The sequence below is a fragment of the Streptomyces sp. genome (assembly GCF_031181555.1).
Lineage (GTDB): Bacteria > Actinomycetota > Actinomycetes > Streptomycetales > Streptomycetaceae > Streptomyces > Streptomyces fimbriatus.
The window spans coordinates 1-42,829 of record NZ_JAPSKQ010000040.1 but is presented as its reverse complement, the minus strand read 5'-3'; the positions used below and the strand labels follow the sequence as shown (position 1 = coordinate 42,829).

At 74.1% G+C, this 42,829-nt stretch carries 37 protein-coding genes and 1 riboswitch; of the genes, 10 read left to right on the top strand and 27 right to left on the bottom strand.

All coding sequences use genetic code 11. From position 1 onward, the window contains the following. The 3 genes from RIM90_RS11625 to RIM90_RS11615 form a co-directional block, all read left to right on the top strand. Window positions 1-1,232 (top strand): polysaccharide lyase family 1 protein (locus RIM90_RS11625; RefSeq protein WP_309060560.1); only part of this gene is annotated, 1,232 nt, incomplete at its 5' end. 85 nt (window positions 1,233-1,317) lie between these two features. Further along, entirely contained in the window at window positions 1,318-2,457 is a 1,140-nt protein-coding gene (locus RIM90_RS11620) for a pectinesterase family protein (RefSeq protein WP_309060559.1), read from the top strand. Then, on the top strand, window positions 2,454-3,518 hold the full coding sequence (locus tag RIM90_RS11615; protein WP_309060558.1) for a dienelactone hydrolase family protein: 1,065 nt from the start codon (window positions 2,454-2,456) through the stop codon (window positions 3,516-3,518). Before RIM90_RS11620 ends, RIM90_RS11615 begins: the two co-directional genes overlap by 4 nt. A gap of 216 nt (window positions 3,519-3,734) precedes the next feature. Here the strand turns inward: RIM90_RS11615 and RIM90_RS11610 are convergent, their stop codons facing one another. The 9 genes from RIM90_RS11610 to RIM90_RS11570 all read right to left on the bottom strand — a co-directional run bounded on the left by RIM90_RS11610 (window position 3,735) and on the right by RIM90_RS11570 (window position 12,400). Further along, window positions 3,735-4,565 (bottom strand): pectate lyase, encoded by an 831-nt coding sequence (locus RIM90_RS11610; protein WP_309060557.1) that lies wholly within the window; start codon window positions 4,563-4,565, stop codon window positions 3,735-3,737. 84 nt (window positions 4,566-4,649) lie between these two features. Further along, window positions 4,650-5,540 (bottom strand): hypothetical protein, encoded by an 891-nt coding sequence (locus RIM90_RS11605; RefSeq protein WP_309060556.1) that lies wholly within the window; start codon window positions 5,538-5,540, stop codon window positions 4,650-4,652. Beyond that, complete coding sequence (locus RIM90_RS11600; RefSeq protein WP_309060555.1) at window positions 5,537-6,142, bottom strand: SigE family RNA polymerase sigma factor; 606 nt, start codon at window positions 6,140-6,142, stop codon at window positions 5,537-5,539. The genes RIM90_RS11605 and RIM90_RS11600 overlap by 4 nt, the downstream gene beginning before the upstream one ends. Before the next feature lie 313 nt (window positions 6,143-6,455). Continuing rightward, window positions 6,456-7,913: a penicillin-binding transpeptidase domain-containing protein gene (locus tag RIM90_RS11595; RefSeq protein ID WP_309060554.1), complete on the bottom strand. Its 1,458-nt coding sequence runs from the start codon at window positions 7,911-7,913 to the stop codon at window positions 6,456-6,458. An 89-nt stretch (window positions 7,914-8,002) separates the two neighbouring features. Continuing rightward, the gene (locus RIM90_RS11590) at window positions 8,003-8,665 is read right to left on the bottom strand and encodes a response regulator transcription factor (RefSeq protein ID WP_309060553.1); all 663 of its coding nucleotides are present in this window, start codon (window positions 8,663-8,665) and stop codon (window positions 8,003-8,005) included. Continuing rightward, window positions 8,662-9,942, bottom strand: coding sequence for a histidine kinase (locus tag RIM90_RS11585; RefSeq protein ID WP_309060552.1), 1,281 nt, complete (start codon window positions 9,940-9,942; stop codon window positions 8,662-8,664). Before RIM90_RS11585 ends, RIM90_RS11590 begins: the two co-directional genes overlap by 4 nt. Then, entirely contained in the window at window positions 9,939-10,952 is a 1,014-nt protein-coding gene (locus tag RIM90_RS11580; RefSeq protein ID WP_309060551.1) for a hypothetical protein, read from the bottom strand. The genes RIM90_RS11585 and RIM90_RS11580 overlap by 4 nt, the downstream gene beginning before the upstream one ends. A 170-nt stretch (window positions 10,953-11,122) precedes the next feature. Then, on the bottom strand, window positions 11,123-11,596 hold the full coding sequence (locus tag RIM90_RS11575) for a GNAT family N-acetyltransferase (RefSeq protein ID WP_309060561.1): 474 nt from the start codon (window positions 11,594-11,596) through the stop codon (window positions 11,123-11,125). Window positions 11,597-11,626: 30 nt separating this feature from the next. After that, window positions 11,627-12,400, bottom strand: coding sequence for an IclR family transcriptional regulator (locus RIM90_RS11570; protein WP_309060550.1), 774 nt, complete (start codon window positions 12,398-12,400; stop codon window positions 11,627-11,629). A 142-nt stretch (window positions 12,401-12,542) separates the two neighbouring features. On the opposite strand from RIM90_RS11570, the gene RIM90_RS11565 reads away from it, so the two are divergent. From RIM90_RS11565 to RIM90_RS11550, 4 genes are all read left to right on the top strand, one after another. Continuing rightward, window positions 12,543-14,072, top strand: a complete 1,530-nt coding sequence (locus RIM90_RS11565; protein WP_309060549.1) for an aldehyde dehydrogenase (NADP(+)) — start codon at window positions 12,543-12,545, stop codon at window positions 14,070-14,072. Window positions 14,073-14,189: 117 nt separating this feature from the next. Then, window positions 14,190-14,798 (top strand): DUF1349 domain-containing protein, encoded by a 609-nt coding sequence (locus RIM90_RS11560; protein WP_309060548.1) that lies wholly within the window; start codon window positions 14,190-14,192, stop codon window positions 14,796-14,798. A 123-nt stretch (window positions 14,799-14,921) separates the two neighbouring features. After that, window positions 14,922-15,659: a DsbA family oxidoreductase gene (locus RIM90_RS11555; protein WP_309060547.1), complete on the top strand. Its 738-nt coding sequence runs from the start codon at window positions 14,922-14,924 to the stop codon at window positions 15,657-15,659. 96 nt (window positions 15,660-15,755) lie between these two features. Beyond that, window positions 15,756-16,808 (top strand): aminotransferase class V-fold PLP-dependent enzyme, encoded by a 1,053-nt coding sequence (locus RIM90_RS11550; protein WP_309060546.1) that lies wholly within the window; start codon window positions 15,756-15,758, stop codon window positions 16,806-16,808. Between the two features lie 105 nt (window positions 16,809-16,913). Here RIM90_RS11550 and thpD read toward each other — a convergent pair whose 3' ends face one another. From thpD to RIM90_RS11525, 5 genes are all read right to left on the bottom strand, one after another. Further along, window positions 16,914-17,825 (bottom strand): ectoine hydroxylase, encoded by a 912-nt coding sequence (gene thpD, locus RIM90_RS11545; RefSeq protein ID WP_309060545.1) that lies wholly within the window; start codon window positions 17,823-17,825, stop codon window positions 16,914-16,916. 6 nt (window positions 17,826-17,831) lie between these two features. Next, entirely contained in the window at window positions 17,832-18,230 is a 399-nt protein-coding gene (locus tag RIM90_RS11540) for an ectoine synthase (RefSeq protein WP_309060544.1), read from the bottom strand. Window positions 18,231-18,292: 62 nt separating this feature from the next. Continuing rightward, window positions 18,293-19,564 carry a diaminobutyrate--2-oxoglutarate transaminase gene (gene ectB, locus RIM90_RS11535; protein WP_309060543.1) on the bottom strand — a complete coding sequence of 424 codons (1,272 nt, stop codon included), beginning with the start codon at window positions 19,562-19,564 and terminating at the stop codon, window positions 18,293-18,295. 67 nt (window positions 19,565-19,631) lie between these two features. Next, window positions 19,632-20,138: a diaminobutyrate acetyltransferase gene (gene ectA / locus RIM90_RS11530; RefSeq protein ID WP_309060542.1), complete on the bottom strand. Its 507-nt coding sequence runs from the start codon at window positions 20,136-20,138 to the stop codon at window positions 19,632-19,634. 541 nt (window positions 20,139-20,679) lie between these two features. After that, window positions 20,680-21,780 (bottom strand): aminotransferase class V-fold PLP-dependent enzyme, encoded by a 1,101-nt coding sequence (locus RIM90_RS11525; protein ID WP_309060541.1) that lies wholly within the window; start codon window positions 21,778-21,780, stop codon window positions 20,680-20,682. A 134-nt stretch (window positions 21,781-21,914) separates the two neighbouring features. Between RIM90_RS11525 and RIM90_RS11520 the strand changes: the two genes are divergently transcribed. After that, on the top strand, window positions 21,915-23,006 hold the full coding sequence (locus RIM90_RS11520) for an amidohydrolase family protein (RefSeq protein WP_309060540.1): 1,092 nt from the start codon (window positions 21,915-21,917) through the stop codon (window positions 23,004-23,006). A 178-nt stretch (window positions 23,007-23,184) separates the two neighbouring features. Next, window positions 23,185-24,108: an SCO1860 family LAETG-anchored protein gene (locus RIM90_RS11515; protein ID WP_309060539.1), complete on the top strand. Its 924-nt coding sequence runs from the start codon at window positions 23,185-23,187 to the stop codon at window positions 24,106-24,108. Window positions 24,109-24,145: 37 nt separating this feature from the next. Here the strand turns inward: RIM90_RS11515 and cobC are convergent, their stop codons facing one another. From cobC to cobM, 6 genes are read right to left on the bottom strand one after another with little or no spacing between them, the layout of a single operon-like run. Then, the gene (gene cobC, locus RIM90_RS11510) at window positions 24,146-25,240 is read right to left on the bottom strand and encodes an Rv2231c family pyridoxal phosphate-dependent protein CobC (protein ID WP_309060538.1); all 1,095 of its coding nucleotides are present in this window, start codon (window positions 25,238-25,240) and stop codon (window positions 24,146-24,148) included. Beyond that, window positions 25,230-26,147, bottom strand: coding sequence for a sirohydrochlorin chelatase (locus RIM90_RS11505; protein ID WP_309060537.1), 918 nt, complete (start codon window positions 26,145-26,147; stop codon window positions 25,230-25,232). Before RIM90_RS11505 ends, cobC begins: the two co-directional genes overlap by 11 nt. After that, window positions 26,144-26,740 (bottom strand): precorrin-8X methylmutase, encoded by a 597-nt coding sequence (locus RIM90_RS11500; protein ID WP_309060536.1) that lies wholly within the window; start codon window positions 26,738-26,740, stop codon window positions 26,144-26,146. The genes RIM90_RS11505 and RIM90_RS11500 overlap by 4 nt, the downstream gene beginning before the upstream one ends. After that, window positions 26,737-28,437 (bottom strand): precorrin-3B C(17)-methyltransferase, encoded by a 1,701-nt coding sequence (cobJ, locus tag RIM90_RS11495; protein ID WP_309060535.1) that lies wholly within the window; start codon window positions 28,435-28,437, stop codon window positions 26,737-26,739. The genes RIM90_RS11500 and cobJ overlap by 4 nt, the downstream gene beginning before the upstream one ends. After that, window positions 28,434-29,693: a precorrin-6y C5,15-methyltransferase (decarboxylating) subunit CbiE gene (gene cbiE / locus RIM90_RS11490; protein ID WP_309060534.1), complete on the bottom strand. Its 1,260-nt coding sequence runs from the start codon at window positions 29,691-29,693 to the stop codon at window positions 28,434-28,436. The genes cobJ and cbiE overlap by 4 nt, the downstream gene beginning before the upstream one ends. Further along, entirely contained in the window at window positions 29,690-30,508 is an 819-nt protein-coding gene (cobM, locus tag RIM90_RS11485) for a precorrin-4 C(11)-methyltransferase (protein ID WP_309060533.1), read from the bottom strand. Before cobM ends, cbiE begins: the two co-directional genes overlap by 4 nt. A 120-nt stretch (window positions 30,509-30,628) precedes the next feature. Between cobM and RIM90_RS11480 the strand changes: the two genes are divergently transcribed. Continuing rightward, the gene (locus tag RIM90_RS11480; RefSeq protein WP_309060532.1) at window positions 30,629-31,357 is read left to right on the top strand and encodes a permease; all 729 of its coding nucleotides are present in this window, start codon (window positions 30,629-30,631) and stop codon (window positions 31,355-31,357) included. Window positions 31,358-31,383: 26 nt separating this feature from the next. On the opposite strand, the gene cobI is transcribed toward RIM90_RS11480, so the two are convergent. The 7 genes from cobI to RIM90_RS11445 form a co-directional block, all read right to left on the bottom strand. Then, window positions 31,384-32,115 (bottom strand): precorrin-2 C(20)-methyltransferase, encoded by a 732-nt coding sequence (gene cobI, locus RIM90_RS11475; protein ID WP_309060531.1) that lies wholly within the window; start codon window positions 32,113-32,115, stop codon window positions 31,384-31,386. Continuing rightward, window positions 32,112-33,590: a cobyrinate a,c-diamide synthase gene (locus RIM90_RS11470; protein ID WP_375165430.1), complete on the bottom strand. Its 1,479-nt coding sequence runs from the start codon at window positions 33,588-33,590 to the stop codon at window positions 32,112-32,114. The genes cobI and RIM90_RS11470 overlap by 4 nt, the downstream gene beginning before the upstream one ends. Further along, window positions 33,584-34,183, bottom strand: a complete 600-nt coding sequence (cobO, locus tag RIM90_RS11465; protein WP_309060529.1) for a cob(I)yrinic acid a,c-diamide adenosyltransferase — start codon at window positions 34,181-34,183, stop codon at window positions 33,584-33,586. Before cobO ends, RIM90_RS11470 begins: the two co-directional genes overlap by 7 nt. Next, the gene (locus tag RIM90_RS11460; protein WP_309060528.1) at window positions 34,183-36,201 is read right to left on the bottom strand and encodes a putative cobaltochelatase; all 2,019 of its coding nucleotides are present in this window, start codon (window positions 36,199-36,201) and stop codon (window positions 34,183-34,185) included. Before RIM90_RS11460 ends, cobO begins: the two co-directional genes overlap by 1 nt. A 169-nt stretch (window positions 36,202-36,370) precedes the next feature. Further along, on the bottom strand, window positions 36,371-40,021 hold the full coding sequence (gene cobN / locus RIM90_RS11455) for a cobaltochelatase subunit CobN (protein WP_309060527.1): 3,651 nt from the start codon (window positions 40,019-40,021) through the stop codon (window positions 36,371-36,373). After that, window positions 40,018-41,529: a cobyric acid synthase gene (locus tag RIM90_RS11450; protein WP_309060526.1), complete on the bottom strand. Its 1,512-nt coding sequence runs from the start codon at window positions 41,527-41,529 to the stop codon at window positions 40,018-40,020. The genes cobN and RIM90_RS11450 overlap by 4 nt, the downstream gene beginning before the upstream one ends. Next, a complete protein-coding gene (locus tag RIM90_RS11445) occupies window positions 41,526-42,467 on the bottom strand; it encodes a cobalamin biosynthesis protein (RefSeq protein ID WP_309060525.1) in 942 nt (313 codons plus the stop codon). The genes RIM90_RS11450 and RIM90_RS11445 overlap by 4 nt, the downstream gene beginning before the upstream one ends. Before the next feature lie 133 nt (window positions 42,468-42,600). Continuing rightward, window positions 42,601-42,740, bottom strand: a riboswitch (cobalamin riboswitch). Window positions 42,741-42,829: the final 89 nt, after the last annotated feature.

The window sequence follows — 42,829 nt, the reverse complement described above, 5'->3', positions numbered from 1 at the left end:
CGCACTCCCCGTCCCACCACCGTGACCCCGCCCGGCAGACGCTGGCCCCGAACGACGGCTGGGCCTCCCACGGCACCGGCACCACCGGCGGCGCCGCCGCGGACGCCGAGCACGTGTACACCGTGACGACCTGGGCCGAGTTCAAGGCGGCCCTGGCGGACGCCGGCAGCGCGCCGAAGATCATCAAGGTGAAGGGGACCATCGACGCGGTCTCCGAGGGCTGCGAGGCGTTCGCCGTGCCCGGGTACGACTTCGACGCCTACCTGGAGAAGTACGCGCCGGAGACCTGGGGCATGGAGCAGGACCTCAGCGCCGAGCCCGACGACAGCCCGGAGGGGCTGCGCAGGGCCTCGGCAGCCCGCCAGGACGCGGCCATCAAGGTGAGCGTCCCCGCCAACACCACCATCATCGGCGTCGGCAGGAACGCCGGACTCAAGGGCGCCAGCCTGCAGATCAGGGGCGTGGACAACGTCATCATCCGGAACCTCACCCTGGAGAGCCCGGTCGACTGCTTCCCGCAGTGGGACCCGACCGACGGCAGCAAGGGCAACTGGAACTCCGAGTACGACACCGCCGTCGTGTACGGCTCCACCCACGTCTGGCTGGACCACAACACCTTCACCGACGGCGAGCACCCCGACAGCGAGGCCCCGACCCACTTCGGCGTGCTGTACCAGCAGCACGACGGCGAGCTGGACATCGTCCGGGGCGCCAACTACGTCACCGCCTCCTGGAACGTCTTCACCGAGCACGACAAGACGATCCTGATCGGCAACAGCGACAGCGAGTCCACCGCCGTCGGCGACCGGGGCAAGCTGAAGGTGACGTTCCACCACAACCTGTTCTCGAACCTGGTCGAGCGCGCTCCGCGCGTCCGCTTCGGGCAGGTCGACGTGTACAACAACCACTTCGTGGCGGACGCCGGCTACTCCTACAGCTTCGGCATCGGCAAGGAGTCCCAGCTCGTCGCCGAGCACAACGCGTTCACCCTGCCCGAGGGCATCAGCCCGGCGAAGATCCTCAAGAAGTGGAACGACGCGCCGCTCACCGCCGCGAACAACCGGGTCAACGGCGAGCGCGTGGACCTGATCGCCGTGCACAACGCGGAGAAGCCGGCGGAGACCCTCCGGTCCGGTGCCGGCTGGACCCCCACCCTGCGCACCGCCGTCCACCCGGTGCGGGCGGTCCCGGTCCTGGTCAAGCACCACGCGGGCGCGGGCCGCGTCCGCTGACACCCCCGAGAACCGGCCGGGCGGGGCGCACACCGCCCCCACTGCGGCGTGCGCCCCGCCCGGCCCCGCACCGAAGGAGCACCACATGCCCTCGCCCCACGGCCCCGTGCCCCTGTCCCGGAGAGGTTTCCTGCTCGCCGGCGCCACGGCCGGCACCGCGCTCGCCCTGTCCACCGCCGCCGCGCACGCGACGCAGGCCGCGGACCGGACGCGCCGCCCGTTCGGCCGGTACGGCTCACCGGCCGCGCGCCTGACCGCGAAGACGCTGTACGTCCATCCGGGCGGCGCCGGTGACTTCACCACCGTCCAGGCCGCCGTGACCGCCGCGGCCGGCCCCGGACACACCCTGGTCATCGCCCCGGGCACCTACCGCGAGACGGTCTCGGTCGACGCCGACCGCACCGACATGACCTGGCTCGGCGCCTCCGAGGACCCCCGTGACGTGGTCATCGTCTACGACAACGCGGCCGGCACCCCCAAGCCCGGCGGCGGCACCCTCGGCACCTCCGGCTCGGCCACCACCACCCTGCGCCCCGACGGCTTCACCGCCCGCTGGATCACCTTCGCCAACGACTGGCTGCGCACCGACCTCCCCGGAACCAGCGGCACCCAGGCCGTCGCCCTCAAGGTGCAGGGCGACCGCAGCGCCTTCGACCACTGCCGGTTCCTCGGCCACCAGGACACCCTGTACGCCGACTCCCTCTCCCTCGACACCTTCGCCCGCCAGTACTTCTCGCACTGCTACGTCGAGGGCGACGTCGACTTCGTCTTCGGCCGGGCCACCGCCGTGTTCGCGCACTGCCACTTCCGCACGCTGATCCGCCCCGACCTGACGGGCGCCCCGTACGGCTTCGTCTTCGCGCCCTCCACGGCCGGCGCCAACCCGCACGGGTACCTGGTCACCAGGAGCCGGATCAGCAGCGAGGCCCCCGACGGCTACTACAAGCTGGCCCGCCCCTGGGTGCCCAGCTCCGACCGCACCGCCCGCCCGATGCTCACCGTCCGGGAGACCCACCTCGGCGCCGGCATCGACGCGGTCGCGCCGTACACGAACATGTCCAGCGGCCACCCCTGGCAGGACCAGCGCTTCGCCGAGTACCGCAACACCGGACCGGGCGCCGTGATCACCGTCCCCGGGAACCGGCCCCAGCTCACCCGCGCCGAGGCCGCGTCCCACACCCCGCAGGCCTACCTCGGCGACTGGCGCCCCCCGACCCGGCGGTGACCTCCGTCCCCGGCCCGTCCGATCTCCACCGGGCGCTCAAGGACGACCTGCGCTTCCCGCTCGCCTGGGGCACCTCGCCCGTCCGCGACTTCCGCGCGTGGCGGCGGGCGGCCCGGGCCAAGGTCGAGGAACTGCTCGTCGTCCCCCGCGAGGACGGCACACCGTACGCGCCGGAGTTCACCGGCCGGTCCGAGGCCGACGGCTTCACCCGCGAGCTGGTGACCGTCTCCCTCACCCGCTACGCACGGGTCCGCGGTGCCCTGCTCACCCCGCGGGGCACCGGGCCCTTCCCGGCCGTGCTGCTGCTGCACGACCACGGCTCCCGGTTCGACATCGGCAAGGAGAAGGCCGTCCGGCCCTGGTACGACGACACCCGGCTCGCCTCCGCCCTGGAGTGGGCCGGCCGGTGCTTCGGCGGCCGCTTCGTCGGGGACGAACTCGCCCGGCGCGGCCACGTGGTGCTGTGCCTGGACGCGCTCGGCTGGGGCGACCGCGGGCCGCTCGCCTACGAGCAGCAGCAGGCGCTGGCGAGCAACCTCTTCCACCTCGGCTCCTCGCTCGCCGGGCTCCTGGCCCGCGAGGACCAGCGGGCCGCGGCCTTCCTCGCGGGACTGGACCGGGTGGACGCGCGCCGGGTCGCCGCCGTCGGGTTCTCCATGGGCGGCTACCGCGCCTGGCAGGTCGCCGCCCTCAGCGACGACATCGCGGCGGCGGCGAGCGTGTGCTGGATGACGGGCCTGAAGGAGATGATGGTGCCCGGCAACAACGCGCTGCGCGGGCAGTCGGCGTTCCACATGCTCCATCCCGGGCTCGCCCGGCACCTCGACCTCCCCGATGTGGCGAGCATCGCCGCACCCCGGCCGATGCTGTTCTTCCACGGCGGGCGCGACGCCCTGTTCCCCGCCGACGGGGTGCGGGCCGCGTACGACAGGCTGCGCGCCGTCTGGCGCTCGTGCCACGCCGAGGAGCGGCTGCGGCTGAAGGTCTGGCCCGGGGCCGGCCACGTCTTCGACACCGCGATGCAGGACGAGGTGTACGCCTGGCTCGACTCCGTGCTGTGAGGGCCCGGCGAGGCGTCCGGTGGGACGGGGCCGCCGGTCCGCCCCGCAGCGCGGACGCCCCCGCCGGGGTGTGAGCCGGCGAGGGCGTCCTGACGGCCGTCCGGATGGGGGTCCGGTCGGCCGGATCCGGCCGCCCGAGGGGGGTTCGGGCGTCACCGGTACCGGGCCGCCGGACGTCGAGACGGCGGCCCGGAGTCGGTCACGGGCTCGGCGGGATCACTTGTAGGTGATGTCCGAGGCCGAGAACTTGCAGTGCTTCCCGTCGGGGCCGGAGCCGAGCTCCTTCGGCTCCTTGCCCGTGTTGTTGCCCTGGTAGCGGGTGCAGGTCTTGATCTTCTTCTTGCTGTCGCCGTGGATGCGGATCTTCGACAGCGTGGCGGTGTCACCGTAGTTGGTGTTGATGCCGACGAGTGACTTGCCGGGCGCGGTCACGTCGATGTCGTTCAGCACGACCGTGCGCTTGTACTGCGTCTTGCAGTTGCCGCAGGCGCGCACCAGCTTGCCGAAGTCCTCGACCCGGAAGCCGCTCACGGTCAGCGTGCCGGCGCCGTTGAACTGCAGCACCTTGTCGTCGGCCTTCTTCGCGCCGCCGCCGATCACCTTGTACTGCGCCGACGACGACTTGCCCTTGAAGCTGGCGGCGTCCTCGCCGACGTCCAGCCACCACACGTTCTGCAGCGTGCAACTGCCCTTGCAGTGCACGCCGTCGGCGGCCGGGGTGCCGATGATGACGTTCTTCAGCGTGGCACCGTCGGCCAGCTCGAAGACCGGGTCCTGACCCTCGTCCTGGCCGTCGCCGCCCAGGGCGCCGGTGCCGTAGAACTTCTTCATGCCTCCGTCGTAGACGCCGGAGACCGGCACGGTCTTCGACACCGGCTTGCTGCCGGTGTCCGAGGGCCAGGGCGAGGCGGCGCCCGCGGTGGACAGCATCGTCGAGGTGACGATCGCCGCACCCGTGATGCCGAGCGCGGAGACTCCGGCGATCACCGCCCGCTTCTTCGCGGTCCGGCGCCGGTGGGAGACGCGCTGTTCGGCTCGTGCAGTCATGCCCATTCCTTGCGTGGGGGAGGATCTTTGCGCCTCTTGGTCGCCACCGGTGCGGGAAGGGTTGCCGCGTTCCGGGAAATTTTTTTACGAGTCCTCGCCGTCGCCCGAATCCCCTTCGTCCGCCGCGTCCTTGTCGCCGCGGGGCGCGAAGTCGCCGCTCACACCGAGCTGTTCCGACCCGGTGGTGGCCGTCGCGGTGTAGCGGTCGTCCCCGGCGTCCCGGCCGCCGCGTTCGTGGTCGTACTGCCCCGCGAACACCCACTCGCCCGGCGGGACCGTGCGGCCCTCCTTGAGCGTCCAGGTGTAGACGAGGAAGCCGTCCCGCTCCTCCACCGTGAGACCGAAGTCGTCCTCGGGCAGCGAACGCCAGGCACCCGTGGAGGACACCCCGCCGGTCTGCGCGATCCGCAGTTCCACGGTGAGCGCGGTCAGCCGCTCGGTGGTCTTCAGGGTGACGTTGCTCTGCGCCCAGAACTCGTTGCTGTGCGGGTCCACCGAGCCGTCCGACCACAGCGGTCCGTCCTCCACCCCGGCCGGCGGCCGGGCGGTGCCGGACGACGTACTCGGCGTCCCGGCAGGCGCGGTGCCGGTGTCCCGGGGCCGGTCCGAGGCGTCCGGCGAGGGCTTCGCCGGCGGCGCGGGCGTCCTGCTCGTCGCGTCCGGGGAGGGCGTGGGCGTCGGCGTGGGCGTCGGCGAGACGGCCACGTGACGCTGCGGAGGAGCCTCGTCGCTCTTCACCGCGGAGGCGACGGCGTAACCGCCCACCGCCAGCACACCGGCCACCGCGGCCGTCGCGCTCGCCACCCGGACCCAGCCGAACACCGGTGGACGCCGGGCCCGGTGGTCCGGGCGGGCCGGGCCGGCCATGCCGCGCTCGATCCGGGCCAGCATGCGCTCCCGGTCGGGTTCGTGCGCTCCGGCCGCCTCCTGCAGCCGGGCGCGCAGCTCCTCGTGCACGTCCCGCCGCATCGTCATCGGTCCCTTCCCTCGGCCCCGCCGGAGCGTTTCCGCACGCCCTCGGCCGTATCCCCGCGGGCGGCCGTCCCCGCCGCCGCGTGCACCCGCTGCGGCACCTCCCGTGTGCCCAGCAGCCGCTGCAGTTCGGCCATCCCCTTCGAGGTCTGGCTCTTCACCGTACCCACCGAGACGCCCAGGGCCAGCGCGGTGTCCTTCTCCGACAGGTCGAAGGCGTGCCGCAGCACCACGCACGCCCGCTTGCGGAACGGCAGCCGGCGCAGCGCCTCCCGCACGTCCACCACGCCCGCCACGTCGGGGTTCTCGGTCCGCTCCTCGCGGTGCGACCAGAACAGCGCGATCCGGCGCCGCTCGCGCACCGCGCTGCGGATCCGGGTACGGGCCAGATTGGCCACCACGCCCCGGGCGTACGCCGCCGGATGGTCCGCGGCGCGCACCCGGTCCCAGCGGTGCCACAGTGCCAGCAGCGCGTCCGCCGCCAGATCGTCGGCGGTGTCCGCCTCACCGGTCAGCAGATGGGCCAGCCGGGACAGTTCGGCGTAGTGGCGCTCGAAGAAGGCGTGGAACTCCACGGAGGCGGTGTCGTCGACGACGGTGCCCATGGCCTACCTCCCCTCGCAGCGGCTTCGGGCGCCCGACGGGCACCTGTACGGGTGTGCGTCTCATGTGGGTGACATGTGATCGTCCGGCGTCGGCCGGACGAGATCCGGAGCGTAGCAGTGATCGTTCATGAGTTCGTACGGAGGGCCGAACGTTGTATGACGGGCCGACATCCGCTTCCACAACACGAACCGCACCTGAACTCGGCCCGGCCCAGCCGCTCCTGGGCGTCGGGCAACCGCGCACGCAGGACGACGGGCCGCCCCCGGGGAGGGGGCGGCCCGTTCGTTCGGACGGCCTTCGGGCCGGGGAGGTTCAGTCCGCGAGCGCCGCTTCCATCGCCGCCCTGGCGACCGGCGCCGCCAGGCCGTTGCCGCTGACCTCCGAGCGGGCCGCGTCGGACTGCTCCACCACGACCGCCACGGCGACCTCCTCGCCGGAGGAGCCGGACTTCCCGTACGAGGTGAACCATGCGTACGGGGTCTTGCTGTTGTTCTCGCCGTGCTGGGCGGTGCCCGTCTTGCCGCCCACGGTCGCGCCGGAGACCTGCGCGTTCGTGCCGGTCCCCTCCTCGACGACCGTTCGCATCGCCGACTGCAGCTGCTCGGCGGTCGAGGAGCTGACGATCCGCGTCGTGTCCGTCGCGTCGTCGTAGTCCCTCAGCACGTCGCCGCCGCTGTCGGTGATCTGCGCGACCATGTGCGGCGACACCAGCTCGCCGCCGTTGGCGATCGCCGCCGACACCATCGCCATCTGCAGCGGCGTCGCCGTGACGTCGAACTGGCCGATACCGGTCAGCGCGGTCTCGGACGGCACCATGTCCGAGGGGTACACGCTGCTGTAGGCGCGCACCGGCACGTCCTGCGTCTCGTCGTTGAAGCCGAACTTCTCCGCCATCGCCCTCACCTTGTCCTGGCCCAGGTCGACGGCCATCTTCGCGAAGACGTTGTTGCAGGAGTACTGGAGGCCCACCCGGATCGAGGCGTTCTCACAGGGCGCGTTCGGGTTCTCGTTGGTCAGGTCCGTGACGGTGCCCGGCAGCCGGTACGGGTCGGGGCTGTCGGTCCGCTCGTCCACCGACGCGTACAGCCCGTCCTCCAGCGCCGCCGCCGCGACCACCAGCTTGAACGTCGACCCCGGCGGCAACGGCTGGCGCAGTGCCCGGTTGGTGAGCGGCTTGTCCGGGTCCCCGGTGAGCTTCTCCCAGGCCTCGCCGGCGGTGTTGGCGTCGGTCAGTGACGTCGGATCGTAGGACGGGGTCGACACGGCCGCGAGGATCCGGCCCGTCCCCGGGTCGATCGCGACCGCCGCGCCCTTCTTGTCGCCGAGCGCCTCGTACGCCGCCTTCTGCACCTTCGGGTCGATGGTCGTCACCACGTTGCCCGGCTCGGCCCGCTGGTTCGTGACGGTGTCCATCACCGTCCTCAGGCGGGGGTCCGTGCCGTTGAGCAGGTCCTCGTAGATGCCCTCCAGCTGCGTCGGCGCGTAGGCCTGCGAGGCGTAGCCCGTCACCGCCGCGTACAGCGGGCCGTTCTCGTACGTGCGCTTGTATGCGAGGTCGCCCCCCTCCGTCCGCGCCGAGCCGGTGATCGACTCACCGGCCACGACGATGTCGCCCAGCGGCTCCGCGTACGTCTCGATCGCGTTGCGCCGGTTGTCCTTGTCGTCCGCGAGCGCCCGGCCCTGGTAGAACTGCACCCAGGTCGCCCTGACCAGCAGGGCGAACACCAGGAGCAGCGTGAAGACCGAGGCGCGCCTGATCGTCTTGTTCATGGCGTTCGGACAGACGAGCGAGACCGGCCGAATCGTTCCCGTCCGCCCGGTTTCTCATCGGGTGTTCATGAAACCGGCCGGGCGGCCGCTCACCGGTCGCGCAGGAAGCCCGCCTCGTAGGCCGCGATGACGGCCTGGGTGCGGTCCCGGGCGCCGGTCTTCGCCAGCACCGACGCCACGTGCGTCTTCACCGTGGCGGGGCCGACCTCCATCCGCCGCGCGATCTCCGCGTTGGTCAGCCCGGCCGCCATGTGCCGCAGCACCTCGCTCTCCCGCCCGGTGAGCCGCGCCACCCACTCCGGCGGCGCGGGGCACGCGCGCGCGTGCTCGGTGGCGAGGGCGCGGACCGCCGCGGGGAACAGCAGGGTGTCGCTGCGCGCCACCAGCCGCACCGCCCCCACGAGCACGTCGGCGTCCGCCCGCTTGAGCAGGAACCCGGCGGCTCCGACGCGCAGCGCGTCGTACACGTAGGAGTCGTTCTCGAAGGTGGTGACGACGACGATCCGGGGCGGTTCGCCCGGACCGGCGAGGATCCGCTCGGTGGCACGGATGCCGTCGGTCTCCGGCATCCGGACGTCCATCAGCACGACGTCGGGCCGGCGGTCCCGCACGACGGACACCGCCTCCGCACCGGTGGCCGCCTCGCCGACCACCTCCAGATCCGGCTCGGCGGCCAGGATCGCCCGCAGCGCGGTACGCACCATGCGCTCGTCGTCGGCGAGGACGACACGGATCGGGGAGGGGCCGGTCATGGGGGTCCTTTCGGTCGTGCCGCCGTCCGCATCGGCAGCCGTACGTGCAGCCGCCAGATTCCCTCCGCCGGGCCGGCCCGGGTCGTGCCGCCCAGCAGCCGGGCGCGGTCCTCGACGCCGCGCAGGCCGTGACCGCCGCCGGGGCGGGGCGCGGAGCGGGGGCCGGGGGCGGCGGCCAGGGGATTGGTGAGGGTGATCTCCAGGTGGCCGTCCCGTACCTCGACGCGCAGGGTGACGGTGACCCCCTCGCCGGCGTGCTTGAGGGCGTTGCTCAGCCCTTCCTGCACGATCCGGTAGGCCTCGCGGGACAGCACCGGCGGCAGGGACTCGGGTGCCGTCCCGAGGGTGGCCGACACCTTCAGTCCGCTCGCCCGGGTGCGGCGCAGCAGACCGTCGAGGTCGGCGGCGAGCGTGGGCGCCGGGGCCGTGCCGGGCGCGTCGCCGTCCCGCAGCACACCGAGCACCGCGTCCAGTTCGCCCACCGTGCGCCGGGTGGTCTCCTCGATCGCGGCGAGCGCCTCGCGGACGAATCCCGGATCGCTGTCGAGGACCCGGCGCGCCGCGCTCGCCTGGAGGGTCACCGCGCTCAGCGCGTGCCCGACGGAGTCGTGCAGCTCGCGCGCCAGCCGGTTGCGCACGGCGAGGTCGGCGGCGCGTGCCTCGGCGGCGGCGAGCCGGTCCTCGGGGGTGGGGCCGAGCAGCGCGGGTGCCCGGCGGGCCAGCAGGGCCCCGGCCCCGGCCGCGCAGCCGGCCAGCGCGAGGAGCGACGCCGCGCCCGCGACCGGCGCGAGCGCGAGCGCCCAGGCGTGGTCGAACACCTCCGGCAGCCCGAGCCGGGTGTCCCACAGCCCCGCGGCGAGCGGCAGCACGATCAGCACGGCGGCGAACGGCGGCACCGCCAGCGACATCCCGGCGATGATCCCGCCGAGCCCCAGGTGCAGCGTGAACCAGGCCGCCGTACGGCCCTTCGCGGCCCGGCCCCGGGCGGGCCCGTCGGCGAGCCGGCCGGCGTCCACCCCGCACAGCCAGCGCACGGCGGCGGTCTCCAGCGGCCGGGTCAGCGGGAACAGGGAGGTGAGGGCGGCGAGCGGCAGGCCGACGCCGAACGAGGCGAGCTGGAGGGCGAGCGACGAGAAGACATGGGCGCCGCCGGCCGCCGGCCCGACGACGACCGCGCCGACGAAGACGTACGGCATGGCGAGCGCGCCGCCCAGGATCAGATGGATCCAGCGCAGCCGGGCCCGCCGGCCGAACAGCGGCCGCGCGAACGCCCTCACGTCACCGGACGCTTCACTGCCCTCGCGGCCCGCGCCGCGAGGAAACGGGCGCCGACGGTGGCGACGAGGAGGCCGACGGTCATCTGGCCAGCGTAGGTCAGGAGCATCAGCTCCGTCGGGCGGTCGGCGGGATCTCCCGAGGACAGCAGCGCGGCCGCCGCCATCCAGCCGCCCCAGCAGGCCACGGCACCGGAGCCGACCCCGGCGAGGACGAGCGGCACCCGCACCGGCAGCGCCGGAGCGCGCCGGAAGGCCAGCAGGACGCCACCGGTGACCGCGGCCAGGAGGTAGACGACGTACAGGGACTCCAGGACGTGGAAGTCGCTGCCCCGGTCCGCGACGACGCCCGCGCTCAGACCGGTCGTGCCACCGCGGGCCCAGACGATCCGGAGCGCCAGCGGGAACAGGGCGAGCACGGCCGCCGCCACCGCGGTGGCCCGCTGCGCCCTCCCCGCCGGCCCGGCGGGCAGGTCCCACATCCGGCCGCGCCACAGGTGGCCCCAGCGGTCCCGGGCGTACAGCGCGAACAACGCGCCCAGCGCGAGGCCCTGCACGATGAACCCGGTGTAGACGACGGCGAACACCCACTCGTGCAGGAAGGGTTCGCCCCCGCCGCCGGACGTGCCCGCGGCGCTCCCGCCGAGCGCCCGCACCAGCAGCTGGAGCGGATAGCCGGCCATGATCGGCGCCAGCAGCCCGGTCGCGACCCACATCGGCGCCGCGAGCAGCCACGCGGGCACGCGCAGGCCCCACGGCCGGGTCAGCAGCAGCGCGAGCACGATCACGGCGCAGTCCATCAGGACCGTGAGGACGTTCGCGACGACCGTCTCGGTGCCGTGGTCCAGCAGCGGGCTGCCCGCCGGGATGCCGGCGTGGCTGCCGGCCACCCAGGCGGTCTTGAGGGTGAGGTACGGCAGGCAGGCCACGACGGCGACGGCGCGCAGCAGCCTGCGGGAGCGGGGGAGCACGGTGCCGTCGGCGGCGACGGCGGGGGCGAGTGTCTGCGGCATGCGCCCACGTTCCCGCGCGGCCGCCCGCGGGCACCTCCTGCGCGGCGACGATCCGCCTCCGCCGCGCGGGGGAGGGGCACCGGCGCGAGGTCGCACCTCGCGCCCGCCGCCGCGGGCCGTGCCCGCCCGGACGGGAACCGAAGCCCGCCCCCGCGACGCATGACGCGCGGTCAGCCGCCCAGCGTCAGCACCAGTTCGTCGATCTCCGCACCCCGCGCGGGCGCGTACGCCGTGGCCCGCGCGGAGACCTCGAAACCGCACCGCTCCAGCACGCGCAGCGACCCCGCGTTGTCCGCGGCCACGCGCGCGTACAGCGGACGCCCGGTCACCTCGGCCAGCAGCGCGCGCAGCGCGGTCGTGGCGATGCCCCGGCCCCAGTACGCCCGGTCGACCCAGTACGTCACCTCGCGTTCGCCCGGCTCCCCGTACACCGCCGCGTGGCCGACCACGTCACCGTCGCCCAGCACCGTGCGCACGACGATGGCCGGTGAGCTGCGGATGTGGGCCCAGTGGGCGTCGAAGGCGTCCCGGTCGGCCGGGTCCGCGGGGGTGAAGGCCGCCATGCGCAGGGCGTCCGGGTCGTTCAACTGCCGGTAGAAGACGGGCAGGTCGCTGTCGTGCACCGCGCGCAGGGCGATGTCCATCGCGTTCGTGGCGTTCGTCGGGTGCATCGCTCAGAGCCTCCGGGTCGCCAGGGTCAGCCGGTCACGCGCGTCGAACAGGGCGTCCTTGACCGTCTGCTCGTGCGCGGGCGTGAGCCGGGCCACCGGCACCGAGCAGCTGATCGCGTCCCGCGCGGGAGTGCGGTAGGGGATCGCCACGCCGAAGCAGCGCAGCCCGAGCGTGTTCTCCTCGCGGTCCACGGCGAAGCCCTGCTCCCGCACCTGGTGCAGCTCCTCGATGAGCTTCTCCCGGTCGGTGATGGTGTTCTCGGTCAGGGCGGGCAGCGTCTCGGGGAGCATCTTGCGCACCTGCTCGTCCGAGTACGTGCTCAGCAGCGCCTTGCCCAGCGAGGTCGAGTGGGCGGGCAGCCGGCGGCCGACCCGGGTGAAGGGACGCAGGTAGTGCTGCGACTGGCGGGTGGCCAGGTAGACGACGTTGGTGCCGTCGAGCCGGGCGAGGTGGATGGTCTCCGTCGTGTCGTCCGAGAGCCGGTCCAGGGTCGGGCGGGCCGCCGCGACCACCTCGTCGCCGTCGATGTAGGAGGTGCCGACCAGCAGCGCCCGCACGCCGATGCCGTACCGCGTGCCCGTCGCGTCCGTCTCCACCCAGCCGAGGTCCACCAGGGTGCGCAGCAGCATGTAGAGGCTGGACTTGGGGTAGCCGACGGCCTCCTGGACGGCCGCGAGGGAATGCATGCCGGGGCGTCCGGCGAAGTACTCGAGGAGTTCAACGGTCCGCACCGCGGACTTGACCTGCGCCCCGCCGCCCGTCTCGCCAGCCGACATCGCCCTTGACCCCCTCGTTCGCCGGGAAATAGTCTCCGCAGCATATTCACCATCAGAGACGGTGTTCAGTATATCGAACGCTCCTGGTGGATGACGTACATCCTGCGGCATTGCATGCGGCAATCAAGTGGAGGGACCCGCGGTGGCAGCAGCACCAGTCTGGAGTGTCGACCCCCGAACCGGGAAGCAGCGTGAACAGGTTGCGGTGGAGGCCACGGCCCAGGAGGTGGACGCCGCCGTCCGGGCCGCGCACGACGCGCGGGAGGCGCTGGCCGACCGCACCGTCCGCGCCGCCTTCCTGCGCACGGCCGCCGAGGAGCTGGAGGCGGCCAAGGACGCGCTCGTCGAGACCGCCGACGCCGAGACCGCGCTCGGTCCGGTCCGGCTGACCGGCGAACTCGCCCGCACCTGCTACCAGCTGCGGGCCTTCGCCGGGATCGTCGACGAGGGCGCCTTCCTCGACGTCGTCATCGACCACCCCGACGACACCGCCACCCCGCCCGTCCCGGACCTGCGCCGCTACAAGGTCCCGCTGGGCGTCGTCGCCGTCTACTCGGCCTCCAACTTCCCCTTCGCCTTCTCCGTCCCCGGCGGCGACACCGCGAGCGCGCTCGCGGCCGGCTGCCCGGTCGTCGTCAAGGCCCACCCCGACCACCCGGGCCTGTCCGAGCTGGTCGCCAAGGTGCTGCGCCGGGCCGCCGCCCGGCACGGCCTCCCCGAGGGCGTGCTCGGCCTGGTGCACGGCTTCGAGGCCGGCGTCGAGCTCGTCAAGCACCCGCTGGTCTCGGCGGCCGGCTTCACCGGTTCGGTCCGCGGCGGCCGCGCCCTGTTCGACGCGGCCGCCGCCCGCCCGGTCCCGATCCCGTTCCACGGCGAGCTGGGCTCCCTGAACCCGGTCCTCGTCACCGAGGCCGCGGCGGCCGAGCGCGCCGAGGCGATCGGCGCGGGCCTGGCGGGCTCGATGACGCTGGGCGTCGGCCAGTTCTGCGTGAAGCCGGGCCTGGTCCTGGCCCCGGCCGGCGCGGCCGGTGACCGGCTGGTGAAGTCGCTGACGGACGCCGTCAGCGACACCGACGCGGGCGTCCTGCTCGACCACCGCATGCGCGACAACTTCGTCGCCGGCGTCGCCGAGCGCGCCCAGCTGCCCGACGTGGAGTCCCCGGTGACACCGGGCTCGGGCGGCGAGCACACGGTCAGCGCGGGCTTCCTCACCGTCCCGGCGGGCCGGCTGGCTCAGGAAGGCGAACACGACCTGCTCCTCGAGGAGTGCTTCGGCCCGGTCACCGTGGTGGCCCGCTACGAGGACGAGGCCGAGGCGCGGGCCGTGCTGTCGCGGCTGCCGGGCAACCTCACCGCGACCGTCCAGCTGTCCGCGGAAGAGGCGGAGGGCGAGGGACGCGGCGCGGAACTCGTGCGGGAGCTGACCCCCCTGGCCGGCCGCGTGCTCGTGAACGGCTGGCCGACGGGCGTCGCCGTGGCCCCCGCGCAGCACCACGGCGGGCCCTACCCGGCGACGACCTCCACGTCCACGTCCGTGGGCGGCACGGCCATCGAGCGGTGGCTGCGGCCCGTCGTGTACCAGAACACGCCTCAGGCGCTGCTGCCGGCCGAGCTGCGGGACGACAACCCGCTCGGACTGCCGCGCCGTTTCAACGGCCGCCTGGAGCGTTGAGCGGGGGAGCGCCGTCGGGGGCGCGGTGGAATCGCCGGCCGCGGGTCGTGTGCGGCTGATCGCGCGGTTCCCCGCGCCCCTTCGGGGGAGCCGCGGCGGGCCTGGGAGAATCACCGGATGGACATGAAACTTCCCGAACTCCCCTTCACCCTGCGCGCGTACGGTCCCGACGGCCACTGGTCGTACGAGGGCGGCGTGCTGACCGGCCGGGCGGGCGCCCGCCAGGACCGCTTCGTGCCGCCCACCGGCGAGGCGCTGGAGCCCGCCGCCGACGCGCCCCGCCTGCTGGGCGCGCCCGAGGGCGACTTCCGGCTGATCGCCCGCGTCACGGTCGGCTTCGCCGCCGCCTTCGACGCCGGGGTGCTCTACGTCCACGTCGGCGAACGGGCCTGGGCCAAGCTCTGCCTGGAGTACTCCCCGGACGTGCCCACCGTCTGCACGGTGGTCACCCGGGGCCACTCCGACGACGCCAACTCCTTCACCGTCGAGGGCGGTTCCGTCTGGCTCCGGGTGAGCCGCACCGGCCGCGCCTTCGCCTTCCACGCCTCCCGCGACGGTGAGCGCTGGACCTTCGTCCGCCTCTTCACCCTCGGCGACGAGGAGGAGTCGGCAGCCGCGCTGGTCGGCTTCATGACCCAGTCGCCGACGGGCGAGGGCTGCGTGGTGACGTACGACCACATCGAGTTCCGGCCGGGCGGGCCGCGCGACCTCAGGGACGGAAGCTGAGCGGGCGGCCACCGCCTCCGCCCGCGGTGCGCCGTGCCCGGGGAATGGAAGAGACCGCTTGAACGTTCACGCAGTCGGCGGAGGGAGCCTCCGTACCCGTACCCCCTGGAGAGTGCCGACACGATGCGCGTCGAGATCTGGTCCGATATCGCCTGCCCCTGGTGCTATGTCGGAAAGGCCCGCTTCGAGAAGGCGCTGGCCGCCTTCCCGCACCGCGACGAGGTCGAGGTGGTGCACCGCTCCTTCGAGCTGGACCCGGGCCGCGCCAAGGACGACGTCCAGCCCGTGATCACGATGCTCACCGGGAAGTACGGCATGAGCGAGGCGCAGGCCGAGGCCGGTGAGGACAACCTGGGCGCCCAGGCCGCCGCCGAGGGCCTGCCCTACCGCACCCGGGGCCGGGACCACGGCAGCACCTTCGACATGCACCGCCTGCTGCACCTCGCCCGCGAGCAGGGCCGCCAGACGGAGCTGCTCGACCTGCTGTACCGGGCCAACTTCGCCGAGGAGCGCTCCGTCTACAACGACGACGAACGGCTCGTCGAGCTGGCCGGCGCCGCCGGTCTGGACGCGGACGCCGCCCGTCGGGTCCTCGCCGACCCGGAGGCGTACGCCGACGGGGTCCGCGCCGACGAGCGCGAGGCCGCCGAGCTCGGCGCGACCGGGGTGCCGTTCTTCGTGCTGGACCGCACGTACGGCGTCTCCGGCGCCCAGCCCGCCGAGGTCTTCGCCCGGGCGCTGAGCCAGGCCTGGGCCGAGCGCCCGACGCCGAAGCCGGTCGGCGGCGGCTCCGGGGCGGCCGACGGCCAGGACGGCGGGGAGGCCTGCGGCCCGGACGGGTGCGCGGTGCCGCGGCGCTGAAACGCCCGGGTCGGGCCGCACTCATAAGCGTTCCTTGGCCACATCGCGCAGAATTAAGCAATGGACGGGGAGATCCCGGGGCCGCAGAGTGGTTCCATGGAGACCTTCGAGAACCTCGTCCGTGCCGAGTTCGCCCCGAAGAACACCTACCTGAACACCGCGAGCAGCGCCCTCCTGCCGGCCCGCGCCGTGTCCGCGCTCCAGGACGCCGTGCGGCTCCGCGCGGAGGGCCGTTCGCTGGATCCGCTGTTCGCCGACGTCGAGGCCTGTCGTGCCGCCTACGCCCGGCTGGCCGGCGTCCCCGTCGAGCGGGTCGCGGCCGGGGCCACGGTCGCCCTGCACACCGCGCTGGTCGCGGCATCGCTGCCGCCGGGTGCCGAAGTCCTCACCGCGGAGGACGACTTCGCCTCCGTCCTCAACCCGTTCCACACCCGCGGCGACCTCAAGGTGCGGGCCGTGCCGCTGGAGCGGCTCGCCGACTCCGTCCGGCCGGGCACCGCGCTGGTCGCGGTCAGCGCCGCGCAGTCCGCCGACGGCCGGATCGCCGACCTGCCCGCGCTGCGCGAGGCGGCCCGGACGCACGGGGCGCGCACCTACGTCGACTTCTCCCAGGCGGTCGGCTGGCTGCCGGTGGAGGCCGGCGCGTTCGACTACTCCGTCTCCATCACCTACAAGTGGCTGCTCGGCCCGCACGGGGCGGCCTTCCTCGTCGTGCCCGAGGACTTCGGCGATCTGACGCCGGTGCAGGCGAGCTGGGTCGCGGGGGAGAGGCCCTGGGACAGCTGCTACGGCCCCGTCGCCGAACTCGCCCGCTCCGCCCGCCGGTTCGACTCCAGCCCCGCCCTGTTCACCTACGCGGGACTGCGCGCCTCCCTCGAACTCGTCGAGGAGATCGGCGTGGACGCGATCCGCGCCCACGACCTGGCCCTCGCCGACCGCTTCCGCGCGGGGCTCGCCGCGCTGGGCCACGAGCCGGTGCCCTCGCCCGGCTCGGCGATCGTCTCCGTGCCCGGCCTCGGCCGTCTCCAGCCGGAGCTGGCCGAGGCCGGGATCGCGGTGTCCGACCGGGCGGGCAACCTGCGGGCGTCGTTCCACCTGTACAACACGGCCGCCGACGTGGACCGGCTGCTGGACGCGCTGTCCCGCTGAGCGCCGCGGCCGGGGCCGGGCGCACGGCAGCGGGCCGGTGCCTCCTCGTCCCGCACGAGGAGGCACCGGCCCGCGGTACAGGTCACGCGCTGTGACGTGACGCGCTCACTTCACCGGCGTGAAGTCCCGCGCCCCGATGAACTCCGGTCGCCGCACCGGTGCCGCGAACGGCTCGACCGCCGCGTTCTCGACGCTGTTGAACACGATGAACACGTTGCTGCGCGGGAACGGCGTGATGTTGTCGCCGGAGCCGTGCATGCAGTTGCAGTCGAACCAGGTCGCCGAGCCGGCCTTGCCGGTGAACAGCTTGATGCCGTGCTCGGACGCCAGCGCGGTCAGCGCCTCGTCGGACGGCGTGCCCGCGTCCTGCATCTGCAGCGACTTCTTGTAGTTGTCCTTCGGCGTGGCCCCCGCACAGCCGAGGAACGTCTTGTGCGACCCCGGCATGATCATGAGCCCGCCGTTGGTGTCGAAGTTCTCGGTCAGCGCGATCGACACGGACACCGTCCGCATCCGCGGCAGACCGTCCTCGGCGTGCCAGGTCTCGAAGTCCGAGTGCCAGTAGAAGCCACTGGCCCCGAAGCCCGGCTTGACGTTGATCCGCGACTGGTGGACGTAGACGTCCGAGCCGAGGATCTGCCGGGCGCGGCCGACGACGCGCTCGTCGCGCACCAGGCGCGCGAACACCTCGCTGATCCTGTGCACCTCGAAGACCGAGCGGATCTCCTTGGACTTCGGCTCGACGATCGACCGCTCGTCGGCCCGGATCTCCGGGTCGGTGACCAGGCGGTTCAGCTCGTCCCGGTAGACGGCGACCTCGTCCTCGCCGATCAGCTGGTCGATGGCGAGGAAGCCGTCACGCTCGAACGACCCGAGGTCGGCCGGCGTGATCGGGCCGGCCGCGTCGGGGGCGCCCCAGACGACCGGGTCCTGGCGCGGGGTGAGCACCTCGGCGGTGCCCCGCGTCGGGTAGAGGTCGGGGACCTGGGTGCCGGTGGTGGTGGTCGCGGTGGTCATGGATCCTCACACCTCCTCGGTGAGCAGCGGGTAGACGCCGTTCTCGTCGTGGTCCTCCCGTCCGGTGACGGGCGGATTGAAGACGCAGATGCAGCGGAAGTCCTCCTTGACGCGCAGCGTGTGCCGCTCGTGACCGTCCAGGAGGTACATGGTCCCGGGCGTGATCGTGTGGGTCCGCCCGGTCTCGTGGTCGGTGAGCTCGGCCTCGCCCTCGACGCAGACGACGGCCTCGATGTGGTTCGCGTACCACATCGACGTCTCCGTACCCGCGTACAGGATCGTCTCGTGCAGGGAGAAGCCGACCTTCTCCCTGGCGAGGACGATGCGCTTGCTCTCCCAGGTGCCGGACGCGGACCTCACGTGCCGGTCGGTGCCTTCGATCTCCTTGAAGGAACGGACAATCACGGTGCTGCGATGCCTCCTAGATGGTGGTGTCTGCCGGGTTCCCGGGCCGTCGGCCCGGTGGGTCAGGCGGTCTCGCGGACGGCGCGGGCGAGCGTGGTCAGCCCCTCGTCCAGCTCGTCCGGGGTGATGGTCAGGGCCGGGAGCAACTTGACGACCTCGCTCTCGGGGCCGGACGTCTCGACCAGCAGCCCGAGCTCGAAGGCGCGCCGGGCGATCCGCTCCGCACGCTGCTTGTCGTGGAACTCCATGCCCCACACCAGCCCGCGGCCCCGGTACTCCTTCACATCGGCGGGGTTCTCCTCGGCGATGGCGACCAGCGCCCGCTCGACCTGCTCGCCGCGCGAGCGGGTCTGCTTCTCCATCGCGGAGCCGTCGGCCCAGTACGCCTCCAGGGCCGCGGTGGCCGTGACGAAGGCGGGGTTGTTGCCGCGGAAGGTGCCGTTGTGCTCGCCCGGCTCCCAGACGTCCAGCTCGGGCTTGAACAGGCACAGGGACATGGGCAGTCCGTAGCCGCTGATCGATTTGGACACGGTGACGATGTCGGGCGTGATGCCGGCCTCCTCGAAGGAGAAGAAGGCGCCGGTGCGGCCGCAGCCCATCTGGATGTCGTCGACGATCAGCAGCATGTCCTGGCGTTCGCACAGCTCGGCCAGGGCCCGCAGCCACTCGGGCCGGGCGACGTTGATGCCGCCCTCGCCCTGCACGGTCTCGACGATCACGGCGGCGGGCTTGTTGAGGCCGGAGCCCTGGTCCTCCAGGAGCCGCTCGAACCACAGGAAGTCCGGGACCGTGCCGTCGAAGTAGTTGTCGAACGGCATCGGCGTGCCGTGCACCAGCGGGACGCCCGCCCCGGCCCGCTTGAAGGCGTTGCCGGTCACGGCGAGCGAGCCCAGCGACATGCCGTGGAAGGCGTTGGTGAACGACACGATCGCCTCGCGCCCCTTCACCTTCCGCGCCAGCTTCAGCGCGGACTCCACGGCGTTGGTGCCCGTCGGCCCCGGGAACATCACCTTGTACGGCAGGTCCCGCGGGCGCAGGATCCAGTTCTGGAAGGTCTCCAGGAACGCGCGCTTGGCCGTCGTCGACATGTCGAGCCCGTGCGTGACACCGTCCCGCTCCAGGTAGTCGATCAACGCCCGTTTCAGGACGGGGTTGTTGTGCCCGTAGTTGAGTGAACCGGCTCCGGCGAAGAAGTCGAGGTACTCGTGGCCGTCCTCGTCGTACATGCGGCTGCCGTGCGCACGGTCGAAGACGGTGGGCCAGCCGCGGCAGTAGCTGCGCACCTCGGACTCGAGGGTCTCGAAGACGCTCAGGTCGGGCTGGGTGATGGTCACGACGAATCGCTCCTCGGTGGCGTGGGATGTCGGAAGGAGTCGGAAGATCAGGACAGGAGCCGCGCGGTCAGTGCGCGAGGGGGCCGATGCGGTACAGGACCTCGGGGTCGTGCGGTCCGTCGGGGAACTGGCCGGCCTCGAACAGCACCTCGCGCTCCAGCAGGGCGCCGTGGCGCTCCGCGAACGCGGTGAACAGGCGCTCGGACGCGGTGTTGCCCGGCGTGATGGTGGTCTCCACGGTGTCCACGCCGTGCTCCTCGGCGGTCCGGGCGGCCAGGCCGTCGAGCAGGGCGGCGGCGAGGCCGCGCCCGCGGTGCGTCTCGTCCACCGCGACCTGCCAGACGAGCAGGGTGCGCGGGCTGTCCGGCCGCAGGTATCCGGTGACGAAGCCGATCGGCTCCCCGCGCTCGTCGCGGGCGACGGCCGAGGTGGCGGCGAAGTCCCGGCACCACAGCAGATAGCTGTACGACGAGTTCAGGTCGAGGACCTTCGAGTCCCTGGCTATCCGCCACAGCACGGCTCCGTCCGCCACGGTGGGGCGGTCGATTTGCAGGTCTGCTTGTGCGGCAGTCATGCGAATTGAACTTACCCAGGTAAATTCAAAATTGCATCGCCTGTCGGGGTTACGTGCGGGCTTGATCTGTGTTATCGCGCGGGCGTACGGGTCCGCGCGAGGGTTCGGTGAAATGCCCTGTTTTGAGGGGGATGTACATCGCAAAACGGGCGCGATGTGGGACCGGTCACAACTGCGTAACTCCCGTGACCGGCGCTTGGAACGCACTGGTTCCGGGCCTTGGAATCAGTGCGTTTAGGACCGGGAGGAGCGGGCAGGAGAAGAGGGGAAACTGCTTTGGAATAGAAGTGCCGAATAAGCGAAAGAATGTCGCGGGAAGATGTGTGCGAGGGATTCCTGGAATCGTGCGGAATTCATGTCCCGGTCACCCCGTCGATACGTTCGCCCAGCAGATCGTCGCGGCCGTCGCGCGGCGTGTGCTCCTCGATCGGGTGGACGAGCACCCGGCGCCGGGCCCCGGGCGCCCCGTCGACCCCCGCACACGTCGGCGCCGACCGGGAACCCCCGGCCGGCGCCGACGTGTGCGGGTGCGCCCGCCCGGCTACCGCCAGGCCTTCCCGGCCGCGCTCAGGGCCGCCTCCACGTCCACCGTCAGGCCTTCTTCCGCCAGCGCGGTGCCCAGGGCCGTCAGGGCCGCCCGCACCGCGCCCGGCGTGGCGTCGGGGCCGTAGTGGTTGACGCGGATCATCTCCTTGGCGAGGGCGCCCCCGCCCGCGGCCAGGGGAAGCGCCGGGTCGGCGGCCAGGGCGCGGGCCACCAGGTCCGCGGCCACCGTGCCCGACGGGGCCCGCAGGGTCGTGGCCACCGGGGCGGCGTCCGCCGCCTCGCGCACGTACGGCTCCAGACCGCCGCCCAGCGCGAGCGCGCCCGCCCGCGTGGCCGCCGCGGCCGACGCGTGCCGGGCCATGACCGCCTCCAGGCCCACCGCCTCGATGCGCTCCACGCACGCCTCGAGCGCCAGCATCTCCAGCTGCGCCGGCGCGTGCAGCAGCGCCGTGCGGCCGCCGTCGATCCAGCGCTCCTTCCAGTCCAGCAGGGACAGGTAGGAGCGGCGCGGCGCCCGCGGGTTGGCGGCCATCCGCGCCCACGCCCGCTCGCTCACCGACACCGCCGACACCCCGGCCGGACCGCCCATCGCCTTCTGCGCGCCGATCACGCACAGGTCCACGCCCCACGCGTCCGGCAGCACCGGTTCCGCGCCGATCGACGCCACCGCGTCCAGGTAGAACAGCGCCCCGTGCGCCCGCACCACCTCGCCGATCTCCGCGACCGGGTTGGTGTTCCCGGTGGCCGCCTCCGCGTGCACCAGGGACACGAAGTCGATCTCCGGGTGCTCGGCGAAGGCGCCGCGGACCTGCTCGGCCGTCACCGCCGTGTGGAAGGGCACCGCCAGATCGATCACCGTGGCACCGCAGTCCCGCAGCCAGTCGCCGAAGGTCTGACCGTAGGGGCCGGTGATGACGTTCAGGGCGGTCGTGCCGGGGCCCGCCGTCGCGCGGATCGCGCCCTCCAGCGGCAGCAGCGCCTCGCCCTGCGTGATGACGACGTCCTGCTCGGTGCGGAGCAGGCGCGCCACGCGGTCCTCGATCGAGGCGAAGTGCGCGGCGCTCAGCGGGGCCAGGTCGAGGAGGGGGTGGGTCACGGCGGTGCTCTCTTCACTTCGCGGCTTCGCGGTTCGACGCAGTCGAGCGTAACCGGCCCCGGGAACCCCGCCCGACCGCAGGGGTCCCGGACCGGGTGGACGGGCCCGGGCCACGCCTCATTAGGGTGCCGGGTATGAGCGAACGCGCGGTGCTGCACGTGAAGGGGCGGGTGCTCGTCGGACCGGAGGAGGTCCGCGACGAACTGTGGGTGGTCGGCGGCCGTATCTCCTACGACCGTCCCACCGGCGCCCGTGACGTCCGGACCGTCGAGGGCTGGGTGCTGCCCGGCCTGGTCGACGCCCACTGCCACGTGGGCCTCGACCGGCACGGCGCGGTCCCCGAGGCGGTCGCCGAGAAGCAGGCGCTCACCGACCGCGACGCCGGCGCCCTGCTGCTGCGGGACGCGGGCTCGCCCTCCGACACCCGCTGGATCGACGACCGCGACGACCTCCCGAAGATCGTCCGGGCCGGCCGGCACATCGCCCGCACCCGCCGCTACATCCGGGGCTACGCCTGGGAGGTCGAGCCCGAGGACCTCGTCGCGTACGTCGCCCAGGAGGCCCGGCGCGGCGACGGCTGGGTGAAGCTGGTCGGCGACTGGATCGACCGCGACCTGGGCGACCTGTCGGCCTGCTGGCCGCGCGGCGCCGTCGAGGCGGCGATCGCCGAGGCGCACCGGCTGGGCGCCCGCGTCACCGCGCACTGCTTCGCCGAGGACTCCCTGCGGGACCTCGTCGAGGCCGGCATCGACTGCGTCGAGCACGCGACGGGCCTGACCGACGAGACCATCCCGCTGTTCGCCGAACGCGGCGTCGCGATCGTCCCCACCCTCGTCAACATCGCCACCTTCCCCGAGCTCGCCGACGGCGGCGAGGCCAAGTTCCCGCGCTGGTCGGCCCATATGCGCCGGCTCCACGAACGCCGCTACGACACCGTGCGCTCCGCCCACGACGCCGGCATCCCCGTCTTCGTCGGCACGGACGCCGGCGGCACCCTTCCGCACGGACTGGCGGCGGACGAGGTCGCCGAACTGGTCAAGGCCGGCATCCCGCCCGTCGAGGCCCTCGCGGCCGGCACCTGGGCGGCCCGGAAGTGGCTGGGACGCCCCGGACTGGAGGAAGGCGCCCCGGCGGACCTGGTGGTCTACGCGTCCGACCCGCGCGCGGACGTACGGGTGCTGACGGATCCGCGCCGGGTGGTGCTGAACGGGCGCGTGGTCGGGTAGGACCGTCCGCCCGGTGGGGCGCCCGAGGGTGACGCCGGGGAACGGACGTGCCCCGGAATTCGAAAGCATCCGCCAACTCGCCACGATGGAGTGAAGAGTCGCCGGATCGCTGACGACCCGCTTCCCGCGCGGACATCCTTTCCGGGTCCCGCACATGTCTCATGGGGGTCCCACCACCTTGAACAGCGCCACCTTCCGCATGCCCGCACGCCGCCTGGCCGCCGTCGCCGCGGCCACCGTCCTCGCCGCCGGTCCCGCCGCGCTGGCCGGCGCGGGCCCCGCGCACGCCACCGGGGAGCACGGCGCCGCCGGCGCCGCCGTGCTGCGCACCGGGCTCGACGTGTCCCTGCTCGACAAGACCGTGAACGTGCCGCTCACCGCCTCCCTCAACGAGGTCCGGGCGCCGCGGAGCGCGCGGAGGACCGCGCTGACCGTCCGGTTGGACGGTGTGGACGGCGGCCGGCCGTTCACCGTGCTGCGCGCGGAGGTCGCCGACGCCAGGGCGACGGTGGAGGGGAACAGGGCCGAGGCCTCCACCACCCTCGCCGGGGCCCGGGTCCACGTGCCCGGACTGCCGCTGCTCGGGCTCGTCGAGCTCGAGCAGGTCAGGTCCGAGGCGGTCTGCGAGACCGGGAGGACCCCGTTCGCCTCGGTGACCCTGCCCGGCGCGGTGACGGTGCTCGGCAAACGCGTCACGCCGGCCTCCGCCGGTCCGACCGAGGTGAAGGTGCCGGGCGTCGGCGAGGTGCGGATGGACCTGTCGAGGACGCGGACCACGTCCCGCACGGCCGCCGCGACCGCGCTGCACCTGAGGATCGCCGTCGACCCGCTGAAGCTGAACGTCGCCGAGGTCAGCGGCACCCTCACCCTGGCCGAGGCCACGTGCGAAACCCCCGGCGACCGGCCGGCCGCCCCGGACACCTCCCCGGCCGCCGACGTCCGGCCGCAGGGAGCACGGGCGGAGCGGGCCGCCCCCGCCGGGGCGGGCCTGGCGGAGACGGGCGGCGACTCGACGACCCCGTACATCGCGGGCGGCGCGATCGCCCTCCTCGCGGCGGGCGGCGGAGCGGTGGCGCTGTCCCGCCGCCGGCGGCGGAACTGACGCCCCCCGGGCGGGAACAGCGGTCCCCGCCCCGTGCTCAGCCGGTCTCCAGCGCCCGTCCCAGCGCGCCCAGGAAACCGTCCACCGTCTCCCGGTCCCGTACCGCCAGCCGCAGCCACTCCTCGCCCAGTCCCGGGAACGTGTCCCCGCGGCGCACCGCGTAGCCCAGGTCGCGCAGCCGGTCGCGCACGGCCGCCGCGCGGGGCAGCCGGACCAGGACGAACGGGCCCTCGGCGGGTTCCACGACCCGCAGACCGTGCGCGGCGAACCCCCGCAGTCCCGCGATCAGGTGCGCCCGGTCGGCCGCGACGCGGTGCGCGGCCCGCGCCGCCTCGGCCAGGGCCCCGGCTCCCACGCACGCCCGGGCCGCCGCCAGCGCCGGCGTGGACACCGGCCACAGCGGCTGGGCGCGCTCCAGCTCCGCGACGGTCTCCGGCGCCGCCAGCACGTAACCGATCCGCAGCCCGGCCAGCCCCCACGTCTTGGTGAGGCTGCGCAGCACCACCAGCCCCGGCACGTCCGTCCGCCCGGCCAGCGCCTCCCGCTCGCCCGGCACCGCGTCCATGAACGCCTCGTCCACCACCAGCGTCCGCCCGGGACGGGCGAGCCGGGCGACGGCCGCGGCCGGGTGCAGCACCGACGTCGGGTTCGTCGGGTTGCCGATCACCACCAGGTCCGCGTCCTCGGGCACCGCCGCGGGATCCAGCCGGAAACCGTCCGCCTCCCGCAGCAGCACCCGGCCGACCGTGTGCCCCGCGTCCCGCAGCGCCGCCTCCGGCTCCGTGAACTGCGGATGCACCACCACCGGCCGGCACACCTTCAGCGCCCGCGCCAGCAGCACGAACGCCTCCGCCGCCCCCGCCGTCAGCAGCACCCGCTCCACCGGCAGCCCGTGCCGCGCCGCCACCGCCGCCCGCGCGGCCCGCCCATCCGGGTAGGCGGCCAGCCCGGACAGCGACGCGGCGATGTGCTCGCGCAGCCACACCGGCGGCGTGTCCGCGCGGACGTTCACGGCGAGGTCGACCAGCGCCGAGCCGTCGTCACGGACCTCGGCGTCCCCGTGGTGCCGCAGGTCGTGCGGGCACGCGGCGTCCTCGGGCGCGGTGCGCACGCCCTCGGACTCAGTGCGCATGGGAGTGCGCGTGCCCGTGCCCGTGGGAGTGCCCGTGGTGGTGGTGACCGTCGTCGTCGGGGTGGAAGTGCGGCTGCTGCGGCAGTCCCACCTTGTCCTCGAAGCCCGGCAGCGCGATCCGGTACACGCACGAGTCGCAGTTCATCCTGAGGTCGCCCTTCACGGCCTCCTCGTACCGCTCCCACACCAGGTCCAGCAGCTCCGGCTCGGGACCGATGACGTCCGCCGACCGCACCTCGGTCTCCGGGTGCGCGGCCGCCCACTCCTGCGTCTGCTGCCGCACCCGGTCCGGCAGGATGCCGGTGAACAGGAAGTACGGCAGGACGACGACCCTGCGCGCCCCCAGCCGTGCGCAGCGGTCCAGCCCGCTCGGCACGTCCGGCGCCGCCAGCGACACGAACGCCGTCTCCACGCCCGCGTAACCGCGCCCCTCCCACAGCAGCCGCGCCGCCTTGAAGACCTCGGCGTTGGCGTCCGGGTCCGTCGATCCGCGCCCCACCAGCAGCACGGTCACCTCGGAGCGGTCCCAGGAGGGGTCCACCGCCTCGTCCAGCCGCCGCTGAAGCACGCTCAGCAGGGCGGGGTGCGGGCCCAGCGGACGGCCGTAGGTGTACGAGATCCCCGGGTGGCGTTCCTTCTCCCGGGCCAGCGCCGCCGGGATGTCGCCCTTGGCGTGCCCGGCGGACACCAGCATCAGCGGCACGGCCGCGAACCGGCGGACACCACGCTCCACCAGCTCGGCGACGGCCTCGCCCAGCGGCGGCGGGGACAGCTCGATGAAACCGCCGGCGACGGGCAGCTCGGGGTGGCGGCGCCCCAGCTCCCGCACGAAGTCGCGGAACGCCTCCGCTCCGGCGTCGTCCCGGGTGCCGTGGCCGGCGATGAGCAGGGCGGGCGGGGTGGTCACAGGTTCTCCTCGGACGAATCGGGCGAAGGGACGTGGTACAGCAGGGCGTTGAGCGCGGCGGCGGCGACCGCCGAACCGCCCTTCTCGGACACGTTGCTCACGGCGGGCAGCCCGCTCGCGCGCAACGCGGCCTTGGACTCGGCCGCCCCGACGAACCCGACGGGCAGACCGATGACGAGCGCCGGACCGGCGTCCAGCGTGAGCAGTTCCTCCAGGGCGGTCGGCGCACAGCCGATCACCCACAGCGCGCCCGGCCCGACCTGCTCGTACGCCAGCCGCACGGCGTGCGCGGAGCGGGTCAGCCCGGGGCCGGCCTGGGCGTCCTTCAGCCGGCAGACGGTCTCCCGGCGGGTGATCCCGGCGGCGACCATCTCGACGTCCACGACGACGGGCGCCCCGGCGTGCAGCGCGGCGTACGCCCGCTCCAGCGCGGCCTCGTCCATGACGAGGTCGTCGGCGTAGTCGAGGTCGGCGGCGGAGTGGACGACCCGCTCCACCACGGCCCGGGTCAGCGGCGGGAAGTGCGAGGTGTCCAGGCGGGCGCGCAGCCGCCGGAAGGACTCCTGCTCGATCGGATGGACCACACGGTTCACTGGGCGCCCTCCTGCGGTGCCTGCCAGCGGTAGCCGCGCGGTGTCACCATGCGGCCCGCGATCTCCCGGGTCGCGGTGTTGCCCACCGTCACGACCGTCATCATGTCGACCGTCGCCGGGTCGAGTGCGCCGAGCGTGGTGAGCCGGCTGGACTCGTCCGCCCGCGACGCGTTGCGCACGACACCGACCGGCGTCGTCGGCTCCCGGTGCCCGGCGAGGATCGCGAGCGCCTTCGGCAGCTGCCAGTCACGGCCCCGGCTGCGCGGGTTGTAGAACGTCACGACGAGGTCCGCCTCGGCCGCCGCCCGCACCCGCCGTTCGATGACCTCCCACGGCGTGTGCAGGTCGGAGAGGCTGATCGACACGTGGTCGTGCCCCAGCGGCGCGCCCAGGATCGCCCCGGCCGCCAGCGCCGCCGTCACGCCCGGCACGCCGACCACGTCGATGTCGTCGGACGCCTCGGCGAGCGCCGGGGAGGCCATGGCGTACACGCCCGCGTCCCCGCTGCCGATCAGCGCGACCGCCCGCCCCTCGCGGGCCTCGGCGACGGCCGTGCGCGCCCGCTCCTCCTCCGCACCGAGCCCGGACTGAAGGATCCGGGTGCCGGGCCGCAGCAGATCCCGGATCTGGTCGACGTACTGGTCGAGCCCGACCAGCACGGAGGCGCGCCGCAGCTCCGCCTTGGCCCGCGGGGTGAGCAGGTCCCGGGCGCCCGGCCCGAGCCCGACCACCGCGAGCCGCCCGCGTCCGGGCCGCCGTACGACGGCACAGGTCGCCATCGCTGGCCGGCCGTCCGCGCGCTCCGACTTCCGCTTGGGCACGAGGAGTTCGCCCCCGCGGACGAGTGCGGCGGCCTCCGCGACCGACGGGGTGCCGACGGCGGCGAGCGGCGCGTCGGAGGGGTGGGGCACGTCGACCCGCGCCAACTCCTGTGCCGCGTACGTCACCAGGGGCACGCCCAGTCGCCGGGCCGCCTCCACGATGCCGGGCTCTTCGGCCTTGGCGTCCACGGTGGCGAGCTCGGCGAGCGACGCGGCCGACAGCCCTGCCTCCCGCAGGGCGCCCTCGACCAGGGCGAGCACCTCCTCGACGGGGGCACCCTTCGAGGCGCCCACCCCGACGACGAGGGTCGGCGGCCGCAGGACCACCTCCCGCCCGGCCCGCTCGACCAGCCGGTCCGTGAGGCGGATCGTGTACGCCCCCTCGTCGGCCACCGGCAGCGGCGGCAGCGGCCAGGCCACCTCGGCGCGCAGCGCCACCGCCTCGCCGTCCAGCAGGGCCCGCGAGACGGCGGCGACGTCGCCCTCCACGGGCAGCCCCAGGGTGTCCAGACCGGCCAGCCCCACGGCGTCCGTCGCCGTCGTCACCACCGGCTCGGCGCCCAGCACGTCGGCGACCTCGCGGGCGAGGTCGTTCGCCCCGCCGTCGTGCCCGCCCACCAGCGACACCGCGAACCGTCCGCCCTCGTCGACGCAGACCACGCCCGGGTCGGCCGCCTTGTCGTCCAGCAGCGGTGCCACCAGCCGCACCACGGCCCCCGTGGCGAGGAAGCACACGAGCTGCTCGCACTGCGCGAACGCGGCCCGTACGGCGTCCGCGACGGGACCCTCGTACACGCGCGTGCGGTCCGGCCACGCGGCGGCCAGCCGGTCCCGCGCAGCCGCTCCCGCCGCGGTGGCGGAGATGAGGCCGATCACTGGGTGACTCCTTCGGTACGGCCGCGGGACCGGACGCCCCACAGCAGGAAAACGGGATTGGCCGCCGCCAGCCGGGTCACGTCCCCGGGCAGCGGCGCGAGCCGCGACGACTGCAACAGCACCCCGTCGCAGGTGAACCCGGCCCCGGTCAGCGCCTCGCGCGCGGCCGGTACCCGGTCCAGCGCGGCCACCGCGACGACCACGGTCCGCCGGGCACGCCGCGCGCACGCGGTGACGACGGCGGGCAGCTCCCGCCCGCCCCCGCCGACGAACACGGCATCGGGATCGTCGAGACCGCCGGGACCGGCGAGATCGGACAGCACGGCCGGCGCCACCCCGTGCACCACCCGCACGTCGACACCGTGCGCGGCGGCGTTGGCACGGATCCGCTCCACCCCGTCCGGCGTCTTCTCGACGGCGGTGACGGCGGCCCCCAGCCGCGCGCACTCCACGGCCACGGACCCGGAGCCCGCGCCGATGTCCCACACCAGCTCACCGGGGCGCGGCCCGAGCCGGGCCAGGGCCAGGGCCCGCACCTCGAACTTGGTGATCATGGAGTCCCGGTGGGCGAACCCGGCCTCCTCCAGGGCCCACCCGGCCGGGCCTCCGGCCCCGCCCGCGACGGTCCGCACGGGACCGAGGGCCCGTGACTCGTCCAGGCACAGCACGACGCTCACCGCCGGCCCCCAGTCCCGCGCCGCGGCCTCGGCGGGCGTGACCCGCTCGATCCGCTCGCGCTCCGGGTCGCCCAGCGCGGAGGCGACGACCAGGAGACGGCCGGGACAGTGACGGGCCAGCGCGGCCCCCAGCTCGGCCGGCCCGGCACCCGGCCCGGTCAGCACGGCGACCTTCGGACGGGCCCGGCACAGGTTCACGGCCGTACGCGGATCCCGCCCGTGCGCGCTGACCACCACGGCGTCGTCCCACGGCAGCCCCACCCGCGCGAACGCGGCGGCCACGGAGGAGACACCGGGCCGCACGTCCAGCCGCTCGGCCCCGAACCGCTCGGCCAGCGCCCGCACGATCCCGAAGAACCCGGGATCCCCGGAGGCCAGCACCACGACCGGCCGCCCCTCGGCGACGTACGTCCCCACGGTGTCCAGCGCGGGCGCCAGCGGTCCGAGGACGACCCGCTCGGCCCCCTCCGGCAGCCGCACGGCGTCCAGGTGCCGCCGCCCGCCGACGACCAGCTCCGCCCCGGCGAGGACGCCCGCGTCCACCGGCACCCCGGTCCCCGTGCCCACGACGGTGATCATGTGCTCGCACCCCGCGAACGCAGCGCCCTGCGGGCCTGGGGGTCGGCCTTGCGGTAGCCGTGGAAGTGGCCCGGGTGGTACAGGTGCGAGCGGGTGCCGTGCGCGTCGAGGGCCGGGCCGACCAGGAACAGGGTGTGCTTCCAGAGCTTGTGCTCCTTGACCGTCTCCTCCAGCGTGCCGACCGTGCACCTCACGACCAGCTCCTCCGGCCAGGTCGCCTGGTACGCGACGACGACCGGCGTGGTCGTCGGATAGCCGCCCTCCAGCAGCTCCCGCACCAGCTGCCCGCTGCGGGCGGCCGACAGGAAGATCGCCATGGTGGTGCCGTGCCGCGCGAACTCGCGGACCTCCTCACCGGGCGGCATCGGCGTCTTGCCGCCGCCGAGCCGGGTCAGGACGACGGACTGCGCCACCTCGGGAATGGTCAGCTCCCGCTGTGCCAGCGCCGCGACGGCGGAGAACGACGACACCCCGGGCACGATCTCCGTCCCGATGCCGAGCTCCGCGCACCGGTCGAGCTGCTCCTGCGTGCCGCCCCACAGCGCCGGATCACCGGAGTGGATCCTCGCGACCCTCAGCCCCTGCGCGCGGGCCCGCTCGTAGACGGCCACGACGTCCTCCAGGGACATCGTCGCCGAGTCGAGGATCTCCGCGTCCTCACGCGCGTGCTCGAGGACCTCCGCCTGCACCAGGCTGGCGGCCCAGATCACGACGTCGGCCTCGGCGATGGCGCGCGCGGCGCGGAACGTCAGCAGATCGGCGGCGCCGGGGCCGGCACCGACGAAGGTCACCTTGCCGGTGGGGGCATCGGCCATGGGAATCGGTCCTCTCCTGCGGGTCAGGGGATCGGGGATCAAGGAATCGGGGATCAAGAAGTGGGCGGTGACCGGCTGTCACGCGTGCGCGAGCGGGCGCCGATCGGATACGAAGAGCACATGGCGGTCCTCGTCGCGCTCGGCGCGTTCCTGATGACGCTGGCCGGCGGCTGGACGGCACACCGCGTGACCGACCGCCGCCACCTGGTGCTGGGCCTGGCCGGCGGGCTGATGCTCGGCGTCGTCGGCCTCGAACTCCTCCCGGAGTCCCTGGAGGCGGCCGGCACCGAGGTGTACGGCGTACCGGCGGCCCTGCTGCTCTTCGTCGGCGGCTTCCTGCTGGCCCATCTGGTGGAACGCCTGCTGGCCCACCGGCAGGCCGCGCACGGCGCGGAGGAGGTGAACGGCCGCACCCCCGAGGTGGGCCTCACCGCCGCCGCCGCGATGGTCGGCCACAGCGCCATGGACGGCGTGGCGATCGGCGCCGCCTTCCAGGTGGGCGGCGGCATGGGCGCGGCCGTCGCGGTGGCCGTGATCGCGCACGACTTCGCGGACGGCTTCAACACCTACACGCTCACCAGCGTCTACGGCAATGCCCGCCGCCGGGCGCTGACGATGCTCCTCGCCGACGCGGCGGCCCCGGTGGCGGGCGCCGCCTCGACGCTGTTCTTCACCCTCCCGGAGCCCCTGCTCGGCGGCTACCTCGGCCTGTTCGGCGGCGCGCTGCTGTACTTGGCGGCGGCCGAGATCCTGCCCGAGGCCCACCACGCGCACCCGGCCCGCTCGACCGTGCTGTGCACGGTCGCGGGGGCGCTGTTCATCTGGCTGGTGGTGGGCACCGCGCACTGACCGCGTGCCGTGCGGGCTTCGACGGCTCACAGTTTGCCGCCCCGCCCGCCGTCGCGCCGCGGCGGCGCGATGAGCGTCGAGAGGTAGGGCAGCGGCGTCCCGTCCAGCTCGGCGGCCGGCCGGACCGACTCCTCCGGCAGCCCGAGCGCCGACCCCCACACCGCGTCGCCGATCCGCCCGGTCTCCCGCAGCGCCTCGGCGACCTCGCCCGCCTGCCGCCCGAACTTGTACGCGACGACGGTCCCGGGCCCGGCGAGGGCGTCCTTGAGCACGGCGGCCCCGGCGGTCACCGGCACCAGCGTCAGCGGCTCGGTCCCCTCGGTGAGCACCGCGCCCGACCGCGCCGCGAGATCCTGCATGGCGGTGATCCCCGGCACGGTCTCGACGATCGTCCCCGGCACCGACTCCGCGACGGTCTGCGCGAGATACGTGAACGTCGAGTACACGTTGGGGTCCCCGATGGTCGCGAAGGCGACGGCCCCGTGGTCCCGCAGCAGCGCGGCGACCCGCTCCCCGGCCGCGTCCCAGGCGGCCTCGCGCCGCGCCCGGTCGGTGCGCTCGTTCAGCGCGAACACCACCCGGACGACCTTCTCCGCGGGCACGTAGTGCAGCACGGTCGCCTCGGCCCGCCCCCGCTCGCCCGTGTCCATCACGGGCACGACGACGACGTCGGCCGCGCGCAGGGCGTTCACGCCCTTCACGGTCACCAGTTCCGGGTCGCCCGGCCCGACCCCGACCCCGATCAGCCTGCTGCTCATGACGTCCGGCACCTCTCCACGAACCGACGGGCGACACCGGGCTCGGACGCCCAGTGCGTGTGCAGATAGCTCGCGTGCACACCGCGCTGTACAAAACCCTCGACGCGCCGCTCGGGCGCCCGCATCCCCCAGGCGGGCGCGGCCCCGGCCCCCGGCTCCACGACGGTCCGGTGGAACTCGTGCCCGCGCATCCGCGTCCCGGCGGCGGCCAGTGCGCTGTCGGCCACGGCCACGGCGTCCCGGTACCCCAGCGTCAGCCGCTCGGACATCCGCGCGGAGGCGTCCAGCACCCCGCACATGGGCAGGCCGTCCAGCTCCCGGCAGAGATACAGCAGCCCGGCACACTCGGCGGCGACGGGCGCCCCGCCGAGGGCGAGTTCGGCGACGGCCTTGCGCAGCGGCTCGTTGGCCGACAGCTCGGCGGCGTACACCTCGGGGAACCCGCCCCCGATGACGAGCCCGCGAGTCCCCTCGGGCAGTTCCTCGTCCCGCAGCGGATCGAAGGTGACGACCTCGGCCCCGGCGGCGGCGAGCAGCTCGGAGTGCTCGGCGTAGGAGAACGTGAACGCGGCCCCACCGGCGAGGGCGACCACCGGCCTGTCCGGGGGCACCTCCCTGCTCGAAGAGCCCGGGGGAGTCCGAGGACGGGGCCCGTTCGGGGCCGGAGGGGGATCCGGGGGCGCGGCCCCCGGGGACGGGACGGGCAGGGGCGGCGGGGGCGAGGAAACCAGAGCCTCACCCGCGTCCCAGGCCGCACCCGGCAACGAGCCCGCACCCCGCGCCAGTGCGACCAACGCCTCCAGGTCGCACCCGGCGGCCACCTGCGCGGCCATCGCCGCAACGGCCTCCACCGCCGCGTCCCGCCGCTCGGCGACCGGCACCAGCCCCAGATGCCGCGACGGCGTGTCGACCTGAGGGGCCCGCCGCAGAACGCCGAGCACCGGCACCCCCGCCGACTCCAGCGCCTCCCGCAGCAGCGCCTCGTGCCGGTCCGAGGCGACCTTGTTCAGGATCACGCCCCCGACCCGCACCTCCGGGTCCCAGGAGGCGAACCCGTGCACCAGTGCCGCCACCGACCGCGACTGCGACGACGCGTCGACGACCAGCACCACCGGCGCCCGCAGCAGCTTCGCCACCTGCGCGGTGGACGCCAGCTCGCCTTCCCCGGCGGCCCCGTCGTAGAGCCCCATGACGCCCTCGACCACGGCGATGCCGCACCCGCGCGCACCGTGCGCGAACAGCGGGCCGACCAGCTCCGGCCCGCACAGGTACGCGTCGAGGTTGCGCCCCACGCGCCCGGTGGCGAGCGCGTGGTACCCGGGGTCGATGTAGTCCGGGCCCACCTTGTGCGGGGACACGGCGAGCCCCCGCGCGGTGAGCGCGGCCATCAGCCCCGTGGCGACGGTGGTCTTGCCGCTGCCCGAGGAGGGCGCGGCGACGACCAGCCGGGGCACGGACGAGGACGAGGTCACCACTCGATGCCCCTCTGCCCCTTCTGCCCGACGTCCATGGGGTGCTTGACCTTGGACATGTCGGTCACGAGGTCGGCGAAGTCCACCAGCTTCTCCGGCGCGTTCCGTCCGGTGATCACCACATGCTGGGTGCCGGGCCGGTCCCGCAGCACGGACACGACCTCGTCGGTGTCGACCCACCCCCAGTGCATCGGGTAGGCGAACTCGTCGAGCACGTACAGCCTGTACGTCTCGGCGGCCAGATCCCGCTTGACCTGCTCCCAGCCCTCCCGGGCCTTCTCCTCGTTGTCCATCTGCGCGTCGCGCTGCACCCAGGACCAGCCCTCGCCCATCTTGTGCCAGGCGACGGTCCCGCCCTCGCCGGAGTCACCGAGGACGCGCAGCGCCCGCTCCTCGCCGACCTTCCACTTGGCCGACTTCACGAACTGGAACACCCCGATCGGCCACCCCTGGTTCCAGGCCCGCAGCGCGAGCCCGAAGGCGGCGGTGGACTTGCCCTTCCCCACGCCCGTGTGCACGACGACCAGCGGCCGGTTGCGCCGCTGACGGGTCGTCAGCCCGTCGTCCGGTACGACACTCGGCTGCCCCTTCGGCATTACGCGGCCCTCCTGTTGCCCTGAACGTCCTTCACCAGCCCGGCGATGGAGTCCGCCCGCAGTTCGTCGAGCGTCACCGCCGTACCGCCCAGCTCACCGGCGAGCTGCCCGGCGAGCCCCAGTCGCACCGGCCCCGACTCGCAGTCCACGACCACGGAGGCGACCCCGTCTGCGGCGAACAGCCGCGCCGCACGCGACGCCAGCGCCACGGGCTCGGGGCCACCGGTGGCCCGCCCGTCCGTCACGACGACCACCAGCGGCCGGCGCGCCGGATCCCGCAGCCGCTCCACACGCAGCACCTCGTGCGCCTTCAGCAGCCCGGCCGCGAGCGGCGTACGCCCCCCGGTCGGCAGCGACTCCAGCCGGGCGGCGGCCGCGTCCACCGAGGACGTCGGCGGCAGCGCGACATCGGCCGCCGAGCCGCGGAAGGTCACCAGCCCCACCTTGTCGCGCCGCTGATACGCGTCCAGCAGCAGCGACAGCACGGCGCCCTTGACGGCACTCATCCGCTGCCGCGCCGCCATGGACCCGGAAGCGTCCACGACGAACAACACGAGATTGCCCTCACGGCCCTCTCTGGTCGCCTGCCGCAGATCGTCCCGCCGGATCACCAGCCCCGGCCCGGACCGGCCCCGCGCCCGCTGATGCGGGGCGGCGGCCTGCACGGTCGCCGCCAGGTGCAGCCTGGACAGCGCCCCTCGAGGGCGACGCGCCCCGGTGGTCCGCCCCTGCTCGGTCCGCGCCCGGGAACGCCGCCCGGCGGCACCCTCACCGATGCCGGGCACGCTCAGCACCTTCGCGCGAAACGGCTCGGAGGCACGGGCCGGGGTCTGCTCGCTCCCGCCGGAGGCCTGCGGCTCCCCGCCCTCCCCGGCCTCGGGCCGGGCACCGGAGCCGCCCCGGGAACCGTCCTGCGGACCACTGTCCTGCGGCGGCTGCCCACCGCCCCCACCGCCCCCGCCGGGCCCGTCGGGGCTGGGATCGGGATCGTCGTCGCCGTCGCCGTCGCCGGAGAACTCCTCCAGCGTCCGGTCGAGCTTGTCCTCGTCGAGACCGGGCGCGTCGAACGGTGCGCGACGTCGGCGATGCGGCAACGCCAGCAGCGCCGCCTGCCGCACGTCCTCGGCGAGTACGTCCGTTCGTCCGGCCCAAGCGGCCAGCGCAGTGGCCGTACGCGCCATGACGATGTCGGCACGCATGCCGTCCACCTCGAAAGCCGCGCACGTCGCCGCGATCTGCCGCAGCGCCCCGTCCCCGAGCCGCACCTGCGGCAGCAGCTCCCGCGCGGCCACGATCCGCGCCCGCACCGCGGCCTCCTCGTCGGCCCAGCGGGCGGCGAACCCGGCCGGGTCGTCGTCGTGGGCGAGTCGCCGCCGGACGACCTCCACGCGCTGCTCCGGGTCCCGCGAGGCGGCCACCTCGACGGTCAGCCCGAACCGGTCGAGCAGCTGCGGCCGCAGCTCGCCCTCCTCGGGGTTCATGGTCCCGACGAGCAGGAAGCGGGCGGCGTGCCGCACGGACACGCCCTCGCGCTCGACGTAGGAGGCGCCCATCGCGGCCGCGTCCAGCAGCAGGTCGACGAGGTGGTCGTGGAGGAGGTTGACCTCGTCGACGTAGAGGACGCCGCGGTGCGCGTCGGCCAGCAGACCGGGCTCGAAGGCCTTCACGCCCTCCGACAGCGCCCGCTCGATGTCCAGCGCGCCGACGAGCCGGTCCTCGGAGGCGCCGACCGGCAACTCCACCATGCGGGCGGGCCGTTCGGCCCCTGCGCCCGACTCGTGCGGCCCGTCCGGGCAGCCCGGGTCGGGGGCGGCCGGGTCGCAGGAGAAACGGCACCCGGGCACGACGGCCACCGCGGGCAGCAGCGTCGACAGCGCCCGCACGGCCGTGGACTTGGCGGTGCCCTTCTCGCCGCGCACCAGCACCCCGCCGACCGCGGGGCTCACCGCGTTGAGGAGCAGCGCCAAGCGGAGGTCTTCCTGTCCGACGACGGCGCTGAACGGATAGGGCGTGCTCACGCGGTGATCACTCCTTCGGGTGGCTGATTCGAGAAAGGCGCACGGTACGCACGGTGGTGAGCGATGGTGGACGCCTGCTCCCCGCCGATGCGGGGGTGGTCCGCCGTTCGACGCCCCGGGGCTCGACGAGGACAAGTGCTCCCCGCCGCCGCGGGGGTTTCCGGGGCGCTCACTCGCCGCCCTCCAGATCTCCCTCGAGTTCGAGGTAGGTCGCCCGGAGCCGGTCCAGGGTCTCCTGGTCCGGTTCGGCCCACAGCCCGCGGTCGGCGGCCTCCAGCAGCCGCTCGGTGATGCCGCGCAGCGCCCACGGGTTGGACTTCTTCATGAAGTCCCGGTTCTCCGGGTCGAAGACGTACTCCGCGCTGAGCTTCTCGTACATCCAGTCGTCCACGACCCCGGCGGTGGCGTCGTACCCGAACAGGTAGTCCACGGTGGCCGCCATCTCGAAGGCACCCTTGTAACCGTGCCGCCGCATCGCCGCCATCCAGCGCGGGTTGACCACGCGGGCGCGGAAGACGCGGTGGGTCTCCTCGCCCAGCGTGCGGGTCCTCACCTGGTCCGGTACGGCCGAGTCGCCGACGTACGCCTCCGGGCTCGCGCCCGTCAGATGCCGCACCATGGCGACCATGCCGCCGTGGTACTGGAAGTAGTCGTCCGCGTCGACCAGGTCGTGCTCACGCGTGTCGACGTTCTTCGCCGCCACCGCGATCCGCCTGAACGCCGTCTCCATGTCCCCGCGCGCCGCCCGCCCGTCGAGCCCGCGCCCGTAGGCGTAGCCGCCCCACACCGCGTACACCTCGGCGAGGTCGGCGTCGGAGCGCCAGTTCCGCGCGTCGATCAGCGGCAGCAGGCCCGCGCCGTAGGCCCCCGGCTTCGACCCGAAGATGCGGGCCGTCGCCCGGCGCCGGTCGCCGTGCTCGGCGGTGTCCTCGTCGGCGTGCGCCCGCACGTAGTTGGACTCGGCGGGCTCGTCCAGCTCGGCCACCGTCCGCACCGCGTCGTCGATCAGCCCGACCACGTGCGGGAACGCGTCCCGGAAGAACCCGGAGATCCGGACCGTGACGTCGATGCGCGGCCGGCCCAGCTCCTCCAGCGGGACGACCTCGAAGCCGGTCACGCGGCGCGACGCGTCGTCCCACACCGGACGGCAGCCCAGCAGCGCCAGGATCTCCGCGATGTCGTCGCCCTGGGTACGCATCGCGGACGTGCCCCACACCGTGAGGCCGACGGACTTCGGGTACTCCCCGGTGTCCTGGAGGTACCGCTGCACCAGCGAGTCGGCGAGCGACTGCCCGACCTCCCAACTCAGCCGGGAGGGAATGGCCTTGGGGTCGACGGAGTAGAAGTTCCGGCCCGTCGGAAGGACGTTCACCAGACCGCGCGTGGGCGAGCCCGACGGGCCCGCCGGGACGTAACCGCCGTCCAGGGCCCGGAGGATGTGTCCGATCTCGTCCGTCGTGCGGGCCAGCCGGGGCACGACCTCCGTGCAGGCGAACTCCAGCACCCGCACCGCGTCCGGCAGTTCGGCGCCCATCACCTCCCGCACCAGTCCCGGGGCCGCCGCCACGTCCCAGTCCCGCGCCTCCATGCCCTCCGCGATCCGCCGGCACAGCTGTTCCAGCAGGTCGATCGCGTCGGACGCCGTGCGCGACGGGCCGTCGACGAGGTCCGTCAGCTCCACGGGCACCTTCACCGGCGCCCCCGGCTCGGCCAGCAGTTCCTTCTCCACCAGCCCGAAGTGCTCGGCCAGCGAGGCCCGCAGCCCCGGCAGGGCGTTCGCCTGCCCGCCCCAGACCTGCGAGGCGCGCAGCACGGCCAGCACCAGGTTGACGCGCGGCTCGCCGACCGGGCCACCGCCGAGGACGTGCAGCCCGTCGCGGATCTGCACGTCCTTGATCTCGCACAGGTAGCCGTCGATGTGCATGACGAACTCGTCGAACTCGTCGTCGTCCGGCTGCTCGTCGACGTGCAGGTCGTGGTGGAGTTCGGCGGCCTTGACCAGCGTCCAGATCTGCGCGCGCACCGCCGGCGCCTTCGCCGGGTCGAGGTCGCTGACCAGCGCGTACTCGTCGAGGAGCTGTTCCAGCTTGGCCAGGTCGCCGTACGTGTCGGCCCGTGCCATCGGCGGCACCAGGTGGTCGACGACGGTGGCGTGCCCGCGCCGCTTGGCCTGGGTGCCCTCACCGGGGTCGTTGACGATGAACGGGTAGACCAGCGGCAGGTCGCCGAGCACCGCGTCCGGCGCGCACCCGGCGCTCAGCCCGAGTCCCTTGCCCGGCAGCCACTCCATGGTGCCGTGCTTGCCCATGTGCACGATCGCGTCGGCGCCGAAGCTGTTCTCCAGCCAGCGGTAGGCCGCCAGGTAGTGGTGGGACGGCGGCATGTCGGGATCGTGGTAGATCGCGATCGGGTTCTCCCCGAAGCCCCGCGGCGGCTGGATCATGACGACGACGTTCCCGAACCGGAGGGAGGCCAGCACGATGTCGTCGCCGTCGACGTACAGCGAGCCCGGCGGCTCGCCCCACGCCTCCAGCATGGCGTCCCGCAGCTCCGGGTCGAGCTTCTCGAACCACGCCCGGTAGTCCGCCAGCGGCACCCGCGCGGGCGCGGCGGCCAGCTGCTCCTCGGTCAGCCACTCGACGTCGTGCCCGCCGGCCTCGATCAGCCGGTGGATCAGCTCGTCCCCGTTGTCGGGGTACCCGTCGACGCCGTATCCGGCGTCCCGCAGCGCGTCCAGCACCCGTACCGCCGAGGCCGGGGTGTCGAGGCCCACCGCGTTGCCGACGCGGGAGTGCTTCGTCGGGTACGCGGTGAAGACCAGCGCGAGCCTCTTCCCGGCGTTCGGCTTGTGCCTCAGCCGGGCGTGCCGCACGGCGATCCCGGCCACCCGCGCGGCCCGCTCCGGGTCGGCGACGTACACCGGGACGTCGTCCGGGCCCTGCTCCTTGAAGGAGAACGGGACCGTGGTCAGCCGGCCGTCGAACTCCGGGATGGCGACCTGCATCGCCGCGTCCATGGGGGACAGGGCGGCGTCGGACTCCTCCCAGGCGGCGCGCGACGAGGTCAGGCACAGCCCCTGCAGCACCGGCACGTTCAGGTCCGCGAGGGCCCCGATGTCCCAGGCCTCCTCGTCGCCGCCCGCCGACGCCTGCGAGGCGTGCGTGCCGCCGGCCGCCAGCACCGTGGCGACCAGGGCGTCGGCCTTCGACAGCAGCCCGTAGAGCCCGGGGTCCGCGCCGCGCAGCGAACCGCAGTACACCGGGAGGGCGTTGGCCCCGTGGGCCTCGATCGCGTCGCACAACGTGTCCACGAAGGCGGTGTTGCCGCTCAGTTCGTGAGCCCGGTAGAAGAGCACCCCGACGGTCGGACGCCCCGGCTGCAAGGCGCGGGCGCCGTGGACGCCGTACTCCGGCATCTTCCGCGGCTGTTCGAACCCCTCGCCGGTCAGCAGCACGGTGTCCGACAGGAACCGCGCCAGCTCGGTGAGGTTGTCCGGGCCGCCCTCGACGAGGTACCTCAGGGCCTCCGCCACCACACCGGCCGGCACCGAGGACTCGGCCATCAGCTCCGCGTCCGGCACGGCCTCCCCGCCGAGCAGCACCGTCGGGATCCCGGACGCCTTCAGCGCCGCGAGCCCCTCCTCCCAGGCGCGCTTGCCGCCCAGCAGCCGTACGACGGCGATGTCGGCGCCCTCGGTCAGCGCGGGCAGTTCCTCGCGGACGTCGACGCGGGTCGGGTTGCCGATCCGGTAGGCGGCGCCGGAGGCACGGGCCGCCAGCAGGTCCGTGTCGGCGGTCGACAACAACAACACTGTGCTCATGCGGGCGCTCCCGGTGGAATGAAAGGCAGTCCTTGCGGCGCGCCCGACTCGATGAGCCGCCACAGCGCGTCCGTGTCCGCGTGCTGTTCGATCAGGTCGCCGAGCCGGTCGAGCTGCTCCTCGCGCAGCGCGGCGAACGAGGTGTCGGGGGCCGGCACGAAGCGGCGGCCGGCGAGGGCGGCCACCTCGCGCAGGAAGGCCCGCCGGAAGCCGTCCGACTCCAGCGAGCCGTGCCAGTGGGTGCCCCAGACCGGGCCGACCCGGCAGCCGTCCAGGAAGGCGTCCCCGCCGAGCACTTCGGCGACCCCGTGGTGGATCTCGTACCCCTCGACCCGCTCGCCGAGGGCCTCGCCCACCGGCCGGGTGAGGGTCTTCTCACGGGCGAACCGCACCCGCACGGGCAGGATGCCGAGCCCGTCCACGTGCCCGCGGCGGCTCTCGACGTCGTCCTCGATGTGCTCGCCGAGCACCTGGAAACCGCCGCAGACGCCGAGTACGGGCCGGCCCTCCGCGGCCCTGCGCCGCAGCGCCTCGGCCAGCCCGCGCTCCCGCAGCCACTCCAGCGCCCGCACGGTCCCGCGCGTTCCCGGCACGACCACGAGGTCCGCGTCGGCCAGCTCCTCCGGCCGGTCCACGAACCGCACCACGACGCCGGGTTCGGCAGCCAGCGCGTCCACGTCGGTGAAGTTGGACATCAGCGGGACCGCGCAGACGGCGACGCGCAGCACGTCCTCGCCGACGGGCGGGGCGACGTTCGACTCCCGCACGGTCCCGCGCAGGGACACCCTGAGGCCGTCCTCCTCGTCGATGCCGAGCCCGTGCCGGTACGGCAGCACACCGTAGGCGGGCCGTCCGGTGAGGCCGCGCAGCATGTCGAGCCCCGGCTCCAGCAGCGACACATCGCCCCGGAACTTGTTCACCAGGAACCCGGCGACCAGCTTCTGGTCCTCCGGCGACAGCAGCGCGACCGTCCCGAAGAAGGAGGCGAAGACGCCGCCCCGGTCGATGTCGCCGACGACGAGCACGGGGAGTCCGGCGTTGCGGGCGATCCCCATGTTCACGATGTCCGTCCGCCGCAGATTGATCTCGGCGGGACTCCCGGCCCCCTCACAGATCACCGCGTCATACGTGCCCCGCAACTCCGCCAGGCACTCCAGCACGGTCCCGAGCAGCCGCTGCTGCCGCCCCCCGTGGTACCCGCGCGCGCTCATCTCCCCGACCGGCCTGCCCAGCAGCACGACCTGACTGGACCGCTCCCCGCCCGGCTTGAGCAGCACCGGGTTCATCAGCGCGGTCGGCTCCAGGCGGCAGGCCTGGGCCTGCATGGCCTGCGCCCGTCCGATCTCGGCGCCCTCGCGGGTCACGAACGAGTTCAGCGACATGTTCTGCGCCTTGAAGGGCGCGACCTTGACGCCCTGGCGCACCAGCCACCGGCAGATCCCGGCGGTCACCACGCTCTTGCCGGCGTCCGAGGTGGTCCCGGCGACCAGCAGCCCCCCACCGCTCACGATGTACGTCCCTTCACGACGAGCCGTGCGGCGGCGCCGACCCCGAGCGCGAGCCAGCCGACCCGCCGCGAGAGCCGTACCGCCCGGTCGATGTCGGACACGGCCACGGTGCGGCCGCCGCCGTTGAGGACGGGCCGGTGCTCGACCCGCCCGCCGTAGGACAGCGTCCCGCCGAGCCGCACGCCCAGCGCGCCCGCGAACGACGCCTCCACGGGCCCTGCGTTGGGGCTCGGGTGCTTCGCGGCATCGGCACGCCACGCCCGGACGGCGCCCCGCGGGTCGGGCCCGGTGAGCGCGGCGAGCACGGCGGTCAGCCGTGCCCCCGGCCACCCGGCGACGTCGTCGAGACGGGCGGAGGCCCAGCCGTAGCGGCGGTAGCGGGGGGACTTGTGGCCGACCATCGCGTCCAGCGTGTTGACGGCCCGGAAGCCGAGCAGGCCCGGCACCCCGGCGACGGCACCCCACACCAGCGCGCCGACGACGGCGTCGGAGGTGTTCTCGGCGACGGACTCCACCACCGCGCGGGCGATCCCGTCGGCGTCCAGCGCCTGCGGGTCCCGCCCGCACAGGTGCGGCAGCCGCGCCCGTGCCGCCTCGACGTCCCCGGCCTCGAGGGCCCGCCCGATGGCGCGGGCCTCCCGGGCCAGCGAAGTGCCCCCGACGACGGCCCAGGTGGCGGCACCGGTCAGGGCGACGGAGGCGGCGGGGGAGGAGCGTACGCAGCGGGCGGCCAGGCTCCCCAGCGCGACGGTCCCGCCGACGCACACGGCGGTGTGCACCGCGCCCCGGCCCCGGTCGTCCCGCCACAGCACCCGTTCCACGGCAGCCGCGGCCCGCCCGAAAGCGGCGACCGGATGCCCGCGGCGGGGATCGCCGAGCAGCAGGTCGCCGAGGAGGCCGGCGGCGGCGCCGTACGCGAACACGCGATCGGCACCCATGGGTTCAGCCGGTCGCAGATCCGGTGGGAAGTCCGGCGGGAACGGCCCCGGAACGGGGCGGGGCGTCGCTGATCGGCATCGACGGGCAGCCGCGCATGGCGTTATGTCCTCACTCAGGGTGTCCACGCCCTGGTTCGACGAGACCGGCGGTGAGAGTTCCTGGCTCCCGGGGTCGTCCACCCCGGTGACAGTGGCGGGACCGCGCCGGACTCGCACCGGCTTCCTCTCCTGCCGCCGTACTGGCTGAGGCAGTCCACCACGGTCGCGGAAGAGCCGTCAACTTGCCGTTGACCTGCGGGGCTGAAGTGTGCTGAGGCCCACAGAGGGACGCCGGTGGGGGACGGCGGGCGGAGCGGGTCCGG

What these genes read in the sequence shown, in the direction of transcription:
- RIM90_RS11550 (WP_309060546.1), top strand. Translation starts at nt 15,756, where the DNA reads ATGGAGACCTTCGAGAACCTCGTCCGTGCCGAGTTCGCCCCGAAGAAC.
- cobM (WP_309060533.1), bottom strand. Translation starts at nt 30,508, where the DNA reads ATGGCCGATGCCCCCACCGGCAAGGTGACCTTCGTCGGTGCCGGCCCC.
- RIM90_RS11580 (WP_309060551.1), bottom strand. Translation starts at nt 10,952, where the DNA reads ATGCCGCAGACACTCGCCCCCGCCGTCGCCGCCGACGGCACCGTGCTC.
- RIM90_RS11560 (WP_309060548.1), top strand. Translation starts at nt 14,190, where the DNA reads ATGGACATGAAACTTCCCGAACTCCCCTTCACCCTGCGCGCGTACGGT.
- RIM90_RS11480 (WP_309060532.1), top strand. Translation starts at nt 30,629, where the DNA reads ATGGCGGTCCTCGTCGCGCTCGGCGCGTTCCTGATGACGCTGGCCGGC.
- RIM90_RS11555 (WP_309060547.1), top strand. Translation starts at nt 14,922, where the DNA reads ATGCGCGTCGAGATCTGGTCCGATATCGCCTGCCCCTGGTGCTATGTC.
- RIM90_RS11575 (WP_309060561.1), bottom strand. Translation starts at nt 11,596, where the DNA reads ATGGACATCGCCCTGCGCGCGGTGCACGACAGCGACCTGCCCGTCTTC.
- cobN (WP_309060527.1), bottom strand. Translation starts at nt 40,021, where the DNA reads ATGAGCACAGTGTTGTTGTTGTCGACCGCCGACACGGACCTGCTGGCG.
- thpD (WP_309060545.1), bottom strand. Translation starts at nt 17,825, where the DNA reads ATGACCACCGCGACCACCACCACCGGCACCCAGGTCCCCGACCTCTAC.
- cobI (WP_309060531.1), bottom strand. Translation starts at nt 32,115, where the DNA reads ATGAGCAGCAGGCTGATCGGGGTCGGGGTCGGGCCGGGCGACCCGGAA.
- ectA (WP_309060542.1), bottom strand. Translation starts at nt 20,138, where the DNA reads ATGACTGCCGCACAAGCAGACCTGCAAATCGACCGCCCCACCGTGGCG.
- RIM90_RS11620 (WP_309060559.1), top strand. Translation starts at nt 1,318, where the DNA reads ATGCCCTCGCCCCACGGCCCCGTGCCCCTGTCCCGGAGAGGTTTCCTG.
- cobO (WP_309060529.1), bottom strand. Translation starts at nt 34,183, where the DNA reads ATGCCGAAGGGGCAGCCGAGTGTCGTACCGGACGACGGGCTGACGACC.
- RIM90_RS11570 (WP_309060550.1), bottom strand. Translation starts at nt 12,400, where the DNA reads ATGTCGGCTGGCGAGACGGGCGGCGGGGCGCAGGTCAAGTCCGCGGTG.
- RIM90_RS11445 (WP_309060525.1), bottom strand. Translation starts at nt 42,467, where the DNA reads ATGGGTGCCGATCGCGTGTTCGCGTACGGCGCCGCCGCCGGCCTCCTC.
- RIM90_RS11590 (WP_309060553.1), bottom strand. Translation starts at nt 8,665, where the DNA reads ATGACCGGCCCCTCCCCGATCCGTGTCGTCCTCGCCGACGACGAGCGC.
- RIM90_RS11605 (WP_309060556.1), bottom strand. Translation starts at nt 5,540, where the DNA reads ATGACGATGCGGCGGGACGTGCACGAGGAGCTGCGCGCCCGGCTGCAG.
- RIM90_RS11610 (WP_309060557.1), bottom strand. Translation starts at nt 4,565, where the DNA reads ATGACTGCACGAGCCGAACAGCGCGTCTCCCACCGGCGCCGGACCGCG.
- cbiE (WP_309060534.1), bottom strand. Translation starts at nt 29,693, where the DNA reads ATGATCACCGTCGTGGGCACGGGGACCGGGGTGCCGGTGGACGCGGGC.
- RIM90_RS11600 (WP_309060555.1), bottom strand. Translation starts at nt 6,142, where the DNA reads ATGGGCACCGTCGTCGACGACACCGCCTCCGTGGAGTTCCACGCCTTC.
- cobC (WP_309060538.1), bottom strand. Translation starts at nt 25,240, where the DNA reads ATGCGCACTGAGTCCGAGGGCGTGCGCACCGCGCCCGAGGACGCCGCG.
- RIM90_RS11595 (WP_309060554.1), bottom strand. Translation starts at nt 7,913, where the DNA reads ATGAACAAGACGATCAGGCGCGCCTCGGTCTTCACGCTGCTCCTGGTG.
- RIM90_RS11520 (WP_309060540.1), top strand. Translation starts at nt 21,915, where the DNA reads ATGAGCGAACGCGCGGTGCTGCACGTGAAGGGGCGGGTGCTCGTCGGA.